The sequence below is a fragment of the Aquabacter sediminis genome, from assembly GCF_028863665.1.
In the GTDB taxonomy this organism is placed as follows: Bacteria; Pseudomonadota; Alphaproteobacteria; order Rhizobiales; family Xanthobacteraceae; genus L1I39.
Map to the genome: position 1 here is coordinate 283,143 of NZ_JARBFX010000001.1, position 56,567 is coordinate 339,709.

53 protein-coding genes (2 of these 53 cut by a window edge) are annotated in these 56,567 nt (G+C 66.6%); 22 read left to right on the top strand and 31 right to left on the bottom strand.

Going from position 1 to position 56,567, the window contains the following annotated elements; all coding sequences use genetic code 11:
• The 3 genes from PV781_RS01290 to PV781_RS01300 form a co-directional block, all read right to left on the bottom strand.
• Positions 1–138 carry the beginning of a DUF6165 family protein gene (locus tag PV781_RS01290; protein WP_274773815.1) on the bottom strand. Its footprint begins 273 nt before the window's first position, so the window shows 138 of its 411 coding nt (coding positions 1–138); the start codon lies at positions 136–138; its stop codon lies off the left edge, out of view.
• Positions 135–2,144 (bottom strand): tetratricopeptide repeat protein, encoded by a 2,010-nt coding sequence (locus tag PV781_RS01295; RefSeq protein WP_274773816.1) that lies wholly within the window; start codon positions 2,142–2,144, stop codon positions 135–137. The genes PV781_RS01290 and PV781_RS01295 overlap by 4 nt, the downstream gene beginning before the upstream one ends.
• Before the next feature lie 117 nt (positions 2,145–2,261).
• Entirely contained in the window at positions 2,262–2,972 is a 711-nt protein-coding gene (locus tag PV781_RS01300) for a glutathione S-transferase N-terminal domain-containing protein (protein ID WP_274773817.1), read from the bottom strand.
• A 233-nt stretch (positions 2,973–3,205) separates the two neighbouring features.
• On the opposite strand from PV781_RS01300, the gene PV781_RS01305 reads away from it, so the two are divergent.
• Entirely contained in the window at positions 3,206–3,667 is a 462-nt protein-coding gene (locus tag PV781_RS01305; RefSeq protein ID WP_274773818.1) for a DUF488 domain-containing protein, read from the top strand.
• A gap of 21 nt (positions 3,668–3,688) precedes the next feature.
• On the opposite strand, the gene PV781_RS01310 is transcribed toward PV781_RS01305, so the two are convergent.
• The 3 genes from PV781_RS01310 to PV781_RS01320 all read right to left on the bottom strand — a co-directional run bounded on the left by PV781_RS01310 (position 3,689) and on the right by PV781_RS01320 (position 6,430).
• On the bottom strand, positions 3,689–5,314 hold the full coding sequence (locus PV781_RS01310; RefSeq protein ID WP_274773819.1) for a molybdopterin-binding/glycosyltransferase family 2 protein: 1,626 nt from the start codon (positions 5,312–5,314) through the stop codon (positions 3,689–3,691).
• Complete coding sequence (locus tag PV781_RS01315) at positions 5,311–6,015, bottom strand: XdhC family protein (protein ID WP_274773820.1); 705 nt, start codon at positions 6,013–6,015, stop codon at positions 5,311–5,313. Before PV781_RS01315 ends, PV781_RS01310 begins: the two co-directional genes overlap by 4 nt.
• Before the next feature lie 91 nt (positions 6,016–6,106).
• The gene (locus PV781_RS01320) at positions 6,107–6,430 is read right to left on the bottom strand and encodes an XdhC family protein (RefSeq protein WP_274773821.1); all 324 of its coding nucleotides are present in this window, start codon (positions 6,428–6,430) and stop codon (positions 6,107–6,109) included.
• Positions 6,431–6,542: 112 nt separating this feature from the next.
• Between PV781_RS01320 and PV781_RS01325 the strand changes: the two genes are divergently transcribed.
• Complete coding sequence (locus PV781_RS01325) at positions 6,543–7,583, top strand: lysine-2,3-aminomutase-like protein (protein ID WP_274773822.1); 1,041 nt, start codon at positions 6,543–6,545, stop codon at positions 7,581–7,583.
• On the opposite strand, the gene PV781_RS01330 is transcribed toward PV781_RS01325, so the two are convergent.
• Both PV781_RS01330 and PV781_RS01335 read right to left on the bottom strand, forming a co-directional pair.
• Complete coding sequence (locus tag PV781_RS01330; RefSeq protein ID WP_274773823.1) at positions 7,531–8,733, bottom strand: vWA domain-containing protein; 1,203 nt, start codon at positions 8,731–8,733, stop codon at positions 7,531–7,533. The two genes, PV781_RS01325 and PV781_RS01330, sit on opposite strands and share 53 nt — an antisense overlap.
• Before the next feature lie 6 nt (positions 8,734–8,739).
• Complete coding sequence (locus PV781_RS01335) at positions 8,740–9,657, bottom strand: AAA family ATPase (RefSeq protein WP_274774148.1); 918 nt, start codon at positions 9,655–9,657, stop codon at positions 8,740–8,742.
• Between the two features lie 342 nt (positions 9,658–9,999).
• Here PV781_RS01335 and PV781_RS01340 point away from each other — a divergent pair, with 342 nt between their 5' ends.
• Positions 10,000–11,835, top strand: a complete 1,836-nt coding sequence (locus PV781_RS01340; RefSeq protein ID WP_274773824.1) for a calcium-binding protein — start codon at positions 10,000–10,002, stop codon at positions 11,833–11,835.
• A gap of 125 nt (positions 11,836–11,960) precedes the next feature.
• Here the strand turns inward: PV781_RS01340 and PV781_RS01345 are convergent, their stop codons facing one another.
• From PV781_RS01345 to PV781_RS01365, 5 genes are all read right to left on the bottom strand, one after another.
• Entirely contained in the window at positions 11,961–12,554 is a 594-nt protein-coding gene (locus tag PV781_RS01345) for a TMEM175 family protein (protein ID WP_274773825.1), read from the bottom strand.
• 150 nt (positions 12,555–12,704) lie between these two features.
• Positions 12,705–13,505 (bottom strand): FAD binding domain-containing protein, encoded by an 801-nt coding sequence (locus PV781_RS01350; RefSeq protein WP_274773826.1) that lies wholly within the window; start codon positions 13,503–13,505, stop codon positions 12,705–12,707.
• 13 nt (positions 13,506–13,518) lie between these two features.
• A complete protein-coding gene (locus PV781_RS01355) occupies positions 13,519–15,894 on the bottom strand; it encodes a xanthine dehydrogenase family protein molybdopterin-binding subunit (RefSeq protein WP_274773827.1) in 2,376 nt (791 codons plus the stop codon).
• A 77-nt stretch (positions 15,895–15,971) separates the two neighbouring features.
• Positions 15,972–16,466 (bottom strand): (2Fe-2S)-binding protein, encoded by a 495-nt coding sequence (locus PV781_RS01360; RefSeq protein ID WP_274773828.1) that lies wholly within the window; start codon positions 16,464–16,466, stop codon positions 15,972–15,974.
• Between the two features lie 165 nt (positions 16,467–16,631).
• Positions 16,632–17,714 (bottom strand): bile acid:sodium symporter family protein, encoded by a 1,083-nt coding sequence (locus PV781_RS01365; protein WP_274773829.1) that lies wholly within the window; start codon positions 17,712–17,714, stop codon positions 16,632–16,634.
• A gap of 346 nt (positions 17,715–18,060) precedes the next feature.
• Here PV781_RS01365 and PV781_RS01370 point away from each other — a divergent pair, with 346 nt between their 5' ends.
• The 7 genes from PV781_RS01370 (at position 18,061) to PV781_RS01400 (ending at position 24,567) form a co-directional block, all read left to right on the top strand.
• Complete coding sequence (locus PV781_RS01370) at positions 18,061–18,978, top strand: branched-chain amino acid ABC transporter permease (RefSeq protein ID WP_274773830.1); 918 nt, start codon at positions 18,061–18,063, stop codon at positions 18,976–18,978.
• Complete coding sequence (gene livM, locus PV781_RS01375; protein WP_274773831.1) at positions 18,978–20,405, top strand: high-affinity branched-chain amino acid ABC transporter permease LivM; 1,428 nt, start codon at positions 18,978–18,980, stop codon at positions 20,403–20,405. The genes PV781_RS01370 and livM overlap by 1 nt, the downstream gene beginning before the upstream one ends.
• Positions 20,402–21,313, top strand: a complete 912-nt coding sequence (locus PV781_RS01380; protein ID WP_274773832.1) for an ABC transporter ATP-binding protein — start codon at positions 20,402–20,404, stop codon at positions 21,311–21,313. The genes livM and PV781_RS01380 overlap by 4 nt, the downstream gene beginning before the upstream one ends.
• Positions 21,310–22,032 (top strand): ABC transporter ATP-binding protein, encoded by a 723-nt coding sequence (locus tag PV781_RS01385; RefSeq protein WP_274773833.1) that lies wholly within the window; start codon positions 21,310–21,312, stop codon positions 22,030–22,032. Before PV781_RS01380 ends, PV781_RS01385 begins: the two co-directional genes overlap by 4 nt.
• A gap of 3 nt (positions 22,033–22,035) precedes the next feature.
• On the top strand, positions 22,036–22,500 hold the full coding sequence (locus PV781_RS01390; protein ID WP_274773834.1) for a DUF6867 family protein: 465 nt from the start codon (positions 22,036–22,038) through the stop codon (positions 22,498–22,500).
• Between the two features lie 150 nt (positions 22,501–22,650).
• Positions 22,651–23,754 (top strand): branched-chain amino acid ABC transporter substrate-binding protein, encoded by a 1,104-nt coding sequence (locus PV781_RS01395; RefSeq protein WP_274773835.1) that lies wholly within the window; start codon positions 22,651–22,653, stop codon positions 23,752–23,754.
• A gap of 192 nt (positions 23,755–23,946) precedes the next feature.
• Entirely contained in the window at positions 23,947–24,567 is a 621-nt protein-coding gene (locus PV781_RS01400; protein WP_274773836.1) for a glutathione S-transferase family protein, read from the top strand.
• 11 nt (positions 24,568–24,578) lie between these two features.
• Here PV781_RS01400 and PV781_RS01405 read toward each other — a convergent pair whose 3' ends face one another.
• Positions 24,579–25,310 (bottom strand): cytochrome c biogenesis CcdA family protein, encoded by a 732-nt coding sequence (locus PV781_RS01405; protein ID WP_274773837.1) that lies wholly within the window; start codon positions 25,308–25,310, stop codon positions 24,579–24,581.
• A gap of 252 nt (positions 25,311–25,562) precedes the next feature.
• On the opposite strand from PV781_RS01405, the gene PV781_RS01410 reads away from it, so the two are divergent.
• Positions 25,563–26,552, top strand: coding sequence for a P1 family peptidase (locus PV781_RS01410; RefSeq protein ID WP_274773838.1), 990 nt, complete (start codon positions 25,563–25,565; stop codon positions 26,550–26,552).
• 10 nt (positions 26,553–26,562) lie between these two features.
• The gene (locus PV781_RS01415; protein WP_274773839.1) at positions 26,563–27,105 is read left to right on the top strand and encodes a hypothetical protein; all 543 of its coding nucleotides are present in this window, start codon (positions 26,563–26,565) and stop codon (positions 27,103–27,105) included.
• On the opposite strand, the gene PV781_RS01420 is transcribed toward PV781_RS01415, so the two are convergent.
• The 9 genes from PV781_RS01420 to coxB form a co-directional block, all read right to left on the bottom strand.
• Positions 27,095–28,342, bottom strand: coding sequence for an NAD(P)/FAD-dependent oxidoreductase (locus PV781_RS01420; protein ID WP_274773840.1), 1,248 nt, complete (start codon positions 28,340–28,342; stop codon positions 27,095–27,097). The two genes, PV781_RS01415 and PV781_RS01420, sit on opposite strands and share 11 nt — an antisense overlap.
• Before the next feature lie 156 nt (positions 28,343–28,498).
• Entirely contained in the window at positions 28,499–29,233 is a 735-nt protein-coding gene (locus tag PV781_RS01425; RefSeq protein WP_274773841.1) for an SURF1 family protein, read from the bottom strand.
• A complete protein-coding gene (locus PV781_RS01430; protein WP_274773842.1) occupies positions 29,230–29,619 on the bottom strand; it encodes a DUF983 domain-containing protein in 390 nt (129 codons plus the stop codon). Before PV781_RS01430 ends, PV781_RS01425 begins: the two co-directional genes overlap by 4 nt.
• Before the next feature lie 144 nt (positions 29,620–29,763).
• On the bottom strand, positions 29,764–30,597 hold the full coding sequence (locus PV781_RS01435; protein ID WP_274773843.1) for a cytochrome c oxidase subunit 3: 834 nt from the start codon (positions 30,595–30,597) through the stop codon (positions 29,764–29,766).
• A gap of 146 nt (positions 30,598–30,743) precedes the next feature.
• Complete coding sequence (locus PV781_RS01440; protein WP_274773844.1) at positions 30,744–31,373, bottom strand: cytochrome c oxidase assembly protein; 630 nt, start codon at positions 31,371–31,373, stop codon at positions 30,744–30,746.
• A gap of 30 nt (positions 31,374–31,403) precedes the next feature.
• Positions 31,404–31,583, bottom strand: coding sequence for a hypothetical protein (locus PV781_RS01445; RefSeq protein WP_274773845.1), 180 nt, complete (start codon positions 31,581–31,583; stop codon positions 31,404–31,406).
• A 3-nt stretch (positions 31,584–31,586) separates the two neighbouring features.
• Positions 31,587–32,531, bottom strand: a complete 945-nt coding sequence (gene cyoE / locus PV781_RS01450) for a heme o synthase (protein WP_274773846.1) — start codon at positions 32,529–32,531, stop codon at positions 31,587–31,589.
• Positions 32,532–32,710: 179 nt separating this feature from the next.
• Positions 32,711–34,327: a cytochrome c oxidase subunit I gene (ctaD, locus tag PV781_RS01455; RefSeq protein ID WP_274773847.1), complete on the bottom strand. Its 1,617-nt coding sequence runs from the start codon at positions 34,325–34,327 to the stop codon at positions 32,711–32,713.
• A 106-nt stretch (positions 34,328–34,433) separates the two neighbouring features.
• Positions 34,434–35,300: a cytochrome c oxidase subunit II gene (gene coxB, locus PV781_RS01460; RefSeq protein WP_274773848.1), complete on the bottom strand. Its 867-nt coding sequence runs from the start codon at positions 35,298–35,300 to the stop codon at positions 34,434–34,436.
• A 534-nt stretch (positions 35,301–35,834) separates the two neighbouring features.
• Between coxB and PV781_RS01465 the strand changes: the two genes are divergently transcribed.
• From PV781_RS01465 to PV781_RS01475, 3 genes are all read left to right on the top strand, one after another.
• Complete coding sequence (locus PV781_RS01465; RefSeq protein ID WP_425532348.1) at positions 35,835–36,344, top strand: invasion associated locus B family protein; 510 nt, start codon at positions 35,835–35,837, stop codon at positions 36,342–36,344.
• Positions 36,345–36,451: 107 nt separating this feature from the next.
• Positions 36,452–38,290: a monovalent cation:proton antiporter-2 (CPA2) family protein gene (locus tag PV781_RS01470; protein WP_274773849.1), complete on the top strand. Its 1,839-nt coding sequence runs from the start codon at positions 36,452–36,454 to the stop codon at positions 38,288–38,290.
• A gap of 153 nt (positions 38,291–38,443) precedes the next feature.
• Positions 38,444–39,391: a DUF937 domain-containing protein gene (locus PV781_RS01475; protein WP_274773850.1), complete on the top strand. Its 948-nt coding sequence runs from the start codon at positions 38,444–38,446 to the stop codon at positions 39,389–39,391.
• An 88-nt stretch (positions 39,392–39,479) separates the two neighbouring features.
• Here PV781_RS01475 and PV781_RS01480 read toward each other — a convergent pair whose 3' ends face one another.
• On the bottom strand, positions 39,480–39,785 hold the full coding sequence (locus PV781_RS01480; protein WP_274773851.1) for a DUF1127 domain-containing protein: 306 nt from the start codon (positions 39,783–39,785) through the stop codon (positions 39,480–39,482).
• 179 nt (positions 39,786–39,964) lie between these two features.
• Here PV781_RS01480 and PV781_RS01485 point away from each other — a divergent pair, with 179 nt between their 5' ends.
• On the top strand, positions 39,965–40,846 hold the full coding sequence (locus tag PV781_RS01485) for a LysR substrate-binding domain-containing protein (protein WP_274773852.1): 882 nt from the start codon (positions 39,965–39,967) through the stop codon (positions 40,844–40,846).
• On the opposite strand, the gene PV781_RS01490 is transcribed toward PV781_RS01485, so the two are convergent.
• The 5 genes from PV781_RS01490 to PV781_RS01510 form a co-directional block, all read right to left on the bottom strand.
• Positions 40,821–41,762 carry a DMT family transporter gene (locus PV781_RS01490; protein ID WP_274773853.1) on the bottom strand — a complete coding sequence of 314 codons (942 nt, stop codon included), beginning with the start codon at positions 41,760–41,762 and terminating at the stop codon, positions 40,821–40,823. The genes PV781_RS01485 and PV781_RS01490 overlap by 26 nt on opposite strands.
• 110 nt (positions 41,763–41,872) lie before the next feature.
• Positions 41,873–43,243 carry a glutamate--cysteine ligase gene (locus tag PV781_RS01495; protein WP_274773854.1) on the bottom strand — a complete coding sequence of 457 codons (1,371 nt, stop codon included), beginning with the start codon at positions 43,241–43,243 and terminating at the stop codon, positions 41,873–41,875.
• A 299-nt stretch (positions 43,244–43,542) separates the two neighbouring features.
• Entirely contained in the window at positions 43,543–44,541 is a 999-nt protein-coding gene (locus tag PV781_RS01500; RefSeq protein WP_274773855.1) for an AI-2E family transporter, read from the bottom strand.
• Between the two features lie 166 nt (positions 44,542–44,707).
• The gene (locus PV781_RS01505; RefSeq protein ID WP_274773856.1) at positions 44,708–46,360 is read right to left on the bottom strand and encodes a long-chain-fatty-acid--CoA ligase; all 1,653 of its coding nucleotides are present in this window, start codon (positions 46,358–46,360) and stop codon (positions 44,708–44,710) included.
• A gap of 174 nt (positions 46,361–46,534) precedes the next feature.
• Positions 46,535–47,857 (bottom strand): OmpP1/FadL family transporter, encoded by a 1,323-nt coding sequence (locus tag PV781_RS01510; protein ID WP_274773857.1) that lies wholly within the window; start codon positions 47,855–47,857, stop codon positions 46,535–46,537.
• Positions 47,858–48,316: 459 nt separating this feature from the next.
• Between PV781_RS01510 and PV781_RS01515 the strand changes: the two genes are divergently transcribed.
• The 6 genes from PV781_RS01515 (at position 48,317) to PV781_RS01540 (ending at position 55,404) form a co-directional block, all read left to right on the top strand.
• Positions 48,317–48,748 carry a MerR family transcriptional regulator gene (locus PV781_RS01515; RefSeq protein ID WP_274773858.1) on the top strand — a complete coding sequence of 144 codons (432 nt, stop codon included), beginning with the start codon at positions 48,317–48,319 and terminating at the stop codon, positions 48,746–48,748.
• Between the two features lie 81 nt (positions 48,749–48,829).
• Positions 48,830–49,966: a thiolase family protein gene (locus tag PV781_RS01520; protein WP_274773859.1), complete on the top strand. Its 1,137-nt coding sequence runs from the start codon at positions 48,830–48,832 to the stop codon at positions 49,964–49,966.
• Between the two features lie 14 nt (positions 49,967–49,980).
• On the top strand, positions 49,981–52,317 hold the full coding sequence (locus tag PV781_RS01525; protein WP_274773860.1) for a 3-hydroxyacyl-CoA dehydrogenase/enoyl-CoA hydratase family protein: 2,337 nt from the start codon (positions 49,981–49,983) through the stop codon (positions 52,315–52,317).
• Positions 52,318–52,381: 64 nt separating this feature from the next.
• Entirely contained in the window at positions 52,382–54,172 is a 1,791-nt protein-coding gene (locus PV781_RS01530; protein ID WP_274773861.1) for an acyl-CoA dehydrogenase C-terminal domain-containing protein, read from the top strand.
• A 75-nt stretch (positions 54,173–54,247) separates the two neighbouring features.
• Entirely contained in the window at positions 54,248–54,562 is a 315-nt protein-coding gene (locus tag PV781_RS01535; RefSeq protein ID WP_274773862.1) for an SCP2 sterol-binding domain-containing protein, read from the top strand.
• A 299-nt stretch (positions 54,563–54,861) separates the two neighbouring features.
• Positions 54,862–55,404: a hypothetical protein gene (locus PV781_RS01540; protein ID WP_274773863.1), complete on the top strand. Its 543-nt coding sequence runs from the start codon at positions 54,862–54,864 to the stop codon at positions 55,402–55,404.
• 160 nt (positions 55,405–55,564) lie between these two features.
• Here PV781_RS01540 and PV781_RS01545 read toward each other — a convergent pair whose 3' ends face one another.
• The gene (locus tag PV781_RS01545; protein ID WP_274773864.1) at positions 55,565–55,990 is read right to left on the bottom strand and encodes an organic hydroperoxide resistance protein; all 426 of its coding nucleotides are present in this window, start codon (positions 55,988–55,990) and stop codon (positions 55,565–55,567) included.
• Positions 55,991–56,137: 147 nt separating this feature from the next.
• On the bottom strand, positions 56,138–56,567 hold the end of the coding sequence (locus PV781_RS01550; RefSeq protein ID WP_274773865.1) for an ATP-binding protein. Its footprint extends 923 nt past the window's final position; 430 of the gene's 1,353 nt are visible here — the last part of the coding sequence; its start codon lies beyond the right edge, outside the window; the stop codon is at positions 56,138–56,140.

The following is a 56,567-nucleotide window of genomic DNA, read 5'->3' on the forward strand; positions in this document are numbered from 1 at the left end:
GCGGACATTGGCAAGCTTGGTCGGATCGGAAATTCTCCCCGCCTTGATCTCCAGGATGGTGATCTTGTCGATCAGCTCCCCTGCCGAAATGGGAGCAAGGATTTCCAGCGCCTCCGGCGCCGAGCCAGACCCGCTCATTCCATGCCTCCCTTGCTGGCGGCGTCCCGCGCATTGCGTCGCTCCCGCACCTTCTCGGCGATGCGGGCGAACACGCCATCCCAGTCGCCCGGGCTGGCCTGGCGGACCAGTTCGAGCGAGGGATAAAAAACGCTCCGCTCCCCTGCCCTCCCCCAGCGCCAGTCGGGCACGGCGCGCAGGGCGACCAGGCCGGGAACCGCCAGGGCACCGCACAGATGGGCCATGGACGTGTCCGTGGTCACCACCAGATCGAGATTTTGAAGCAGTGCGGCGGTGTCGAGGAAGGCTCCGTCAGTGTCGAAATCCTCGTCCAGCTTCAGCACTTTGCCCCGGAAGTCCACCTGGTCGAGTTGCTCGGATCCTGGACCGCGCTGGATCGCCACCAGCCGCACGCCCTCGATCTCGGCCAGGGGGGCGAACTTCGCCAGGGGCGCGGAACGGCCGATGTCCAGCACCCGGCGGGTCGAACCCTGCCAGGTGATGCCCACGATGAAATCGCCCTCTTCGCGCACATGCTGCCACTGGCCGGTGCGCTCGGCTTCCGCCTTCAGGTAGGGGGTGGCGGGCCAGGTGGCGGGGTCGCGGGCGAGCAGGCGCGGCAGGCTGCCGAGGGGCACCCAGCGCAGGCCCGGTGCGCCCTGGTCGAGGTCATCAAGCTCCGCGCTCACTTCGATGCGGGGGTCGAGGGTGCGAAACAGCGGGACCAGCGGTGCGCGGGTGAGGAAGCGCACGGGAATGCCGCGATCCGCCAGCAGGGAAACGAGGCGGGCGAACTGGATGGCATCGCCATAGCCCTGCTCCACCAGCACCACGAGGCGCTCAGGCGTTTCCTTGCCATCCCAGCGGGTGAAGGGCAGTGGGGCGTAGGTGGGTGGCAGGATTGCGCCACGCGCCTCATAGCCGATCCAGCCCTTCTCCCACCGGCCACGGGCGAGGTCGTCCTGCCCCAGTTGCAGGCGCACATCAGGCTCCTCCGGCGCGAGGCGGGCGGCCTTGTCCAGCGCGCCGCGGGCGTCCTCGGCGCGGTTGACGTCCTGGAGGATGATGGCCCGCGCCACCAGCGCGCGGGCATGGCGCGGCTCGAGCGCCAGCAGGGCATCGATGTCGGCGAGCGCCGCAACCGGCTCATCCAGGGCCCGTAGCACCTCCGCGCGCTCATAGAGGGCGCCCACATGGCGCGGCGCCATCTTCAGCGCGGCATCCGCATGCACCTTGGCCTCTTCGAAGACTTCCCGATAGCGCAACACCTGAACCAGCGGCACGCGCAGGTCGGGCCGGTCGGGGGATGCCGCGACGGCCTGCTCGTGTGCGGCGCGGGCGCCCTCCACGTCTCCGCCCGCCAGCCGCGCCTGGCCGAGCAGGGACCAGGCGTCCGGATCCTTCGGGGCGATGTCGATGGCCTTCTGGACCGCGGCGATGGCGTCGGCTACCGCCGCATCGCCGCCCTCCAGCAGCAGGGCGGCCTTGTTCACATGATGCATGGCGGCCCAAGGCTGGAGGCCGATGAGCCGGTCAAGGTCCGCCAGCGCCTCGTCGCGCCGCTTCAGGCGGGCGAGCGCAACGGCGCGGTTGACCAGCGCCTCCACCCCAAGAGGATCGATCTCAAGGGCCTTGTCATAACGGGCCACCGCCTCCTTGAAGCGGCCGGAGGCGGCCAGTGCATTGCCTGCCTGGAACTGCGCCTCGCCGAGGCGCGGGGCGATGCGGATGGCGCGCTCGAAGGCCGAGATGGCCTTCTCCGCCTGACCCGCTGTCATGAGGCCCACGCCCAGCAGCAGGTGGGCGTGGGGGTCGTTCGGCGTCAAGGTGCTGACGGTCCGCGCGCTCTGCACCGCCTCCTTGGCCCGCCCGCTCTGCAGAAGCGCCATGGCCAGCATGCGGTGAGGATCGGGCCAGGACGGCTGGAGGCGTGCCGCCTGCCGGAAACCCTCGATGGCTGCGTCCACTTGCCCGGAACGGTGAAGGGCGGCCGCCTGGGCCAGGACGAGACGCGGATCGGGCTGCATCGGGACACAAATCTCCGGAAAAATCGTAATCCGCCGCGGCGCCCTGCTTTGAGGGAGGCCGCAGCGGTCATGTCAGGGACGGCCCAAGGGCCGCCGCTGTTGAGGGCGGCCGGCTGCTCAGGGGCGCGCGCGCTGCCCGAACAGGACGCGCTGGGCGTCCTTGTCCTTGGCGAGGTCCACCTTCTGGCGCTCCTCGGCATTCACCGCGAGGCCCCGCTGTACGGCCGGGCGCGCCAGCATGGTCTCAAGCCAGCGCTTGAGGTGAGGGAAGTCCTCGATTTTCTGGCCCTGCCGCTCCCACAGCTTCGCCCAGCCCACACAGGCAATGTCTGCGACGGAATAGGCGCCGGCCAGGAACTCCCGGTCAGCGAGGCGCGTGTTCATCACGCCATAGAGCCGGTGCACCTCGTTGGTGTAGCGCTCGATGGCATAGGGAATCTTTTCAGGCGCGTAGATGCGGAAATGATGGGCCTGGCCGGCCATGGGGCCGAGGCCGCCCATCTGCCAGAACAGCCACTGGTCCACCTCCACGCGACCCCGCTCGTCCTTGGGATAGAGCAGGCCGGTCTTGCGGCCGAGATACTGGAGGATCGCCCCCGATTCGAACACCGAGATGGGAGCGCCATCCGGACCCTGCGGGTCGACGATGGCGGGCATCTTGTTGTTGGGGGAAATGGCCAGGAAGTCCGGCTTGAACTGGTCGCCCTTGCCGATATTGATGAGCTTCACCTCATAGGGAAGCTCGCACTCCTCGAGCATGATGGAAATCTTCCATCCGTTCGGGGTCGGCCAGTAATAAAGCTCGATCGGCTGCTGGGCGGCAGACATGCGTATGCTCCTCTTCCAACGGCGCGAAGCCGACGAAGGCGGATAGACCTAGCCGCACCGCCGCTGAACGGCAAGGTGGCAGCATTAGGGCCGCACGAACATCGCCGCGCCCGCTCACATTCAGGCACAACCCTTCCGGGTGGCGCGGGGATCCCTGAGACCGGATCGAGGCACCGTCCGTGCATCGCGGGGCGTCTCATGGCAAGCTACCCGTGCCAGGACTTGGAGATGACATGGCGCGCGTTACGACCGGCCTGTTCACCATCGGCTACGAGCAGACCACTCCCACAGCCTTCACCGATGCCCTCGTCCGGGCCGGCGTTGACCTGGTGGTGGATGTGCGGGCGGTTGCGGCCTCGCGCAGGCCCGGTTTCTCCAAGACGGCCCTTGCCTCCGGCATCGCGACGCACGGCATTGCCTATGTCCACCTGCGCACCCTGGGCACACCGAAGGAGGGACGGCTGGCGGCGCGGTCCGGGGATCACGACGCCCTGATGCGAATCTATGATGCCCATCTGGAGACCCCCGCCGCAAAGGTCGCGCTGGAGGAACTGGCCGACCTTGCGAAAGGCCGGCAGCTCTGTCTCTTGTGCTACGAACGGCATGTGGCGGGATGCCATCGGCTCAGGCTCGCCCAGTGGCTGTGCGAACGGCTCGATGTCCCGGTGGACCATCTGGTGGCCGACCCGTTCTGAGGGGATCTCCTCGGGTCTTGCTCAGGCCTCCCTGAAGCGTGGGTCCGACGCCTGCCGGACCTCAGCCAACGCTTCCGGCGTGTCCACGTCAAGAAAGGCTCCGGGACCTTCAGCTTCCACCTCGCACACGGCCTCCCCATGGGCCGCAATGAGGTGCCGCGCGCCCACGTCCCCCTCAAGGGCGCACAGGTCCGGGAAGAACCGGCGGGACCATAAGACCGGATTGCCCCGGGCGCCATTCCGCACAGGGACGACAATGAGCCGGCCACGCTCGGGCCCAAAGGCCGCAATCTCGGCGTCGATCAGGTCCGCCGAAACCAGCGGCATGTCTCCCAGCAGCAGGATGGCCCCACCGGCATCGCGGGGCACGGCGGCTATGCCGGTGCGCACTGAACCCGCCATGCCGTCCTGGTACCGCTCGTTGTGCATGAACATCACGGGCAACCCCGCCAGGGCCGCCTCGATCCGCGCGCGGTCATGCCCGGTGACCACCACCACCGGTCGGGCGGCCGAGGCCAAGGCCGCTTCCGCCACCCGCCGCACCACGGGACGGCCGCCCACCTCCGCCAGTAGCTTGTTCTGATCTGCCATGCGCGTGCCGCGCCCGGCGGCCAGGATGACGGCGGCGATGGCGGCGGGCGACTCGGCCGGAGGCTCGTCGCGCGGCTGCGGACGGGTGGGGATTTCGCCGAGCAGGCCGCCGACGCCCAGCCGGGCAATGTCCGCCCCGGTCACGGGAATGTCCGCGAGGACGCGCGCCAGGACCCAGTCGAAGCCGTTCTCCTTGGGGCTGCGCGCGCAACCCGGCGCGCCCAGCACCGGGATGTCGGCAAGCCAACCCAGCATGAGCAGGTTCCCCGGATCCACCGGCATGCCAAGGCGCTCCACGCGCCCTCCGGCTTGCTCGAGCGCCACGGGAATCACGTCCCGGCGGTCGGCAATGGCGGAGGCGCCGAAGACGAGGATGCAATCCGCGCCGCAGGCACTCGCCTCCGCGAGGGCAGCAGACAGCGCGGCCGGATCATGGGGCACCCGCAGGTCGCAGACGAGGCGCGCCTCCAGGCGTGCGAGCCGCTCGGCCGTGACGCGCCGGGTCTTGTCCAGCACCTTGGGCGCGAGCCCCGGCAGCAAGGTGGAGACGAGCGCCACCCGCTGGCGTCGGAAGGGAGCCACGTCCAGAAGGCCCTGGCCCTGGCTGAGCGCCTCAGCGACCACGTCCTCCTGGACCGCGAAGGGAATGATCTTCACCGTCGCCACCATGTCCCCGGCAGCCACTGGGCTGAAGGCGGGCAAGGTGGCGAGCGTAATGCTCTCGTGCACCAGGTTGAAGGCATCCACGGCCGGGGGCGCGAGGCGCAAGAGCCCGGCATGCAGCGCGTGCAGGTTGGCCCGTCCGGTAAAGGCGTCGGCCGCACGCGTCCCAGGGCCAGCGAGCGCCGCAGCGAGGCGTGCGGCGGCCAGATCTTCCGGCAAATCGCCTGGCTCCATCTCAGCCGCGATCACCGTCTCCACCCCATCGGAGTGCAGCGCGGCGATATGCGCCTCGTCGAACCGCGTGCCCTTGCGGATCACCCGTCCCCCGACCTGCACCGAATGGCCGGCGAGGCGGCCAAGCGCCTCGGCGACCGGCACGGGTCCGAATTTCACGCTGCCGCTCCCGCGCCGCTCGCCGGCTCCTTGCGCAGGGCTGCGATGACCTGGGCGAGAATGGCCACCGCGATTTCGGCGGGGCTCACTGCGCCGATATCAAGGCCGATGGGCGCCTGGATGCGTCCCGTCTCCTCCGGCGCCAGGCCGCGCGCGGTGAGCCGCTCCAGGCGCTTGGCGTGGGTGCGGCGCGAACCGAGCGCCCCCACATAAAAGCACCCCGCCTTCAGCCCAGCTTCCAGGGCCGGCTCGTCGATCTTGGGATCATGGGTGAGCGCCACAAGGGCCGTGAAGGGGTCGAGGGCCAATTCGTCCATCACCTCTTCCGGCCAACGGGCCAGCAGCCGCACATCGGGAAACCGCTCCGGCGTGGCAAAGGCGGTGCGCGGGTCCACGATGGTGAGGTCGAAATCGGTGAGCTTCGCCATGGGCGCGAGCGCCTGCGAGATGTGCACGGCCCCGATCACCACCATGCGCGGGGGGGGCACCTGGACGGTGAGGAAGGACCGGTCTTCCCCCTCCCCCGCCAAGGTGCTCTTGCCGCTGCGAAACGCCGCCTTCAGGGCTGGTGCCAGAGGATCGCCGGCTGCCTCGGCCGGGCGGACGATGCGCTGCGCGCCGCCCGTCAGTTCCGTGACGAGAATGGCGGGGCGCCGGGCGGCGCGCTCGGCATGGAGGATTTCAAGCAGATCGAGGCGCATGGATTCAAACCGGGAAGGAAAGACAGCGACGGGGGCGATCGAAACCGCACCCGGCGCGGCGCGAAGGGAGGGGGCGCTCAAGAAACCGGCTTCAGTCGACCCGTTCCACGTAGACGCGGATGGCGCCGCCACAGGATAGGCCGACCCGCCATGCGGTCTCGTCGGCAACCCCGAATTCCAGGATGCGCGGCGTGCCGGTCTCGATGACCTCCGCTGCTTCGCTGACCACCGCGCCCTCCACGCAACCGCCGGACACCGAGCCGAGGAAGTTGCCCTCCCCGTCTATGGCCAGATGGCTTCCCACCGGCCGGGGTGCCGATCCCCAGGTCTCCAGGACGGTCGCGAGCGCCACCCCCCGGCCCTCCTTGCGCCATTGAAGCGCGGCCCCAAGAACGTCCTCATCCCGTGCGAGCATGGCCAGTGCCTCCCTTGCAGGGCGTATGGCTTCGTCATTCCCTTCCATATATAGGAGGCCTCCGCTTCCCCTGCGAGCCCGAAGCGCACCCATCACCCGTACCGGACCCTTGATGACCACATTGCGCACCGCGGACGATCTGATCGCCGCCGGCCTCGCCCCCGAGACAAACCGCGCCGACCTCGCTCGCGTCGCCGCCCGTTATGCGGTCGCGGTCACACCGACCCTCACCCGGCTGATGGACGGCACCGATAGCGCGCAGGCCATCGCGCGGCAGTTCCTTCCCGAGGTCGCCGAGCTTAACATCCTTCCGCAGGAGCTTGCCGATCCCATTGGCGATGAGGCCTTCTCGCCGGTGAAGGGCATCGTCCACCGCTATCCCGACAGGGTGCTGCTCAAAGCGGTGGGCGTGTGCGCCGTCTATTGCCGCTTCTGCTTCCGCCGGGAAATGGTCGGACCTGGCGCGGAGACCACCTTGAGCGATCGCGAGATCGAGGCGGCGCTCGCCTATGTGGCTGGCCATCCCGAGATCTGGGAAGTGATCCTCACCGGGGGCGATCCCTTCATGCTCTCCCCGCGCCGCATGCAGCATCTGGCGCGGCGGCTGGGGGAGATGGGCCATGTGCAGGTGATGCGCCTGCATACCCGCATTCCCATCGCCGCCCCAGAGCGGGTGAGCGCGGACGTGGTCGCCGCCTTGCGGGCCGAGGGGGTGACGCCCTATGTAGCGGTTCATGTGAACCATGCGCGCGAACTCACGCCGGAAGCGCGGGCGGCTTTGTCACGGCTGGTGGATGCGGGCATCCCTGTCCTCTCACAGACCGTGCTGCTTCGCGGCGTCAATGACAGCGCCGCCACCCTGGCGGATCTGTTCCGCGCCCTGGTGGCGAACCGGGTGAAGCCCTATTACCTGCATCATCCCGATCTTGCCCCCGGCACCTCTCACTTCCGCCTTTCGGTCGCGGAGGGCCAGGCGCTTGTGGCGCAATTGCGGGGGCACATCTCCGGCCTTTGCCTGCCCACTTACGTGCTCGATATTCCCGGCGGCCACGGCAAGGCGCCGCTGGAATCCGCCGTTGAGGTAAGCCCCGACGGTGCGCTCAGCGTCCGCGACCGGGACGGGCGGCGACATCCCTATCCAGACGCGGAGTGAGGGGCGCGGAGAGCGCGTCCACCAAGGCGTCCAGGCTGTCAAGATTGTGCACGGAGCGGAACTCGTCCACATGGGGCAGCAGGGCGCGCACGCCCTTGGCCTTGGGCTCGAAGCCGGCATAGCGCAGCAGCGGATTGAGCCAGATCAGCCGGCGGCACGAGCGGTGCAGCCGGGCGATTTCCTCTTCCAGTTCCGGCCCCACATCCCGCTCCAGACCGTCCGTGACCAGCAGCACCACCGGGCTCTGGGCCATCACCCGGCGTGACCAATCCTTGTTGAAGGCGCGCAGCGAGGCGGCGATGCGGGTGCCGCCGGACCAGTCCTGCGCCGCCGCCGCCACCTGCGCCAAGGCTTCGTCCGGATCCTTGTGGCGCAAGGCCCGGGTGACATTGGTCAGGCGGGTCCCGAACAGGAAACTGTGCACCCTCTTGCGCTCGGCGGTGAGCGCGTGGAGGAAATGCAGCACCGGCCGGGAATAGTCGGCCATGGAGCCGGATATATCCAGCAACGCCACCAGTGGCGGCGGCCGCCGGCGCGGCGCCCGGTGGCGCAGCGGCAGGAAGAGGCCCCCGGTGGCGAGCCCTGCCCTCAATGCGGCGCGCAGATCCGGCCGTCGCCCGCGCGGATCGGGCGCGAACCGCCGGGTGGGAACCAGGTCGTCGGGCATGCGCATCTGCGCGATCCGCGCCCGAGCGTCGCGCGCCTCGTCAGCGCTCATCTGGGCGAAATCCTTGCCCCGCAGGACGTCCTCGGCGGAGGCCGTGAGCCGGGCATCCCATTCCATTTCCGGAGGCTCAGGAGCCGCGCGCCGCGTGGGGGCGGGCGCGAACGCCTCCTCCACCCGGCGCAGCAGGCCCTTTTCCTTCGGTCTGGCACCGATCGCCTCTGGAGAGAGCAGCGCGATCAGCTTTTCCATGCGGTCGCGCCGGCGCCAGAACAGGCCAAAGGCCTGGTGGAACACCTCATGATGCTCCCGGCGCGTCACGAACACCGCATGCAGGGTCCAATAGACGTCCTCGCGGCTGCCCACCCCGGCGACCGAAAGGGCCTCGGCTGCATCAAGAATGCGTCCCGGCCCCACGGGAAGCCCCGCCGCACGCAAGGCGCGGCCGAAATGCATTACGTTCTCCGCCAGCTTTCCGCCCGTCACGGCCGGCTAGTCCGCGGCAAGGGCGTGGCGGGTCTCCTCCAGCAGGCGCTGGATGCGCGGCGCATCTGTCCGCGCCAGGTCGTCCTGATATTTCAGCAGAACCCCGAGCGTGTCCTTCACCGTCGCGGGATCAAGGGCCACCGCGTCCAGTTCCACGAGGGCCGAGGCCCAGTCGAGGGTTTCCGCAACGCCCGGCACCTTGAACAGGTCCTCCTTGCGGATGGCCTGCACGAAGGCCACCACCTGGCGGGAGAGCTGCTCCGGCACATTCGGAAGGCGTGCCCGCAGGATGGCCAGTTCCCGCTCCGCGTCCGGATAATCCACCCAGTGGAACAGGCAACGCCGCTTCAGGGCGTCATGGATTTCCCGGGTGCGGTTGGAGGTGAGCACCACGATGGGCGGGTGGGGCGCCTTGATGGTGCCAAGCTCGGGAATGGTCACCTGGAAGTCCGACAGCAATTCCAGCAGGAAGGCCTCGAAGGCTTCGTCCGTGCGGTCCAGTTCATCCACCAGGAGAACCGGCGGACCGGCCGGGTCGGGATTGAGCGCGTCGAGCAGCGGGCGGCGCAACAGGAAGCGCTCCGAGAAGATGTCGGAGGAAATGGTCGCCTTGTCCGCATCCCCGGCCGCCTCGGCCAGCCGGATGGCGATCATCTGGGCGGGGTAGTTCCATTCATAGGCGGCAGCCGCGAGATCGAGTCCCTCGTAGCATTGCAAGCGAATGAGGCGTCGGCCCAGCGCACGCGCGAGCGTGCGGGCGACCTCGGTCTTCCCGACTCCGGCCTCGCCCTCCAAAAGCAAAGGCCGTCCCATGCGCAGCGCCAGATGCACCACGGTGGCAAGCGACCTGTCCGGCACATAGCCCGCGCCGCGCAGCAGGCGTGCCGTCTCGTCGATGGAGCCCAGGCGTGCAAGCTGATCCATCATCCGACCTCCGGCGCCCCGACGCGCGCCCCGGGCGAAAAAACAAAGCGCAGGAAGAAGATAATGGCCACCCCACGCGCCCGCAATCCGCCTTGCGCGCGCGCAACCTGGGCGTGGCTGTAATGGGCGAGAACGGTGGGATGATTGGCCGGGGATGAAGGGAAAAAGGCAGAGGGTGCATCGATCACTTTAGTGAAACGCTGTACCGATCACGCCAAAGAGATCGATCACAGCTGCTTCATCTCCTCATTGCAGCCAATTTTCGTCTCTTTAAACCATGCCACGGCTACGCTAAGGGCGAGCCGAACGCTTCAAGACCGCTTGACCCAGCGAGAATAAAAAATGGCCTTTTCGGATTCCACTTACACGACACTTCGCGGCACGGCCTATGACGATCTGATCGAAGGCACACAGCTCGCCGAGCGGCTACTGGGACACCGTGGCAACGACACGCTGATCGGCGCCGGTGGCGGCGACATCCTGAATGGCGGCAAGGGCAATGACGTGATGATGGGAGGCGCAGGCGCCGACCTTTATCGCGTGAATGCCGATGGCGATCTCGTTGACGAGGAATCCGGCCAGGCGAGCGATGACGGCTCCATCGACAGCGTGGTGGCCAAGGTGGATTTCACCCTCCCCGCCTTCGTGGAAAACCTGCGCCTGGCTGGCAGCGCGATCATCGGCACCGGCAACGAACTGGACAATCTTCTGATCGGCAATGCCGCCGCCAACATGCTGTATGGCGGGGCCGGCAATGACGAGATATTCGGCCGCGCTGGCGACGATACGCTCTATGGCGGCGACGGCAACGACCATCTGGTGGGCGGCCAGGGCGCCGACATCCTGTTTGGCGGCGCCGGAGACGACATCCTGTCCGGCGGAGCGGGCAGCGACGTGTTGTATGGCGGAGACGGCCATGATGTGCTCGGCGGCGGGGCTGGGGCGGACGATCTGTTCGGCGGCGCCGGGAACGACACCTTGCTGGGCGGTGCGGGATCCGACTTCCTGGATGGCGGCCTCGGCGCCGATGTGATGCAGGGCGGCATCGGGGCCGACATCTACCTGGTGGATAATCTGGGCGACGTGGTCGACGAGCAGGGGCGCGACTGCGCCGTCGACACGGTCCTCTCCTCCGTGTCCTTCACCCTGGGGGACCGCGTGGAAAACCTGACCCTGCTGGGCATCGATGTCATTTCCGGCACCGGCAATGACCTCGCCAACATCATCACCGGCAACAGCGCCGATAATCCGCTGTATGGCGGAGCCGGTCGGGATATCCTCTTCGGCGGCGCAGGACGGGACTATCTGGATGGCGGTGCCGGCTCCGACCACATGTATGGCGGCGCGGGCTCCGACTATTATGTGGTGGATTCGCTCGGCGACGTGGCGGTCGAGGACGGCGGCACCGATGATGGCGCCTGGGACGTGGTCTATGCCGGGGTATCGTTCACCCTGGGCGACCATATCGAGGTGCTCCAGCTTCAGGGCAGCCAGGCGCTCTCCGGAACCGGCAATGATGGCGCCAACTACATCTACGGCAATGACGCCGCCAATGTACTGGCCGGCCTCGGCGGCAATGACTATCTGGATGGCGGCCTCGGCGCGGATGACATGCGCGGAGGTGCCGGCTCCGACTATTACAAGGTCGACAACATCCTCGACATCGTGAACGAGGTGTTCGGCCAGACCATTGATGACGGCTCCCTTGATACGGTCGAAAGCTCGGTCTCCTTCACGCTCAGCCAGAATGTCGAGAACCTCAACCTGACCGGCACCGCCGACCTGTCCGGCACCGGAAACGAGATCGGCAACCTGCTGGTGGGCAATGAGGGCGCCAATGTGCTTTCGGGCCTGGGCGGCAACGACTATCTCGCCGGCCGTGGCGGCAATGACGTGCTGGATGGCGCCGCCGGAACCGACACGCTGGAAGGCAACCAGGGCGCCGACACCTTTGTGTTCGGCCTCGGCTACAGCTTTGACCAGATTGCCGATTTCGAGAAGGGCTCGGACACCATTCTGTTCAAGGCCGACCTTCAGGTGGCGAGCACCGAGGAACTCATGGCCCATGCCCAGCAATGGGGGAATGACGTGGCCTTCGTCTTCGGAAATGACGATGCCCTCCTGGTGCGCAACATGACGGTGGCGCAGTTCGACAGCGGCGATTTCCTCTTCGTCTGAAGTGGCCGGCCGCCGAGGGCGGGCGAGCAAGCCCGTTCAAGGCGCAGCCCTCAAGGTGGGCGGCTTCGGCTCCCGACACCACATCCAATCTCAACCGGCCGCCCTCCCAGGCGGCCGGTCTCGTTTCAGCGTTTGGGGCCGCCGCTGGTCCGGCGTCCGGGAAGACGCGTGATAAGGTTCAACAAATAGGCCAGCATCGCATGTTCTGGCACCACAAGGGCCAGCAGCGCCGAGAGGGCCGCAGAGGCGATGAAGACCGGCAGGTGCGTGCCTGCCGCCCGACGCAGTGAGGCCGGCTCGTTGGGCGGAATATCCTTGAAGCGCAGGGCAATGGCGAACACGCTCAAGGCGATCATGTTGCCCGCATAGAAGAAGATGGCGGGCGCCAGCGATCCGTACTTTCCCACAAGGCTTGAAGAAAACGGCACCAGGGTCACAAAGAACAAATAGACCAGTTGCAACTGCACCTGCGTGGACGTTGCCGTCTCAGCGTTCGTGCGCGCTTCCGCGATGCCGCGCCAGTGCGCGCCCAGGACGAAGAAGCTGATCACATAGGTCAAGGTCTGCGGCCATAAGCTCACCAGATGGGCTGTGAGATCCGCTGGGGTGGTGAGCGGCAGGTCGGGCGGCAGGCGAATGTCCAGCACCAGCACCGTCATGGCGAAGGCAAAGATGCCGTCGGTGAGACTGTCGAGGCGGGGCCTGGAAAATCGGTTCATCTGCAAGCGGGCCCAATGCGAAACTGAAAGTCCACAGCCTGCCCGGCACCGCTTTCGGCGGCAAGGCCAAGGCCGCCGCGGGCGATGTCATGAAAAAGCCAGCCGGATCGTCACGATCCGGCTGGCTGTCACAGATCCGCTTCGGCTGCTTCAGCCGCCGATGGCTTCCACCGCGCGCTTGGCCATGACCTTCGCGAGGTGGGCGCGATAGTCCGCGCTGCCGTGCAGGTCCGCCATCACGTCGGACGGGTCAAGCGACAGGGCGTCGAGCGCATCGGGCGTGAAGGAGACCGCAAGCGCCGCCTCCGCCTCGCTCCAGCGGAAGACACCGCCCTGCCCCACGCCCGTGATCGCCACCCGCACCCCGCCGGCGGTCTCAGCCACGAAGGCGCCCGCCATGGCATAGCGGGAGGCCGGGTTGCGGAACTTGCGATAGGCGGCCCGGACAGGCTTGGGGAAGGAGATGGCGAGAATGACCTCGTCCTCGGCCAGGGCGGTCTCGAAAAGGCCGGTGAAGAAGTCGTCGGCCGCGATCTCCCGCGCCGAGGTGATGATGGTAGCGCCCAAGGCCAGGCACGCGGCGGGATAGTCGGCGGTGGGGTCGTTATTGGCCACCGACCCGCCCATGGTGCCGCGATTGCGCACGGCGGGATCGCCGATCAGCCCGGCGAGGTCCGCGAGCGCCGGGATCACGGACCGGACAACATCCGAGCCCGCGACCTTGGCATGGCGGGCCATGGCGCCGATCTTCACGCCGTCGCCGGTCGCCTCGATGGCATCGAGCCCCGGAACGGCGGACAGGTCCACCAGCGTGCCGGGCTGCGCCAGACGCTGCTTGAGCGTGGGCAGCAGCGTCTGCCCACCCGCCAGGAGCTTGGGCTCCGACACCTCGCGCAGCAAGGCGACGGCGGCATCCACGGCGGCCGGGCGCTCATAATCGAAGGCATACATGCTCGCGTCTCCTTCACTCGGCCGCGCGGCGCGTCACGGCGCCCTGCGCGATGGCCCAGACCTTGGCCGGCGTCGCCGGCATGTGGATGTCCTGCGTCCCCAACGCATCGGTGAGCGCGTTGATGACGGCCGGCGGAGCGGCAATGGCCCCCGCCTCTCCGCAGCCCTTGATGCCGAGCGGATTTGAGGGGCAGCGGGTCTCCGTCAGGCCGACCGTGAAGGACGGCAGGTCGCCGGCGCGGGGCATGGTGTAGTCCATGTAGGAGCCGGTCACGAGCTGGCCGTCCTCATCATAGCGCACGCCTTCATGCAGCGCCTGGCCCACGCCCTGGGCGATGCCGCCATGGACCTGCCCCTCCACGATCATGGGATTGATGACCACACCGAAATCGTCCACCGCCACCCAGTTCACGATCTGCGTGACGCCCGTCTCCGGGTCCACCTCCAGTTCGCAGATGTGGCAGCCGGCGGGGAAGGTGAAGTTGGTGGGGTCGTAGAAGGCCCCTTCCTTCAGCCCCGGCTCAATCTCGGAGGTGGGGAATTTGTGCGCCACATAGGCATTGAGCGCCACTTCGGCGAACGCAAGCCCCCGGTCCGTTCCGGCCACCGTGAAGCGGCCATCCTTGAACTCGATGTCGCCTTCGCTCGCCTCAAGGATATGGGCGGCGATCTTCTTGGCCTTGGTCTCCACCTTGTCCAGCGCCTTGGAGATGGCGGACATGCCCACCGCACCCGAGCGCGAGCCATAGGTGCCCATGCCGAACTGCACCTTGTCGGTGTCGCCGTGGATGACGCTCACCTGGTCGATGGGAATGCCAAGGCGGGAGGACACAAGCTGCGCGAAGGTGGTCTCATGACCCTGGCCGTGGCTGTGGGAGCCGGTGAGGACCTCCACATTGCCGGTGGGATTCACACGCACCTCTGCGCTCTCCCACAGGCCGACGCCGGCGCCGAGCGAGCCCACCGCCGCAGACGGCGCGATGCCGCAGGCCTCGATGTAGTTGGACAGGCCGATGCCCCGCAGCTTGCCGCGGCGCGCCGCCTCGGCCTTGCGCGCCGGAAAGCCGGCATAGTCGATGAGCGACAGGGCCTTATCCATGGACGCGGCATAGTCACCGGCGTCGTAGCACATGATGACCGGCGTCTGGTGCGGGAAGCTGGTGATGAAGTTGCGCCGGCGCATCTCGGCCGGGTCGATGCCCATCTCCCGCGCCGCCTTGTCGATGATGCGCTCCACCAGGAAGGTGGCCTCCGGCCGCCCGGCGCCGCGATAGGCATCCACCGGGGCGGTGTTGGTGTAGCGCGCATCCACCTCGCAATAGATGGCGGGGATGTCGTACTGGCCCGATAGCAGGGTGGCGTAGAGATAGGTGGGAATGCAGGACGCGAAGGTGGAGAGATAAGCGCCCATATTGGCGATGGTCTTCACCCGGAAGCCCAGGATCTTGCCATTGGCATCCAGCGCCAGCTCGCCATGGGTGATGTGGTCGCGTCCATGGGCGTCGGAGAGGAACGCCTCCGAGCGGTCCGAAGTCCATTTCACCGGCCGGCCCAGGCGCTTGGAGGCCCAGGCGCAGGCTGTCTCCTCGGCATAAATGAAGATCTTGGAGCCAAAGCCGCCGCCCACGTCGGGGGCGATCACGCGCAGCTTGTTCTCGGGCGCGAGCCCCACGAAGGCCGACAGGACGAGGCGTGCCACGTGGGGGTTCTGGCTGGTGGTCCAGAGGGTGAAGGCATCGTCACCGGAATCATATTCGCCGATGGCGGCGCGCGGCTCCATGGGATTGGGCGCGAGGCGGTTGTTGACGATGTCGATGGCGGTGACCCGCGCCGCGCGGGCAAAGGCCGCCTCGGTCGCAGCCTTGTCGCCCAGCTCCCACTCATAGACGGTGTTGCGGGGCGCCACCTCGTGCACCTGCGCGACGCCTTCATCGGCGGCGGTGGCCAGATCCACCACCGCGGGCAGGATCTCGTAATCCACCTCGATGGCGGCGGCGGCGTCCTTGGCCTGGTTCAGCGTGTCCGCCACCACCATGGCCACGTGGTCGCCCACATAGCGCACCTTGTCGAGCGCCAGTGCCGGATGGGGGCCCATGCGCATGGGCGAGCCATCCTTGGAATGGATCATCCAGCCGCAGATGAGCGAACCGATCTTGTCCTCGGCAATGTCCGCGCCGGTGAGGATCCCGACGACACCGGGCATGGCTGCTGCCGCGCTGGTGTCGATGGAGCGGATATTGGCGTGGGCATAAGGCGAGCGCAGGAAATAGGCGTGCGCCTGCCCGGGGCGGGACAGGTCGTCGGTATAGCGGCCCTTGCCGGTGATGAAGCGCTGGTCTTCCTTGCGCCGCACGGGGGCGCCGATGGGTGTGACGGAGCTGGCGTTCACGGGGTGTCCTCCCTCAAGGACGAATGCGTTCGTTCACTGCGTTCATTGGACAGATGCGCGGACGGCTCTGCGGCCGCTCATTCCGCAGCGACGGACAGCGGTCCCCCGCCCATGGCGCGGGCGCCGGCTTCGATCGCCTTGACGATGTTGTGATATCCCGTGCAGCGGCAGAGGTTTCCGTCGAGGTTTTCGCGAATGGTGGCCTCGTCCACCGCCGTCCCATGGCGCGCCACGATGTCGAGGGCGGTCATGATCATGCCCGGCGTGCAGAAACCGCACTGAAGGCCGTGATGCTCGCGAAACGCCGCCTGCATGGGGTGAAGCTCCACCCCGTTGGCAACGCCTTCGATGGTGGTGACGACGGCGCCGTCGGCCTGGACCGCCAGCATCGTGCAGGATTTCACGGAAGCGCCGTCCACATGCACCACGCAGGCGCCGCACTGGCTGGTGTCGCAGCCCACATGGGTGCCGGTGAGCAGCAGTTTTTCCCGCAGGAACTGGACGAGCAGAGTGCGCGGCTCGACCTCAGCGGTCACCGCGCGCCCGTTCACGGTCAACGAAATCTTCGTCATGCACGACCTCCCCATCGGGCTGCTCGCCCCGGTCCGGCCGGAACCGATCGGACGAGGCGCGCCGTCCAGTTTCGAATTTTATGGGTTCCAGTGTGGGACGCGACGCTCCCTCCGGTCAAGCCGGACGAATGCCAGGCCCGTGCCGTGCGCGAATGGCGGACCGCTTCAGCGGCCCACCACCTCAACCTTTTCGGCGCTCGGGGCCCGCACCGGACGAGCCACGGCCTCCTTGGACCGCGGGGGCGCCTTGGCCGGGCTTTCCAGGCTCGGCGCGATGTCCTCGGGCCGGCGGGCATAGGCGGCGGCCAGGAAGCTGACAATGACCAGCTGGAAGAAGTGGAACATCATGGTGGGCGCAATGAGCACGCCCAGAGCCCCGCTCGACCCAAAGATGACACCCGCCATGGGAAGACCCGTGGCGAGCGACTTCTTGGAGGCGCAGAACAAGGTGGCGATCCGGTCGGACGTGGAAAAGCCCAGCAGCCGGCACACCAGCCCGACAATGCCATACACCACGAAGAAGAGTGCAATCACCGCAGCCGCCATGCCGACGAGCACAAGCGGGCTCTGCTTGTCCCAGACGCCGGCGGCGACGGAATCGCAAAAGGAGTTGTAGACGATCATCAGGATGACCGCCCGGTCGGCCACCTTGATCACCGCCTTGTGGCGCGTGACGAAGGCGCGCAGCAACGGGCGCAACAGCTGGCCGACGCCCAGCGGCAGCAACACCATGATGACCAGCTTGAGAATGACCTTTTCCAGCGGCAGCCCGCCGCCATTGGCGTGCAGGTACCAGGCCAGGAGCAGCGGCGTCACGAAGACGCCGATGAGGCTGGATATGGAGGCGTTGAAGATCGCCACCGGCACATTGCCGCGCGCCAGGGAAGTCATGGCCACCGAGGACGAGACGGTGGAGGGAAGCGCCGCAAGGAAGAACAAGCCCAACAGGACCTCGGCGGGGAAGATGCGCGCCAGAAGCGGCTGGGCCAGCACAATCACGGCGGGAAACAGGACGAAGGTGGAAAGCTGCACAACCAGGTGCACGCGCCACTTGCCCGCGCTCTTCCACAGGTGCTCGGGCGCCAAGGTGAGCCCGTACAGGAAGAAGATGACGCCGATGCCATAGGTGGCGACGGTGTCCGCGTGCAGGATGCCACCGGTCTGTCCCGGAGCGGGCCATGCCAGAGCAAGGGCCACCGTCGCCGCAAGCGCCGGCAGGAATGGATCAATCTTCAATCGTAGCGACATGACGGGCAAGAAGTCCTGAGGACGAAATGCTCCGCGGCCGTCTCCTCCCCCGGCCCTAAGAAAGGCCGGGTCACCCCAAATGCTTGTTTTTGTCCGGCGTCCGCCGCCTGAGGCGCCGGCACCGCTCTGGTATACCCGTATACAGGTATACCAGATTTATCTCAACGCACCTGAAGTGGTGCCCTTTCCCGCCGCGCACGAGGACGTGAGAAGGACGACCGTCCACACCCCCCTTTGGACCATTTGTGTCAAAACGCGGGCCGCGCTATGACTCAAAGGGTACGCTCGCCCGTTCATGAGGCACGATCAAAGATTAGGCGTACACACAGAGAGGGGCAGTTGTCGGATGGATGTCTTCCTCCAGCAGCTCATTAATGGGCTGACTCTCGGATCGATCTACGGATTGATCGCCATCGGCTACACGATGGTGTTCGGGATCATCGGCATGGTGAACTTCGCCCATGGCGACGTGTTCATGGTGTCAATCTTCATCGCCTTGATCTTTTTCCTGCTGCTGACGACGGTGCTCGGAATCACCTCGCTCTTCGTGGCACTGGCGATCGTTCTCATTCTGGGAATGGCCTTCACCGGGCTCGTCAGCTGGACCATTGAACGCGTGGCCTACCGGCCCTTGCGCGGCTCCTTCCGCCTCGCCCCGATGATCTCCGCCATCGGCATGTCCATCCTCCTGTCCAACTTCGTGCAGGTGGCGCAGGGCCCGCGCAACAAGGCCATCCCGCCCATGCTGCCGGATGTGATCGTGATCTACGACACCGGCTCCTACCAGGTGACGCTGGCCTACAAGCAGATCCTCATCATGGTGGTGACGGCGGTGCTGCTCGCGGCCTTCTGGTGGCTGGTCCAGAAGACACCGCTCGGGCGCGCGCAGCGGGCCTGCGAGCAGGACCGCAAGATGGCGGCACTGCTCGGCGTGGACGTGGACCGCACCATTTCCCTGACCTTCGTCATCGGCGCGGCACTCGCCGCCGTCGCCGGCGTGCTCTACCTCATGTATTACGGCGTGGTGAACTTCGCCGACGGCTTTGTGCCGGGCGTGAAGGCCTTCACCGCCGCCGTTCTGGGCGGCATCGGCTCGCTGCCCGGCGCGGTGCTGGGCGGCTTGCTCATCGGCCTCATCGAGACCTTCTGGTCGGCCTATTTCAGCATTGAATACAAGGACGTGGCGGCCTTCTCCATCCTCGCCATCACGCTCATCTTCATGCCCCAGGGCCTGCTCGGCCGGCCCGAAGTGGAGAAGGTGTGATGGCCCTCGCCACCCCGGCGAAGACCCCGCCTTCCGCCTTCGCGGCGGCCCTGAAGGACGCCCTCATCAGCGGGGCCATCACGGCCCTGCTCTTCCTTCCCCTCGTGGGAATGCGCGCCACGGAGACCTCCGCGGGCCCCCTGATCCTCACCTACCGGTTCGGCCTGGTGGCCATCTTCGCCGGGGCGGTGGCGGTCCTGCGCTTCATCCTGCTGCTGACCCTGTGGCGCCCGGGACGGGTAAAGCGCAGCGGCGGAAATCCCGCCCTCGCTGCGGCGGGGGAGCGCCTGGGCGGCGTGGTCAAGCCGGCCTTCTTCGCGCTCCTGGTGCTTTATCCGGTGCTGGCCGTCCTCGGCTCCGGAGGCCTGGGCCCCAGCCGCTACTGGATCGACCTCGGCATCTACATCCTGACCTATGTGATGCTGGGCTGGGGGCTGAACATCGTGGTGGGCCTGGCCGGCCTGCTCGACCTTGGCTATGTGGCCTTCTATGCGGTGGGCGCCTATACCTTCGCGCTTCTCTCCACCAGCATCCCGGTGAACGAATTCCTGGCCGGCGCACTCGGCGCCGATTTCTGGAAGGCCTGGAGCTTCTGGGTCTGCCTGCCCATTTCCGGCCTGCTGGCGGGCCTGTGGGGCGTGATTCTGGGCTTCCCGGTTTTGCGCCTGCGGGGCGATTACCTCGCCATCGTGACGCTGGCCTTCGGCGAGATCATCCGCCTGGTGCTCATCAACTGGGTGGACCTGACCAATGGCGGGGCGGGCATCTCTTCCATTCCGCCCATCACCTTCTTCGGCATTCCCTTCTCCTCGGGCGAAGGGGGATTTGCCGAGCGGCTCGGGATCGCGTTCGATCCCATGCACCGCAACATCTTCCTCTATTTCGTCATCCTGGTCCTTGCCGCCCTCACCGCCATCGCCACCGTGCGCCTGCGCCGCATGCCGGTGGGCCGCGCCTGGGAGGCCTTGCGCGAAGACGAGATCGCCTGCCGGTCGCTGGGTATCAACACCACGCTCACCAAGCTCACCGCCTTCGCGACGGGAGCGATGTTCGGCGGGTTTGCGGGCGCCTTCTTTGCGGTGCGCATCCGCTTCGTATCGCCGGAATCCTTCACCTTCATGGAATCGGCCGTGATCCTGGCCATCGTCGTGCTTGGCGGCATGGGCTCGCAGATGGGGGTCGCGGTTTCCGCCATCCTGCTCATTGGCGGCATGGAAATGCTGCGCAACCTGACCTTCCTGAAAGACCCCTGGCTGTTCGGGCCGGACTTCGACCCCACCCTCTATCGCATGCTCATCTTCGGCTTCGCCATGGTTGCGGTCATGGTGTGGCGGCCGCGCGGGCTGGTCTCCAGCCGCATGGCCACCATCTTCCTGAAGGAGCGCAAGAAGGTGTCGGGCGACCTGGTGAAGGAGGGCCACGGATGAGACCCTGGGAACAGGACCCCATCCTCACGGTGGACCACCTGTCCATGCGCTTCGGAGGACTGGTGGCGGTGGGAGACGTCTCCTTCCACGCCGGCCGGGGGCAGGTGACCGCTGTGATAGGCCCCAATGGCGCGGGCAAGACCACGGTCTTCAACTGCATCACCGGCTTCTACAAGCCGTCCGTCGGCCGCCTGGCCTTGGCCCATGGGGGCGCGCCCAGCCCACAGGAGCTGGCGGAGCTGACCCGCAACGGCCTCGCCCACGCCCGCACGCGAGCCGGTGACCTCTATCTCCTGGAGCGCCTGCCCGACCACAAGGTGGCCTCCGCCGCAAAGGTGGCGCGCACCTTCCAAAACATCCGCCTCTTCTCGGGCATGACCGTGCTGGAGAACCTGCTGGTGGCCCAGCATATGAGCCTGACCCAGAGCGGCCTGATGAACCCGGCCGCCCTCCTCAACCTGCCCTCCTGGCGGCGGCAGGAGAAGGCGGCGGTGGCACGGGCGGTGGAATGGCTGGAGCGCATCCAGCTCACCCACCGCGCCGACGATCCGGCGGGCGACCTTCCCTATGGCGACCAACGCCGGCTGGAGATTGCCCGCGCCATGTGCTCGGAACCCGTGCTGCTGTGCCTGGACGAGCCGGCCGCCGGCCTCAACCCGCGCGAATCTTTGGCGCTGAACACCCTCCTCCTGTCGCTGCGGAACGAGCACAAGACGTCCGTGCTCCTCATCGAGCATGACATGAGCGTGGTCATGGAGATTTCGGACCACGTGATCGTGCTGGAATATGGCCGCAAGATCGCCGACGGGACGCCGGAAGAGGTGCGCTCCGATCCCAAGGTCATCGCCGCCTATCTGGGCGTGGACGAGGACGCGGTCGAGAGCGTCGAGGCGGAGGTGGGCGCATGAGCGAGCCGCTGCTCTCCGTCCGCGACGTGCGCACCCATTACGGCAAGATCATCGCCCTCAAGGGCGTGGACCTGGATGTCCATGAAGGCGAGATCGTTACCATTATCGGCGCCAACGGAGCCGGCAAGTCCACCTTGATGATGACGGTCTGCGGCGCTCCACGCGCCAGCACGGGGCAGATCCGGTTTGCGGGGGAGGACATCACCCAGCTGCCCACCCACGAAATCTCCCGCCGGCGCATCGCCCAGTCGCCGGAGGGGCGACGCATCTTCCCGCGCATGACGGTCTATGAGAACCTTCAGATGGGCGCCGCCATCGACGGCTACGCCCATTTCGAGGCGGACCTGGAACGCATGTTCGAGATGTTCCCCCGCCTGAAAGAACGGCTGCACCAGCGGGGCGGGACGCTTTCGGGCGGCGAACAGCAGATGCTGGCCATCGCCCGCGCGCTCATGAGCCGCCCCCGGCTGCTTCTCCTGGACGAGCCGTCCTTGGGCCTCGCGCCCCTCGTGGTGCGCCAGATCTTCGACGTGATCCGCGACCTGAACGAGACCGAGGGGCTCACTGTCTTCCTCGTGGAGCAGAACGCCTATCATGCGCTGAAGCTCGCCCATCGCGGCTATGTGCTGGTGAACGGCGCCATCACGCTGTCGGGAACGGGCCGCGAGCTGCTGGAGAGCCCGGAAGTGCGTGCCGCCTATCTGGAAGGGGGAGCCTGAGCCATGGCGTCCGCGCCCATCGCCCATCCCGGCCGGTTCGCCGCGCCCATGGTGATCCTGCCCCTCTTGGGCATCGCGCTCGTGCTGGCCCTCTTCATCGTGCGGCCCGGCCTGGTGGTGGAGGTCTCCCTCGGCGACTTCATGCTGGTGACGCTGTTTCTCGGCGGCGGTGCAGCCTGGCTCACTGGCCGCGCGGTGGCCAAGGGCTGGAGCCCGTTCTGGCAGGTGCCGGTCTATTGCCTGCTGCTGACCGGCGCCGTCCGCTTCTGCCATTTCGCCCTGTTCCACGGCACGCTGGCCTTCAACACCCATGCTGCGGTGGAGTTCGTGCTCCTGGTCTCCATTGCCGCGCTCGGCTTTCGGTCGGTGCGGCGGCGCCAGATGGTCGAGCGCTATGAGTGGCTCTATGAGCCGGCCGGGGTTTTGGCCTGGCGCACCCGCGCAGATGGCGGGGACGGCGCCGCGTGATGCCGCGCCATCGACAGCGGAACGGAAACTGGCACAATGCGGTCCAGCGCGCCGTGCCGCTGCGATGGGCACAAGCGCCTCAGGCTCTTCCGACGTGACCAACCCGACGGGCCGTCATCAGGCTGGACCCGTCATTCAGAGGAGAACCGGATGAAGAAGCTTCTACTGGCCGGGCTCGCGCTCGGCGCAGGCCTCGCCTTGAGCCCCGCCTTCGCCCAGGCACCCGTGAAGCTGGGCGTTGGCGGACCCATGACCGGCTCGAACGCCGCCTTCGGCGCCCAGCTGAAGACCGGTGTCGAGCAGGCGGTGGCCGACATCAATGCCGCCGGCGGCATCAACGGCCAGAAGATCGAGCTTTATGTGGGCGACGACGCCTCCAAGCCCGAGCAGGGCAAGTCGGCGGCCAACAAGTTCATCTCTGATGGCGTGAAATACGTCATCGGCCACTTCAATTCCGGCGTCTCGATCCCGACCTCGACGGACTATGAAGAGGCCGGCGTGCTGCAGATCAGCCCCGCCTCCACCAACCCGCAATTCACCGAACGCAAGATGTGGAACACGTTCCGCACCTGCGGCCGCGATGACCAGCAGGGTGCGGTGGCCGGCGACTACATCGTCCAGAACTTCAAGGGCAAGAAGATCGCCATCGTCCACGACAAGACCCCCTACGGGAAGGGCCTGGCGGACGAGACCCAGAAGGCGATGAACAAGGGCGGCGTGAAGGAAGTCATCTACGAGGGCATCAATCCCGGCGAGAAGGACTATTCTGCCCTCGTGTCCAAGCTGAAGGCGGCCGGCGTCGACCTCGTCTATTATGGCGGCTTGCATCCGGAAGCCGGCCTCTTGGTGCGCCAGATGCGTGACCAGGGCCTCAACACCGTCCTGTTCTCCGGCGACGGCATCACCGACAAGGAGTTCTGGACCATTGCCGGCCCCGGCGCCGCCGGGACGCTGATGACCTTCGGCCCCGATCCGCGCAAGAACCCGGCCGCCAAGGAAGTGGTGGAGAAGTTCAAGGCCAAGGGCGTCGATCCGGAAGGCTACGTGCTCTATTCCTACGCTGCCGCCCAGATCATCAAGCAGGCCGCCGAGGCCGTGAAGTCCAACGACCCCAAGAAGATCGCGGACTACATGCATTCCGGCGCCACTTTCCAGACGGTGCTTGGCCCGCTCTCCTTCGACAAGAAGGGCGACATCACCAAGAAGGACTATGTGGTCTATGTCTGGAAGGATGGCGGCTACAGCGAAATGTGAGCCGGTCCCGGTCCACGCATCCAGGGGGCTCGCGCGCTGGCGCGGGCCCCTTTTTCTTTTGCCTCTCCACCCGCCGATGCACGGTCAGATTGCTTCAATCCAGCGCCGTCCGGTTCTAAAACCGAGGCCAAGCCGGGTTGCCAGGGGGGTCGGGATGCGCCGCCCCGAGACTGACCCGGCGCAGGAGGCACCATGCTGAAAATCTGGGGACGCGCCAATTCCACCAATGTGAAGAAGGCTGTCTGGTGCGCCGGGGAGCTGGACCTGCCGTTCGAGCGGATCGAGGCGGGCGGCGCCTTCGGGGTGGTCAATGATGCCCCCTACCGGGCCATGAACCCCAACGGCCTCGTTCCCTGCCTCGAGGATGATGGCTTCATCCTCTGGGAATCCAACGCCATCGTGCGCTATCTCAGCGCCAAGTACGGCGTCGGCACCCTCTGGCACGAGGATCCGGCCGTGCGCGCCGTGGGCGACAAGTGGATGGACTGGGCCACCTCCGCCATCGCCACGCCGTTCCGGGATCTGTTCTGGAACAAGGTCCGGCTCGCCCCCGACCAGAGGGACGTGGCCGCCATGGAGAAGGGCCTGGAGACCTGCACCGCCCTGTTCAAGCGGGTGGATGCGGAACTTTCGCGCATGCCCTATCTGTCCGGCGAAACATTCGCCATGGGTGACATCCCGCTCGGCTGCTTTGCCTATGCCTGGTTCGAGATGGACATTGCACGGCCGGACCTGCCCCATCTGCGCGCCTGGTATGACCGCATCCGCGTGCGCCCTGCCTTCATCGCCGGGGTGGCAATCCCCCTCACCTGAGGGGCGAAGCGTCAGCCGATGCTGGAGAGGCCGGGAAAAGTCTCGAGCAGCCAATAGCTGGCGGTCGCCACCCAGCCTGACATGAAGGCAATGCCGGTGATGACCAGGAAGGCCCCCATCACCTTCTCCATCACCGGCAGCATGCGGCGCATGTGAATGAGCCCCTTGAGAAAGGGGCGTACCGCCACCGCGGCAAGCAGGAAGGGCACGCCGAGGCCGGCGGAATAGACGCCCAACAGCAGCGCGCCCTTGGAAACCGTCGCCTCCGAGCCCGCCACCGCCAGGATGGCGCCGAGCACGGGGCCGAGGCACGGCGTCCAGCCGAATGCGAAGGCAAGCCCCATGACAAAGGCGCCCCAGAGACCGGTGGGCGGTGCCACGGCGGGGCGGGCGGTGCGCGACAGGAGGTGAATCCGGAACACCCCCAGAAAATTCAGGCCCATGATGATGATGGCGATACCCGCCACCATGCCCAGCACATCCATGTGCGCCCGCAACACGTCGCCAATCGCCGATGCCCCGGCGCCCAATGCCACGAAGACCAGGCTGAAGCCGGCGACGAACAGCAGCGACCCGAGAAACGTGCGGCGCGCCACCGTGTCCAGCCGGCCGGAACTGGTGAGATTGTCCAGGGTGGTGCCCGCCAGGAAGCACAGATAGGGCGGAACCAGCGGCAGGACGCACGGCGAAAGGAAGCTGGCGAGCCCGGCAAAGAAGGCGGCGGGAAGCGTGACGTCGGCCATGGGTACCCGGTGGCGGCTGGGACGGGGGCCATCCTCGCACCGCGAGAACACCCTCCACACGAGAACACATGCCGGCTCCGCCGCCGAGGAGCAGACGTCGCTTCATGGCGCCTGGGAACGGTCACGGCAAGAGCACAGCCGTCCCCCTCCCTGCGATGTGAAGGCGCCCGGCCCGCACAGGCCGATTGAAATTGCCTGCCCGGATCGTGCACAGAGGCACAGCGTCGCATCGGGCGCAGGAAAGAAGGCGGGATGCTCAACCTCATCACCGACGTCCGGGGCCTGAAGGTCGGCCATGCGCAGGACCTTGCCCTCGGCTCCGGCACCACCGTCGTGCTGTGCGAGACGCCAGCCGTTGCGGCGGTGGATGTGCGCGGCGGGAGCCCCGGCACCCGGGAGACCGACCTCCTCGCCCCAGCCGCCGTGGTGGAGACCGTGGACGCGCTTGTCCTGTCTGGTGGCTCGGCCTTCGGGCTGGATGCGGCAAGCGGCGTGATGGCGGCCCTGGCGTGCCAGGGCCGCGGCTTTGCTGTCGGGCCGGCGCGGGTGCCCATCGTACCCTCCGCCATCCTGTTCGACCTGCTGAATGGCGGCGAAAAGGCCTGGGGAGAGACGCCGCCTTATCGGTCGCTCGGCATCGCGGCGCTCAACACCGCCACCGACGGCGCATTTCCCCTGGGCTCGGTGGGCGCCGGAACGGGCGCCCAGACCGCAACCGTGAAGGGCGGGCTGGGGTCCGCATCCGCCCGTGCGCCCACGGGGCATGTGGTCGGCGCGCTGGTCGCGGTGAATGCGTTCGGCAATCCCCTGGTGGGCGAGGGCCCCTGGCTGCGCGCCGCGCCCTATGAGCGGGATGGGGAGTTCGGCGGCCGGGGCCTGCCGGCCGTGTGGCCGGACGAGAGCCTGCCCCGCCTCAAGGGCCTTGGTGCCCGCGCCAACACCACCATCGCCATCATCGCCAGCGATGCGGCTCTGACCGTCGCCCAAGCCCGGCGCCTCGCCGTGATGGCGCAGGATGGATTTGCGCTTGGGCTTCATCCCGCCCATGCCCCACAGGATGGGGACTGTGTTTTCGCCCTCGCCACCGGGCGGAACCCCGCGCCCGTGACACTGGCCGATGAAACCCTCATCGGCGCCACCGCCGCCCATGTGATGGCACGCGCCATCGGGCGGGCCATCTTCGAGGCCACCGCCTTGCCCGTTCCCGGGGCACAGAAGGCGTGGCGCGACCTGTTTGCCTGAAGGATCACACATGGCCTCTTTCCCCCGCCTCTTTCGGCCCCGCAAGCGCCGCCCGGACGAGCCGGCCCTCACCGGTCTCCTGGCCATTCTCTTCTGGTGCGCATGCGGCATCACGGCGGTGCCGCTGGCCGGCATTTTCAGCCTCATCGCGGCCATCGGCCCCGTGGGCGCCTTCTCGGCCGTGGTGGACAGCCTGTCCGGCCCCTCCATGGCCTCCCAGATCCTGCGCCTCGGTCTCATCCCGCAACTGGCGCTGTTCCTCTGGTCCCTGAGCTTCGTCATCCTGACGGTTCAGCGCTCGGTTCATGCGCTCACCGTTTCGCCCTGGCTGCTGGCCACGTGGGCCGTCGTGACGGCGCTGTGCCAGTTCGGCATCCGCAACGCCATGGCGGTGGATGGGCTCACCGTGGGCGACCTCGCCGCGCTGCTGCCGGGCATCCTGGTGCAGACGGCGGGGGCTGCGGCCTTCTGGGGGTATCTGCGCGAGGGCGAGCGGCCCCGGCGCTATTTCTCGCGTGGCGCGGCTGTGCCGGTTCCCACCCCTAGGGCTTGAAGCGGCTCAGCGCGTAGGGCGCGGGATCGGTGAAGGGGGGCGCGCCGGTCATCATCTGGGCCAGGAGCTTGCCCGTGGTGGGGCCAAGCGTGAAGCCCCAATGGCTGTGGCCGAAATTCACCCAGACACCCGGCTGGCCGGGCATCTCGCCCAGCACGGGCTTCGAATCGGGGAAGGCCGGGCGGCGCCCCAGCCAGGGCTGCGTCTCCCGCACATCGCCCAATGGAAGCAGGCGCCGCGCCAGGGGCGCCACCAGCTTGGCCTGCCGGGTATCCGGCGGGTCATCCCGCAGCGCAAACTCGATCCCCGTGGTGGCTCGGATGCCATAGCGTGTGGATTGCAGGCAGAAGCCACCGGCCCGGTCCACGATGGCGCGGGACAAGGTCACCCCCGGCTCCGGCGCCAGATGGATGTGATAGCCTCGCTTCACAGCGAACGGCAGCTTCAGGCCCATGGGCCCCAGCAGATCCAGGCTCCATGGCCCAAGGCAAGCCACAACACGGTCGGCGTCCACCGGCCCCTCAGCCGTTTCCACCCGCCACCGGCCGGAGCTGCGCCGCAGGCTGCGGGCATCCCCGTTGAGCACGAGGCCGCCCCGCTGCTCAAAGAGGCGGGCATAGGCCTTCACGAGGCCGCCGGGATCATCGCAATTGTCGCAGTCCGGCCAGAAGGACCCGCGCACGAAATCCGGCTTCAGATGCGGCTCGAGAGCCCGCACGCCCGCCGTATCCAGTTCCTCGCAGGCGACCCCGACGCTGCGCGCCAGCTCCCGCTCCGGCTGTGCGGAAAGGAAATCCGCCTCGCTGTGATAGATCTTCACCCAGCCGGTCGGCCGCAGCAGGTGCCGGGCGCCGGCGGCTTTGGCCAGCACGGAATGATCGGCGCGCGCCGCCGCCATCAGGGGACGCAGGTCCCTTGCGCTCTGGGCCAGCCCTGCCGTGCCAGAGGCGATGAAATAGGCGTAGATCCAGGGCAGAAGGCCCGGCAGGGCCCCCAGGCGATAATTGCTTTGCGGCGCCAGCTTCAGGGCATGGCGCACCAGCACCTTGAGGTCGCGCGGGAACGAGACGGGAAAGAGCGCGCTGCCCTCGATGACGCCCGCATTGCCGAATGACGTTTCCTCGCCCGGCGCCCGGCGATCCACCAGCGCGACGGACAGGCCCGCCGCCTGAAGGTGCAGGGCGCTGCCAACCCCCACCATGCCCGCCCCGAGAACAACGCAGTCCACCCGTGCCATTCACCGATCCCCGCCTTGGCTCCGGACCGATCTTAGCCGCGCCATGAGAGGAGGAGAACCGGCGGTCCCCAGCGCTTTTCGCACGGCCGCTGACACCACCTCGCGCCGCGCCGCATGGCAGCACACCGCAGGGGGCGGGGAGGTCAAGGCGGGAGGTCATGCCGGGCGGCGGCGCAGCCAGGTGATCAGGAAGGCCACATAGACGCCCAGCAAGGTGGCCGCCAGTCCGAACCAGGTGAGGGCGTATTCCAGGTGCCGGTTGGGAAACTCCACCCGGGTCTGGCCGCCCAACGGCAGCCCGCCAGGATTGGGAGACGCGTCGGCATCGATCACGAAGGGCGCGGCATCCGTCAGCCCCCGCGCCGCCGCGATCTCGGCCGGAACGCGCCGGAACCAGGCATTTCGCGCCGGCTGGTTGTCTGGCACAAACCAGCTGGGATCTTCCGCAAATCGCAGCAGGCCGCGCACGGTCACGGGGCCCGTCACCTGCCCGGCCGCGCGGGTGGCCGCGTCCTTGTTGTCCTGGGGCACGAAGCCGCGATTGACGAGGATGGCGGAGCCGTCCGGCTGCATCAGGGGCGTAATCACCCAGAAGCCGGGCCCCCGCAGCGGCCCCTTGGCGTCGGACAGGACCGTGTACAGCAGCGTTTCCCGGGAATGATCGAACACGCCCGACGCCTGAACCGGGCGATACTCGTCCACCGCCGGGCTAAGATCCTCCCAGCTTCCCTTCTGGAGCGTCTCCGGCGGCAGCGCCGTGCGCGCCCGCACAGTCTCCACCAGCTCTTCCTTCCAGGCGAGCCGGTTCAATTGCCACAGCCCCAGCCCCACCAACAGCGCAAGGGCCAAGGCAGACAGGACGCTCGCAACCAGCAGGGAGGTCCGGCTCATTCTTCGGACGTATCCCGCAGTCGGCCCTCGGCCGCCTTGTTGCGATACTGGAAGGCCACCAGGATGCCCTTGAACGGGCGCAGCAGGCCGAGCGTTACCAGCAATATGGCGGGGATCCAGAGCACGGCATGCAGCCAGAGGGGCGGTTCAAAGGCGGCCTCCACCCAGAAGGCAAGGGCGACCACGATGAAGCCGCCAATCAGGATGACGAACACCGCAGGCCCGTCGCCCGCATCGATGAAGGCATAGTCGAGCCCGCAGGCTTCGCAGCGCGGCGCCACGTCCAGGAAGCCGCGGAACAGCTTGCCCCGCCCGCAGCGGGGGCACTTGCAGGCCAGGCCCGCAGCCACCGGCGATACGGGCGCGTAATAATTACCGGTGGACATGACCCCTCCCCGCTCGATGCCCGATGGCGACCTGCCGGCTGGCGCAGTCTCCAAAAACAGAACCGCCGGCCGTCTCATGCGAGGGGCCGGCGGCCGAAGGTGACGGCATAAGAGGCCGCGCACGGCCCCGCCTCGCCGGAAGCCTCAGTGGCCCCCGCCGGATCCTGCACCCCAAACATAGATGAAGGTGAACAGGAACAGCCAGACCACGTCGACGAAGTGCCAATACCAGGCCGCTGCCTCGAAGCCGAAGTGCTTCTTGGGGGTGAAGTCACCGTTCATGGCGCGCAGCAGGCAGACCAGCAGGAACAAGGTGCCCACGATCACATGGAAACCGTGGAAGCCGGTGGCCATGAAGAAGGTGGCGCCATAGATGTTGCCGGCGAAGTCGAAATGGGCGTGCAGATACTCGAACGCCTGGCAGGTGGAGAAGAGCACCCCGAGCACAACGGTGCAGACCAAGCCCCACTTCAGGCCCTGCCGATCGTCTTCCAGCAGCGCATGGTGTGCCCAGGTGACGGTCGTGCCGGACGTCAGCAGGATGAGGGTGTTCAGGAGCGGCAGGTGCCAGGGATCGAGCGACTCGATGCCCTTGGGCGGCCATTCCCCACCGGTGAACTCGAAGCGGGAATAGTTGATGGCCTCGCCGGCAAACAGGGAGGCGTCGAAGAAGGCCCAGAACCAGGCGACGAAGAACATCACCTCGGAGGCGATGAACAGGATCATGCCATAGCGGAAGGCGATCTCCACCACCGGCGTGTGGAAGCCCTGATGGCCCTCCCGCACCATGTCCCGCCACCAGCCGAACATGGTGTAGAGGACGCCCAGGAAGCCGATGCCCATGGGAATGGCGGTGCCGCCATGCATCCACAGGACGGCGCCAGCCGTCATGATGAAGGCCGAGATGGACCCGATGATGGGCCACGGGCTGGGCTCCACCATATGGTAGTCATGTTGCTTAACGTGTCCCTCGGCCATGTCGCCCGGCCTCCCTTTCCGTCATCCCGTCCTGAATTGGCATCAGCCAGACCTGTGAGGGCCTTTACGCCCGATCTCACGCTTGGCCGCGCCTCTTAACTTTTCGCGCCTCCCGCGCCCCCGGAAAAGGGACGCGGGGGCCGCGTTCACATCGCCTTGCCGGCCTCGCCCGCCGCGCCGGCCGAATTGCGCGCCACCGGCTGGGTGGGCGCCTTGGCCGGGAAGAAGGTGTAGGACAACGTGATGGTCTTCACGTTCTTCAGGTCCTCGTCCTGCTCGATGGCGGGGTCGATGAAGAACACCACCGGCATGTCCACCTTCTCCTTGCCCTCCAGCCCCTGCTCGTTGAAGCAGAAGCACTGCATCTTCACGAAGTAGAAGCCAGCTTGGGCAGGCGTGACATTATAGGTGGCATTGCCATAGGTGGCCGCGCCCGCCTGATTGCGCGCCATGTAGTAGACCATCTTGGTCTCGCCGACCTTGACCTCCACGTCACGCTGTTCCGGCTTGAACTCCCAGGGCAGCCCCGGCGCCACATTGGCGTCGAAGCGGACCTTCATGGTGCGATCGAGAACGGTCTCGGGGGCTGCCGTTCCCACCCGCGTCGCGCCGCCGAAGCCGGTGAGCGAGCAGAACATGGCATAGAGGGGGACGGCTGCGTAGGCGGCGGCTGTCATGGTGGCGACGAAGGCGACGCAGGCGGCGACGACGAGCCCGTTGCGCGGCTTGCGCCGTTCCCCGTTCCCCTCCCCGCGCTTTCCATCGTGGCCGTCCATGACCTGCCCTCTTTCCTGCTTTCCCTCGCCCTATAGGGGGCGGTTCAACACATTGGGCCCGAGCTTCACGATGGTGACCACATAGAAAAGCACCACCAGGAAGCCGAGCACGGAAGCGATCGCGATATTGCGCGCCCGCCGCCGCTTGGCCTGTTCATCCGTCAGCACCACGCCATCTTCGCGCGGCGGCTCCTTCTTCTTTTTTGCCACGCCTCAGATCCTCGCCACGAGCGCTTCCACCAGCAGGGTGGCAAACAGCAGGAAGAGATAGAGGATGGAAAAACCAAAAAGCCGCTTGGCCGCCTTCACCGCCTCCGCCCCTTCGCGACGGCGATAAACGTCAAAGGCCAGCCAGACCATTCCGGCGCCAGTCACAGCCGCCACCACGCCATAGGCAAGGCCCGCATAGCCGAGCACGACAGGGGAAATGGCCAGCGGCACGAGGAAGAGCGTGTAGAGCAGGATCTGACGGCGCGTCTCGTCCGGCCCTGCGGTGACCGGCAGCATGGGAACGCCGGCCCGCGCATAGTCATCCGCCCGATAGAGCGCGAGGGCCCAGAAATGCGGGGGCGTCCAGAAGAAGATGATGGCGACCAGCAGCAGGCTTTCCAGGCTCACCGAACCGGAGGCGGCGGCCCAGGCCACCATGGGCGGGAAGGCGCCGGCTGCGCCGCCGATGACGATGTTCTGCGGCGTCGAGCGCTTCAGCCACATGGTGTAGATGACCACGTAGAAGAAGATGGTGAAGGCGAGCAGCGCGCCCGCCAGCGCGTTCACCAACAGGCCGAGCACGCCGACCGAGAAGGCCGAAAGCGTGAGGCCGAAGGCCAGCGCCTCCTGCGGTGTCACCTTGCCCGCCGGGATCGGCCGCTTGCGGGTGCGCGACATGACGGCGTCAATGTCCGCGTCCCACCACATGTTCAGGGCACCGGCGGCACCGGCGCCGACCGCGATGCACAGGATGGCCGTGAAGGCGATCACCGGATGCACATGGTCCGGCGCGCGGACGAGACCGACCAGGGCCGTGAACACCACGAGCGACATCACCCGCGGCTTCAGAAGCGCCACATAGTCTCCGGGCGAAGCCAGACCGCCCATCGTGTCGGGGGCAATGGCCGCGCCTTTCGACTGGTCGATGCTGGCACTCACGTCACTCATTCAGATCACTCCGCCCCCACCGGGCACCCCGTTTGGCCGGTGCGCTCCCGCACCGCACCCATCCTACACCATCCGAGGCGGACAGGGACCGCCTCGCCCCTTGGACCTGCCGAAACCTGGCCGGCAGGCCCCGGGGTGCCACCGGGCAGCCGGAACGACCGGCCGCCCGACGGCGATTGTCACTTGATGCGAGGCAGGACCTCGAAGGCGTGGAAGGGCGGCGGAGAGGACAGGGTCCATTCCAGCGTGGTCGCGCCCGCACCCCACGGATTGGGACCGGCCAACTCCTTCCGGCGGAAGGCAACGAAGATGCCGGTAAGGAAGATCAGGACCGCGAAGCCGGAAATGTAGGAGCCGATGGACGAGATGTAGTTCCAGTGCGCGAACGCATCGGGATAGTCCACATAGCGGCGCGGCATGCCGGCAAGGCCCAGGAAGTGCTGCGGGAAGAAGATCATGTTCACGCCCACGAACGTGACCCAGAAGTGCAGCTTGCCCCAGAATTCCGGGATCATGTAGCCGCTCATTTTCGGGAACCAGTAGTACCAGCCCGCGAAGATGGCGAACACGGCGCCCAGCGACAGCACATAGTGGAAGTGGGCGACCACGTAATAGGTGTCGTGCAGCGAGCGGTCGATGCCCGCATTGGAGAGCACCACGCCGGTCACGCCGCCCACGGTGAACAGGAAGATGAAGCCGATGGCCCACAGCATGGGCGTGCGGAACTGCACCGAGCCACCCCACATGGTGGCGATCCAGGAGAAGATCTTCACACCCGTGGGCACCGCGATGATCATGGTGGCAGCCACGAAGTAGGACTGCGTCGCCGCGGACAGGCCCACCGTATACATGTGGTGCGCCCACACCACGAAGCCCACCACGCCGATGGCGACCATGGCATAGGCCATGCCCAGATAGCCGAACACGGGCTTGCGGGAGAAGGTGGAGACGATGTGGGAGACGATGCCGAAGCCGGGCAGGATCAGGATGTAGACTTCCGGATGCCCGAAGAACCAGAACAGGTGCTGGAACAGGATCGGGTCACCGCCGCCCGCCGGATCAAAGAAGGTGGTGCCGAAATTGCGGTCCGTCAGCAGCATGGTGATGGCGCCGGCCAGCACGGGAAGCGACAGGAGCAGCAGGAAGGCAGTGATCAGCTGCGACCAGGCGAACAGCGGCATCTTGTGCAGCGTCATGCCCGGGGCACGCATGTTGAAGATGGTGGTGATGAGATTGATCGCACCCAGGATCGAGGAGGCACCCGACACGTGCAGCGCGAAGATCAGCAGGTCCATGGCGGGCCCGGGATGGCCAAGCTTGGACGAGAGCGGGGGATAAATCGTCCAGCCGCCGCCGAAGCCGTTGGAGCCGGCGGCCCCTTCCACGAACAGCGAGATGATGGCCAGCGCGAAAGCCGGCGGCATCAGCCAGAAGGCGATGTTGTTGATGCGCGGGAAGGCGGTGTCCGGGGCGCCGATCATCAGCGGCACGAAATAGTTGCCGTAGCCGCCGATCAGCGCGGGCATCACCATGAAGAAGATCATGATGAGGCCGTGGCCCGTGGTGAAGACGTTGAAGGTCTGAGGATTCTTGAAATATTGCAGGCCCGGTTCCATCAGCTCCATGCGGATGCCGATGGACAGGGCGCCACCCACGATCCCCGCCACCAGGGCGAAGATCAGGTACATGATGCCGATGTCCTTGTTGTTGGTGGAGAACACCCACCGCTTCCACCCCGTGGGGGTGTGATGGTCGTCGGCGTGATCGGCGTGAGCCGCATACCCGTGGCTGGCCATGGCACAGTCCTCAGTCTTCGACGTTTCCGTCTTGTCTCAATCGAGTTTCATTGCGGGCGTCTTGCGTCCGCGTACACGGTCCCGGCACAGCGCCGGCTGGCAAGCCTCAGCGCGCGGCGTCCGCAAGTTGGAAGCGCACGCTCTCGGCGGCAGTGCGCACCGGCGCGGGGGCCTGGGCGTACTTCTGCTTGGCCTGCTCCAGCCACGTATTGAAGTCCGCCTCGCTGACCACGCGCACGGCGATGGGCATGAAGGCATGATCGCGACCGCACAATTCGGAGCACTGGCCGTAATAGATGCCTTCCTTGGTGGCCTTGAACCACGACTCGTTCAGGCGGCCCGGCAGGGCGTCGATCTTCACGCCGAAGGAAGGCACGGCGAAGGAATGGATCACATCGCCGGCCGTGACCTGGATGCGCACATTCTTGTTCACCGGGACCACGACCTCGTTGTCCACCGCCAGAAGGCGCGGCTGGCCGGGCTTCAGATCCTTCTCCGCGACCATCAGCGAGTCGAAGCTGAAGCCGCCATTGTCCGGATACTCGTAGGACCAGTACCACTGGTGCCCCGTCACCTTCACGGTGAGGTCCGGCTGGGGAATGTTCAGCTCCAGGTGCAGGAGGCGGAAAGACGGGATGGCGATCGCCACCAGGATCATCACCGGCACCACTGTCCACGCCACCTCGATCATGGTGTTGTGGGAGGTCTTGGACGGCACCGGATTGGCGCGCTCGTTGAAGCGCACCATCACGATGGCCAGGAGCACCATCACGAACAGCACGATGGCGGTGATGATGATCAGGATGAAGGTGTTGAACGAGTGGATGCTCTCCATGACCGGCGTCGCCGCGCCCTGGAGGTTGATCTGCCAATCCGACGGCTGGCCCATGCCGGCCCATGCAGCCGCACCCGACAGACTCACGCCAGCCGAGGTGGCCAGGGCGAGAAGGGCAGAGCGAACGGACTGTCTCATGGCGATGGTGTCTCCCTGAACAGCAAACCCTTGCTGTTCCTTACGTTGTGGCAACTCTCGACCAAAGACGAATGCGGCGGATTGGCCTCGGCGCCCTATCTTTGATTTACATCAAACACAATTCGGGGGTCCCGGCAATTGAGACACGGGCGCGCACGATGCGACAGAAAGTCGGTACCCATGGGCCTTGCGCCGACACCGGCGGCGTGTTCGCCCGCTGCCTCGCGATGCCCGCGCACCGGGGTCTTGGCAGCCGTCCGGCAGCCCATCACCGCTCCGTGTCTGTGCGAATCGGGGCCGAATGCGCATTTCGCATCAAAACATGCCGCCGCATTCTTGACACGGACGGTCAGCCTTTTAAGCGAAACCCTGCGGGGACCGACGAAAGTCGCGTCCTCGCCGACATGCGGCCATGCCGCCAGGATTTGGAGCCGGGAGCCAATGGGGTTCATGTTGTCGCGGGGCGATGCCCGCAAGTCGCCGGGCGCTTGCGCCCGCAGCATCGCCCGGCAGTGTGCGCCGCAGTCGCACGGGATGGGGCATCCGGCACGGGCGCTCTTCCTCGGCGTGATGGCTGCGCTGCTTTTCTTGGTCGGAGCTCCTGAGGCGCGCGCCCAGGGCACCGTGAAACAGGTGTTCAACGACTGGCAGATTCGCTGCGATACCCCTCCCGGTGCCCAGGGCGAGCAATGCGTCCTGCTCCAGAGCGTGCAGGCCGAGGACCGGCCCAATGTGGGCCTGACTGTCATCGTTCTGAAAACGGCCGACCAGAAAAGCCGCCTCCTGCGCGTGCTGGCTCCCCTCGGTGTTCTCATTCCTTCCGGCCTCGGCCTCAAGATCGACGACCAGGATGTGGGTCGGGCGGGCTTCGTGCGCTGCCTGCCCAATGGCTGCGTGGCCGAGGTGGTCATGGATGATGCGCTGGTCAACCGGCTGCGCAACGGCAAGCAGGCCACCTTCATCATCTTCCAGACGCCGGAAGAAGGGATCGGCATCCCGCTCAGCCTCAATGGATTCGGTCCCGGTTTCGACGCCCTGAAATAAGGTGACGCAGCGTTCGCTGCGTTGCACAATTTTTCCTGCCGCGGGGCTAGGTTTGGCCATTCTTGGCCGGCACAAAGCGGGCTTGGGCGTTGCTGGAGGCAGGCGGGATGCACGGAACCGATCACACACTGTTCCTGAGTGCCCTCGCCTTCCTTGCCGCGGCCGTCATTTCCGTGCCCGTGGCCAAGCGGATCGGCCTGTCCCCCGTTGTGGGCTATCTCGCTGCGGGAATCGCCATCGGGCCGGCCGGATTCAACGTGGCCGATCCCGGCACCGTCATCACGGTGGCGGAACTGGGCGTGGTGCTGCTGCTCTTCCTGATCGGCATGGAGCTTCAGCCCTCGCGCTTGCTCTCCATGGGCCGCTACATTTTCGGCCTTGGCACGGCGCAGCTTTTGGTGACGGGTGTGGTGATCGCGCTGGTGGCGTGGTCACGGGGCTTCACCATCGCCGGCGCGGTGATTTCCGGCATGGCGCTCGCCATGTCCGCCACCTCCATCGCGCTGCAATTGCTCACCGAGCGCGGCGACCTGCAGAGCGGCTACGGACAGCGCGCTTTTTCCATCCTGCTGTTCCAGGACATCGCCATCGTTCCCTTGCTGGCGCTGGTGCCCCTGCTCGCTCCGGGCAAGGAGGAACTGGCCGCCGATCCCATCGGCACCCTCCTCCAGGCGGGCGCGGCCGTGTCGGCGGTGGTGGTAATCGTGGTGGCCGGACGCTACCTGCTGAACCCGCTGTTCCGCGTGCTGGCCCGGTCCGGCGCACGGGAAGCCATGACTGCCGCTGCCTTGCTGGTGGTGCTGGGTGCCGCCGGCCTGATGGCGGCGGTTGGCCTGTCCATGGCGCTCGGCGCCTTCCTCGCCGGCCTGCTGCTTTCGGAAAGCACCTTCCGGCACGAGCTGGAGGCCAATATCGAGGCCTTCCGCGGCCTGCTGCTCTCCATGTTCTTCATGGGCGTGGGCATGACGCTGGACCTGCATTTGGTGCTCGCTCACCTGGGCGCCATCCTGGGCGCCGCGGTCCTGATCACCGCCATCAAATTCATGGTGGTGTTCCTGCTCTATCGCGGCGACCACAACACAAAGACGGAAGCCCTCAAGGCCGGCGCGGTGCTGATGCCGGCGGGCGAGTTCGCCTTTGTGCTGTTTCCGCTGGCCCTGGCCAACGGCATCCTTCACCAGGAGCAGGCGGAGTTCCTGACCGCCATCGCTGCCGTGACCATGATGATCGGGCCGCTGGTCTTCACGGCCATCAACCGGCTCGTCCCCCGCTTTCGCCGGGAGACGCCCGAGCGGGAGGCGGATGACTTTTCCGAGGCGAACGGGCGGGTTTTGGTCATCGGCTTCGGGCGATTCGGTCAGATCGTGGCGCAGTGCCTGCTGGCCGAAGGGGTGCAGGTGACCATCATCGACAATGATGTTGAGATGATTCAAAGCGCCGGCCGCTTCGGGGTGCACATCTATTACGGCGACGGCACGCGGCTTGAGGTGCTGCGGGCCGCGGGGGCCGAGAATGTGGAGGTGATCTGCGTCTGCGTGGATGACCGCGAATCGGCGGACCGCATCGTCGACATCGCCCAGGGCTCCTTTCCCAATGCCAGTCTCCATGTGCGCGCCTTCGACCGGGTGCATTCCATGGATCTCCTGCGCAAAGGCGTCCGCTACGAGATGCGCGAGACACTGGAATCGGCTTTCGCCTTCGGCGGTCGCACCCTCGAAGCGCTGGGCTTCGACAAGGATGCGGTGGGCGAACTGGTGGCCGATGTGCGCGCCCGCGATCGCCTGCGGCTGGAACGCCAGGTGGAGGAAGGGCTCTTCAGCGGGGGCGACATGGTGCCCGCCCGCAAGGTGGAGCCCGAGCCCCTCACCGCCCCGGAAACCCCCGCCCGTCCCCTCAATCCCGAGGCCCAGGACGTGTTGGCCCACGAGACCGAATTCTCCGGCTGAGACGGGATCGCGGCGCCCCGCCGATTCGTCGCAGCAATGCTCTGGCGTTGCGGGCCTGGTTGCGACCATACCTCTCTTCGCCGCAGGGCATGTTGCGATCGCACAGTGATTTCCCCGGCCCCATGACGTAAACTTCGTCATCGGGAGGGCAAAATGGATCAGTTCGTACAATTGTTGCGGGCCGCGCAGGGTGGTCAGGGGCTCGACAACATCGCGCAGTTCTACGGCCTCTCGGTGCAGCAGGCCCAGAAGGCGGCGGAAGCGGTGATGCCGGCCTTCGCGCTGGGCATTCAGCGCGCCATGCAGTCGCCAGAGGGCATGGCCCAGCTGATGGCGCTCATGATGCGCGGCCCCTACAGCTCCCTTTACGATCGTCCACCGTCCGGTCCCGCGCCCCTCAATCAGGCCGGAAACCCGGCGCTGGATGCCCTGTTCGGATCGCCAGACGTCAGCAAGGCGGTGGCGGACCATGCGGCCGCCTCCACCGGGCTCGGCGTTGCCGTTCTGAAGCAGCTCATGCCGGCCTTCGCCTCGCTGGTGATGGGGGCGCTGACAAAATCACTGGCAGCGTCCGGCGTGCTGAACCAGATGCTCGCGGCCATGCTGGCGCGGGCCAACGGCCAGCCCGTTCCCACCGGCAATCCGTGGGTGGACACGCTCGCCCTGACCATGTCCTCGGCCGGTGGCATGAATCGCGTGGCAACGGGCAATCCCTGGATCGACGCTTTCGCGCAGATGATGGTGCAGTCCCCTTGGGGCGGCAGTTCGCTGAGCACCGCGCAGAACCCCTGGCAGGACATGATTTCGGCAACGCTGTCGCTGATGGGCAGCACCATGCCCATGGCGCCGCAGCCTGTGGCGCCGCCCCCTCCTCCTCCCCCCCCGCCGCCGCCGGCGCCGCTGGGACAGTGGCCGTTCCAGGATTATTTCGCCCAGCTCTTCACCCAGGGCTTCCCGCCCCAGGGCATGATGACGCCGCCCGGCTACGATCCCAAGAGCCTGAGCCAGTTCGCGGCCTTCTTCCCGTTCCAGGACTTCTGGGGCCAGATGCTGGATCGGTCGACCGGCCATGGCGGCACGCCGCCCAAGTCCAAGGGCTGAACACCCCCCTGAAACGAAAGAACCCGCGCCGGCTGCGGTCGGCGCGGGTCAAGTGGGCGGTCGCCGAGGGGCAGGACCGCCGATGGCGTCAGACTTCGTCGCGGACGCGGCCCCGCAGGCGGTTGGCGGCCCGGCGTTCCACCGCGCGGCTCACCAGCACATGGCTTGGGTCGCTCCAGATGGGTTCGCTGGCGGCATCGCAAAGATCCGCGCGCGTCAGGCCCACATCACGCAGAAGATAATCATCGAATTGGAGCATCTGCGACACCACGCGGCGATGCTCGATGGCGCGAGCGAGTTTATTGAGCGTGGAGATCCCCTGCATGATGAGTCCAGCCACAGCCGCACCCACGGGCGCGACGATCAGCTTGCGTGTTTCACCATAGACACTCATTTCGATCTCCATCGAACAACGTACGAGTGCTTACCGCTTTGCCTCCTGCCTGCGGAACAAGCCACCCGATTTCGCTCCGTCATCCGTGCTGACCTATGTGCTCCGGCGGATTGAATCACGCTAGCGAATGTTTTTCATCTCACTTATCATTCTCCGTGATGTTTCCCCGGAGGGGTCCCATGAGCGCTGTGTTTGACGCGGATCAACTGCGCACCTTTGTCGCCATCGCCGAGACCGGCAGCTTCACACGGGCCGCGGATGTGGTGCACAAGACACAGTCCGCGGTCTCGATGCAGATGAAGCGCCTGGAAGAGCGGGTTGGTCGACCCGTTTTCGTCCGCGATGGCCGCTCCTCGCGCCTGACGGAAGATGGCGAGCGGCTGCTCGGCTATGCGCGGCGCATCGTGAAGCTCAACCTCGAGGCGGCGGCGAGCTTTGCGGATGCCGCACTCACGGGGCGGGTCTGCCTCGGCGTGCCCGATGACTATGCGGACCGCTATCTACCGGAAATCATGGCGCGCTTTTCCGCCACGCATCCCTCGGTGGAGTTCACTGTCATCTGCGAGCCCACATCCGAATTGGTGGAACGGGTCCGGGCGGGCAGCATCGATCTGGCCATCATCACCTATACAGAAGACACGGCGCGCAATGCCCAACTGATCCGCCGGGAGCGCCTGCTCTGGGTCAGTTCGGCCCGCCATGCGGTGCATCTGGAAACCCCGGTGCCGCTGGGCCTCGGCCGGCCCACCTGCCAGTGGCGCCATGTGGCGCTGTCGCGGCTCGCCGGCGCCGGGCGTGCACACCGGGTGCTCTATACCAGCCCCAATTGCGGCGCCGTCTCCGCTGCCGTGCTGGCGGGCCTGGCGGTCTCGGTCTTCCCCGAATCGGCCCTTCGGCCGGGCATGCGCGTGCTTGGCGCGGGGGATGGCTACCCGCCTTTGCCCCCGTGCGACATCGCTCTTCTGCGCAATCGCCATGAGCCTTCGCCGCTGGCGGATGCCCTGGCGCAGCACATCATCCAGGGTCTCGACAACCTCACCGAGGCCGACGCGGCGGAGTGAAGCCGGAGCGCGGCGCCCGCAGCACCACCACGTTTCCGAGCAGCACCAGCGCCACGCCGAAGGCCGCGAACAGCGTCCAGTGGTAGCCCTCGAAGACCGTCGACAAGGCCAACGCGATGATGGGGAACATCACCGTGCCGTAACCGGCGCGGCTCGGCCCGATGCGCCGGATCAATGTCATGTAGACGCCAAAGCCCAGGAGCGTCGGCACCACGATCAGATAAGCGAGCGAGCCCAGATAGCGTGCGCTCCATTCGAGCTTGAAGTCGGCGCCCGTCAGGAGCGCCAGGGCGGCACAGAAGACCACGCCATAAAGCATGCCGAAGGCGTTCACCGAGCCTTGGGGCAGGCCGCGCCGGCCCAAAGCCGCAATGACGAAGCTGCCGAAGGAAAAGGACAGCGTCCCCACCAGGGCCAGGCCCAGCGCCAGCGGAAGATGGGGGGAGACTTCCTTCTCAAGCACGGACGGGCCGAACACGAGCCCCACGCCGAGCACGCCCAGCACCGCCCCGAACAGAATGCGCCGGTTGGGGGCGATACCCGTCATCACGCCGCCAATGAGCGGGATGAAGACGGCCGCCAGCGAGAACAACACCGACAGCAGCCCCGAGGGCAGATAGAGGCCGGCATAGTAGAAGCTGACGAAGTTGACACAGAACAGCGTCAGGCCCAGCGCCGCGAAGAGGAGGTGGTCCTTCAGCGGGAAGGACATCCGCCCGCCCCGCGCCGCCACCCAGGCGAACATGAGGAGGCCCGCCACCAGGAACCGCCAAACGCCTGACACTTCGGGCGCGACCACGCCCAATTGCAGGCGGAGCGGCAGCCAGCCGGTCCCGAAGATGAGGACGGTCGCCAGATAGAGGCCGACATCCAGGGGACCCAGCCCGGAGGACGGGCCGGTTGAGGGGGCGGTCATGGGCGTTTCCCGTTGCCCGTCTCTTTGAGCAATAGGCGGCCGGCCCGTCACCCATCCCCGACGCATGCCAACCATGCACCTCGCGCATGGTCAGGCGGGATGGGGGTGGGTCAGTAGGCCAGTTCGGTGAAGATCGGCTCCACCGTCTCGCCCCATGCGCCGAAATACTGGGACAGCAGGTCTTCCGCCGGCGTGCGGCCGTTGCGCAGCACTTCGTCGACCGGGGCGAGGAAGCGGGTTTCGTCGCGGCCCTGGCTGTCGAGAAGGCGGCGGCGGGTCAGACCGTCGCGGGCAAGGGCCACCACCTCGACGGCCACGTCCCGCACGGGACGGCCCCCGATCTGCGCCTTCAGGCCCAGCTTTGGCACGTCGTCGCGCAGCGCCTGGCGTTCTTCGGCCGTCCAGTCCTTCACCAGTTCGAGCGCGGCATCGAGGCTGGTGGCGTCGTAGAGCAGGCCCGTCCAGAGGGCCGGCAGCGCGCACAGGGTGCACCAGGGGCCGGCATCGGCTCCACGCATCTCCAGGAAGCGCTTGAGGCGCACTTCCGGGAAGATGGTGGAGAGGTGGTTGATCCAGTCCGAGAGCGTGGCGGTCTCGCCGGGAAGCAGAGGATGGCGCCCCGCCAGCAGGTCGCGGAAGGAGGACCCGGCCACGTCAATGTAGCGGTCTCCGCGCTTGACGAAATACATGGGCACGTCGAGCGCATAGTCCACATAGCGCTCGAAGCCCATGCCGTCCTCGAACGCAAAAGGCAGCATGCCCGAGCGGTCGGCATCCGTGTCGCGCCAGATTTCCGAGCGGAAGGACAGGAAGCCGTTGGGCTTGCCCTCGGTGAAGGGCGAATTCGCGAACAAAGCGGTGGCGATGGGCTGCAGCGCCAGGCTCGCGCGCAGCTTGCGCACCATGTCCTGCTCGCTGGAGAAATCCAGGTTCACCTGCACCGTGCAGGTGCGGAACATCATGTCCAGGCCCAGATTGCCCACCTTGGGCATGTAGGCCGCCATGATCTTGTAGCGCCCCTTGGGCATGATCGGCGTCTCGGAGCGACTCCATTTGGGGCTCATGCCGATGCCGAGAAAGCCGAGGCCAAGGGGATCGGCGACCGTGCGCAGATGCGTCAGGTGCGTGTTGATCTCGGCGCAGGTCTCATGAATCGTCGCCAGCGGCGCGCCGGACAGCTCGAACTGGCCACCCGGCTCCAGCGAAATGGCGCCGCCGCCCACCGGATCGGCCAGGCCGATAATGTGCGGGCCGTCCATGATCGGCTCCCAGCCCGTGGCCGCCTGCATGCCTTCCAGCACGGCGCGGATCCCCTTTGTCCCCTCATAGGGCACGGGCTCGTGGCGACCGACGGTGAAGGGAATCTTCTCGTGCTCGGTCCCGATCCGGAATTGCGCCTCGGGCTTGTTGCCTTGCGCCAGCCAGGCGACGAGTTCGTCGCGGGATTCGATCGGCGTGGCGTCCAGCGTATCGCGGGCCATGAAACTGCATCCCCTGAAGGCGGTCGCGGGCGCCTTCAGGCCCGGCGATCGCACCAAATCCAAAGCAGCCGTGAGCACCGCGTCCCGAACCGCGCCCTGCCCCCGTCTGCCCCGCCCCCGCTCCAGATCCCGCTCCCGGCCCTGTCTTCAGGTGCCGGCGGACCCGCCGGAATCGGGCCCTCGGGATCGCTGTGATCCGAAGGCCGCACCCCTTGCGGGCGCGCGAACATACACGGCCCGATCCGCGCCGCAAACTCCACCGGCAGGGCGGATCGGCAGGGCCGATCGCCGCGCCGGATTCAACGGGCGGCGGGTGTGGGATCGCGCACAAGAGCGAAGATCAGAACCGTCAGTGGCGTCGCCAGCACCACGCCCATCATGCCGAACAAGGTCGCGAACGCGACCACCGCGAACAGGGCCACGGCAGCGGGCAAAGCCACGATCTGCTGCTGCAGAAGGGGAGTGAGCACATTGCCTTCCATTTGCTGAACCACCACCACCAGCAGCAATGTCCACATGGTCGTCTCGAACCCCACCGTCGCGGCGAGCAGGAGGGCCGGAATGGCCGAGGCAACGGGCCCGACCATGGGTACGAATTCCGCCAACCCGGCAAACAGGCCCAAAGCGAAGGCGGAGGGAACGCCGATAATCCAGAGGCCGATGCCCGTGGCCAGGCCGACCACCACCATGGCGAGAAGCTGGGCCTTCAGGAACAGGCGAAGAGCCGCGCCGGCCGCCTCGAAGCGGGCACGGGCGGCGTCCTGATTCTCTTCCGGGAAGAGCGCCACCAGACCGTTCAGATAAAGGTGCGGCTGGATCGCCATGTAGAGACCGCCGGCCACAACGAGGAAAATGCCCACCAGGAGGTTGGCGACGTTCGAGGTCAGGCCCCGCACCGCCGTCAACAGCGCTTCGCCGGTCGGCACGTTGTTCTTCGCCTGCTCCATGACCGATTTCTCGATCTGCTGAAGCTCAAAGCGATCCCGCAGGGAGGTCCACGCGTCGGGCAGCCGCTCCACCAGCTCGGTGATCTGCGCCTGGATCAAGGACCCGAACAGGTAGAAGACAAGCCCGAAGCTCACGGCAACAGTAATGGCGGTGACGATCAGGGCCACATGGGGCGGCATCCGGGTGACATGGGCCACCGGCTGGGCCAATGCGTGCAGGGTGATGGCCACCAGGATGGCGAAAAAGATCAAAAGCAGCAGATCGATGAGCTGCCAGGAAATCCAGAATCCACCGACCACCAGGCACGCCACGGCCACGTTGCGCGCCATGCGCCGGTCCGAACCCCTCATCCACGCCTCCCCCGCCCTCGCCCCGACGTGCCATCGCACTCCGTGGGTTGCGACCCCATTGCTGCACCGCCGGACCAACGCCGGCAAGGCAACAACGTGGAAAGGCACAAACTGATCCACGCCTTCGCGGCGAAGCCCGCCAAGGAGAGGCGGTCGGGCTGGAAGATCAGGCGGGACGAGACTTTTTGCGCTCTTCGTCCACCAGTTCCTTCTTGGAGAGCTTGCCGACGAGGGTCTTGGGAAGCTGCTCGCGGATTTCCACCGCCTTGGGCATCTCGATTTTGGAAACCTGCTTGGTCAGAAAGGCGAGAAGCTCCTCGGGCGTTGCAGTCTCGCCCTCCCGCAGGGTCACGAACCCCTTTGGCGCCTGCCCCCGATATGTGTCGTCCACGCCGATGACCACAGCCTCGGCGACAGCAGGATGGAGGTAAAGGGCTTCCTCGATCATGCGCGGATAGACATTGTAGCCGCCGCACAGGATCACATCCTTGATGCGATCCACCAGGTAGAGGTAGCCGTCCTCGTCCACATAGCCCACGTCGCCCGTGCGGAAGGCGCCATCCACAAAGGCATCGCGCGTGTCCTGCGGGCGACGCCAATAGCCCTGCATCACTTGTGGCCCGCGGGCGCAGACCTCTCCGCGCGCCCCGGTGCCGAGCACGCGATGGGGATCAGCCAGATCGCGGATCTCGATGACCGTCTCCGGCACGGGCGTTCCCACCGAGCCGTCCTTGATGACGCCGAGCGGCGGATTGGCGGTCAGCACTGGCGCGGTTTCGCTAAGGCCGTAGCCCTCCACCAGCTTGCAGCCGGACAATTCCTCAAAACGCTGGCGCACCTCGCCGGGCAGCGGCGCGCCGCCGGAAATGCACAGCTTCAGGGAGGACAGCCCGGCGGGATCGAGCCCGGGCGCATTGTTGATGGCCGTGTAGATGGTGGGCACGCCGGGGAAGATGGTCGCCTTCTCCTTGGCGATGGTGGCGAGCAGATCCTGCAGCTGGAATCGCGGCACGAGGATGATCTCGCAGCCGAGCGCCACCGGAATGTTCATGACATTGGTCATGGCGAAGACGTGAAAGAGCGGCAGAACGCCCAGCACGCGCTCTTCCGATGCCCGCAGGCATCCCACATGGGAAATCACCTGGTGGGCATTGGCGGTGAGGTTGGCATGGGTGAGCATGGCCCCCTTCGGCACGCCCGTGGTGCCGCCGGTATATTGCAGCACGGCCACGTCGGTCTTGGCATCGATGAAGACGGGAGTTGGCTTGCCCACGCCGCGCATCAGCGTGTCCATGCGCATGTGCAGCCCGTCGCCCTCGGAAAAGACCGCCTGGTCCTTCCGCTTGAAGAGCTGGAACATCCAGCCCTTCAGGGCCGGCAGGACGCCGCGCATGGGGCAGACAATGATGGTGCGCAGCCCGGATTCCGCCGCCACGGCGGCCACCCGGCTGTGAATCACCTTCAGGTCGGGCACCACCATGATGGTGGTTCCGGAATCGGCAATCTGGTGTTTCAGCTCGCGCTCCACATAAAGCGGGCTGAAATTCACCACCGTGGCGCCGGTCTTCAGGATCGCGAAATAGAAGACGACCGAATAGGGCATGTTCGGCAGGCACAGGCCGACCTTCGACCCCTTGCCGACGCCCAGCTGCTGGAGCCCGGCGGCGGCGCGGTCCACCAGGTCCCCAAGCTCGGCATAGGTCCAGCGCCGGCCCATGAAATTGAGCGCGGGGCGCGGTCCGTGCTCGGCCACGGCGGCGGTCAGCAGATCGGGCACCGGGCCCGCATGAATGCCATTGTCATCGAGCCGCTTCAGCATCGATGCCCTCCCCTGGATCTGGAGGGGTGCGTCGCAGGACCCGCCGCCCCGCGCGCCCGTCCCCTCGTTCTCATGCCGGTGCTCTTGCGGCACGTTCGGCAGTTTTGACGTGGATTGCGCCGAACTGAAGGTGGCGGGGTGAGGCCGCCACCTCAAATCGCGCTGGCCGATGCCTCACTTGGTGATGAGGGCGGCCGTATTGGTGGGGGCGTCGAACTTGTAGCGGATGCCGAGGGACACGATGTCCACATAGGCGCTGTTGACCTCGGCGACGAGCGTGCCGCGGGTGAGGTTGGCCGGATCGTTCGGGCCCAGCGCGATGGTGCCGTTCTGCCCGAAGATGTGGGTATAGGCGAAGTCGATGCTCAGCTGGGGCGTCCAGGCATAGGTGAAGCCGGCGGAGAGCCACAGACGGTTGCTGTCGGGCAGGCGGGGGGTGCGATACTCATCGGTGACCGGCGAGATCTCATAGGCGAGGCCGGCGCGCAGGGCGAGCTTAGGATCCCACTGATACTCGACGCCGCCGGAGAAGAACCAGCCGTCCTGCCAGTGCAGCGACAGCACGGACGGCGCGCCCGCGTTCGACACGATGACCAGTTCCTGCATGGTGGACCAGTTGGTCCATTCCACGGTGCCCATCACCGTCCAGCGCGGATCGAGCTTGGAGCGGAACGAGGCGGTCACCTGATCGGGCAGCGTCATGCCAGCGCTGGCATTGAGCACGCCAAGCGCCGTTCCCACGGGCGTGTAGATGGTGGTCAGGCCCTCCAGATTCTGGCTGAGCTGGGAGCGGTAGCCGACGCCGAGCGTGGTTCCCGGCGCCAGCGTGAACAGGGCGCCCAGGGTGAAACCGTAGGCGATGGAGCTGCCGTCCACCTGGGTGTAGCCGGTGGCGAAGGTCGGCGCGCCGGTGATGTACTGGGCCTGGCCCAGCCGGGCGTCCATGTAATTGGCCTGGAGACCGCCGCCGATGGTCATCCAGTCCGTGACGCGATAGGCCACCTGGGCGCCCATGTTGAAGTCGGCGATGCGATTGTAGCAGCCATAATAGCGGCCCGACCAATTGCACGGCGCATCGGTGATGAGGCCGTAGGGCGAGGTGAGCGACAGGCCAATGGCCCAGCGATCCCAGGCATAGGTGGCATAGCCGGTGGGCAGCACGCCGTTATCGACGATGTCACCGACACCGACGCCGCCAAGGTTGGACCCGAGCGCGCTGCGGGCGCTGGTCACGTCGATGGAGGCATGGGGGGCAATGTAGGTGACGTTGCCTTCCAACTGGAGGCCCGGCACGAAGCTGATGGCGGCCGGGTTCCAATACATGGAGGCAAGGCCCGCCCCGCCGGCCGCATTGCCGGCGAACGACGTGCCCTGGTAGTAGGCGCTCTGCTCACGCAGGCCAAACCCGCCCGCCTGAGCGGCCGTCGCCGCGCCCAGCAGGACAACCGGCACCAACAGAGCCGGGGAAGTGCGAGACAGGCCGCTGGCGATGGACATGGTGCCCCCTTCAATTTGAGCGTTTCCTAGCATCCGACTTTTTGTGCGATGCACTTATTCGTGCGTCAGATGCCCTATACGTCACCCAGGATGAACAAGGCGCCCGCGTCGTCAACCAGGCAAATGAAGCGTCGGCGGAAAATGCGGTTGGGAAACGCGCAATGTGGCATTTCAGTCACAACCGCGGCATCAAGAAGGCGGATTCTTGGCAGCTCTCATCCCGGTCCGCATCAAGTGGGCCATGCCATAAGGTCAATAAAACTGTCCATTTTCCAGAAGTTCGCGCTTCGGATTCGCCAGCGACGAGTTGTGCGATGCGGTGCATGCAGCCTGCCCTCCGCCACACCTTCGGCACCGCAGCAACGATTGCCCGACAAGAGCCGCCTCCGACCTCTTGCAGGGCAGGTCAAAGCATGTATCGTAAGCGCCGTAAGTTGACGTATAGGTGAGGTCGCGACTGTGGATTCCCATCGCAACACCCAGGGCGGTCTGACCGACACGTTCTTCACCGTGACCGAACTTGCGCGCGATCTCGCCATCACGCCGCGCACCATTCGCTTCTACGAGGACAAGGGGCTCATCACGCCCCGTCGGGCCGGCAATATCCGCGTCTACACCAAGCGCGACCGAGCGCGCATGGTGCTGATCCTGCGCGGCAAGCGCCTCGGCTTCAGCCTGCGCGAGATCAAGGAATATCTCGACCTCTACGATATCGACCCCTCCCAGACGGAGCAGATCCGCCTGCTCCTGAAGAAGGTGCGCACGCGCCTGGAGATGCTCGAGGACCAGCGCCTCGCGCTCGAGGAGAGCATCCTCGAACTGAAGGACATCGAGGACCAGACCCTGGCTGCCCTGGCGCAGCAGGTGGCCGCCGCCAAGGCCGCCGGCTGATCAGGTCCCGATCGGCGATCCGCCGCCGGACAAGCCGGCGGCCGGCAAAGAACAACGATAGTGTTTCTGGCAGGAGAGCCCATGCAGAACGTGGTCATCGCGGGCTATGCCCGCTCGCCCTTTACCCCCGCCAAGAAGGGCGATCTCGCCCGGGTGCGGCCCGATGATCTGGCCGCCCAGGTCATCCGCGAGCTGATCGTCCGCACCAAGGTCAATCCCGAGGACATCGAGGACCTGATCCTCGGCTGCGCCTTCCCCGAGGCCGAGCAGGGCCTCAATGTGGCGCGCCTCATCGGCATGATCGCGGACCTGCCCCAGTCGGTGGCGGGCGTCACCGTCAACCGCTTCTGTGGCTCCTCCATGCAGGCGGTGCACATGGCTGCCGGGCAGATCCAGCTGGGTGCGGGCGAGGTCTTCATCTGCGCCGGCGTCGAGAGCATGAGCCGCGTGCCCATGACCGGCTTCAACCCCATGCTGAACCCGGCTTTGCACGCCAAGAACCATGCCGCCTATATGGGCATGGGTGACACCGCCGAGAATGTCGCCCGCAAATGGCAGATCACCCGCGCCGACCAGGACGCCTTTGCCGTGGAAAGCCAGCGCAAGGCGGCTGCCGCCCAGGCAGATGGGCGGCTCGCGGCTGAGATCGTGGCCATCCGCAACAACGGGTCGGTGATCGAGAAGGATGGCTGCATCCGCGCCGAGACCAGCACCGAGGATCTGGCCGGCCTCAAGCCCTCCTTCGACCAGAACGGCACCGTCACCGCGGGCACCTCTTCCCCGCTCACCGATGGCGCCGCCGCCGTGCTGGTCTGCACGGAAGCCTATGCCGAGCGCAACGGCCTGACCCCGCTGGCCCGCATCAAGGGTGTGGCGGTGGCCGGCTGCGCCCCGGAAATCATGGGCATCGGCCCCGTGGAAGCCACGCGAAAGGCGCTCAAGCGCTCCAACATCGAGATCGGTGACGTGGACGTGGTGGAGCTGAACGAGGCCTTTGCCTCGCAGGCGCTGGCCTGCGCCCGGGAGCTGGGCATCAAGGGCGAGACCATGAACAAGGATGGCGGCGCCATCGCACTCGGCCATCCGCTGGGCGCCACCGGCGCACGCATCGTCGGCAAGGCGGCAGCCCTCCTCCAGCGCGATGGCGGGCGCTATGCCCTGGCCACCCAGTGCATCGGCGGCGGGCAGGGCATCGCCACCGTCCTCGAGCGGATCTGAGGGAGGCGCACGCCATGAGCGACACGCCCCGAGAGATCAAGAAAGTCGCCGTCATCGGCGCCGGCGTCATGGGCGCCGGCATCGCCGCCCATGTGGCCAATGCCGGGATCGAGGTTCTCCTCCTCGATATCGTCCCGGAGGGCGCCACCAACCGCAACGCCATCGCGGAAAAGGCGGTTGAGCGTCTCCTGAAGGCCGATCCCGCCGCCTTCATGGCCAAGCGCAATGCGCGCCTGGTGAAGGCCGGCAATATCGAGGACAACCTGTCCGACCTCGCCTCGTGCGACTGGATCGTGGAAGCCGTCATCGAGCGCCTGGACATCAAGCAGGCGCTCTATGGCAAGATCGATGCGGTGCGCACGCCCGGCACGGCGGTGTCCTCCAACACCTCCACCATTCCGCTTGCCGACCTGACGAGCGGCCTGCCCGAGGGCTTCCGGCGGGACTTCCTCATCACCCACTTCTTCAACCCGCCCCGCTACATGCGCCTGCTGGAAATCGTTGCCGGTCCCGACACGGACCGGGAGACGGTATCCCGGGTGAAAGCGTTCGCCGACGTGAAGCTCGGCAAGACGGTGGTGGACTGCAAGGACACGCCCGGCTTCATCGCCAATCGCCTGGGCACCTATTGGCTCCAGGCAGCGGTCATCGGCGCGCTGGACCTGGGCCTTCGCGTGGAGGAAGCCGACGCCGTCATGGGCCGCCCCTTCGGCATCCCCAAGACCGGCATTTTCGGCCTCCTGGACCTCGTTGGCCTCGACCTCATGCCCCATGTGCAGGGCAGCCTGGAGCGGGCGTTGCCCAAGTCCGACCCCTTCCACGCCTTGCTGCGCGACGTGCCGCTGCTGCGGGACATGATCTCCAACGGCTATACCGGTCGGAAGGGCAAGGGCGGCTTCTACCGCCTCAATCGCGAGGGCGGCGGTAAGGTGAAGGAGGCCATTGACCTCTCCACCGGCGCGTATCGCCGGGAGGAAAAGGCCCAGCTTTCCGAGCTTGAGGAGCTTTCCAAGGACCTGCCCGCGCTGCTCGCCAGCGATGGTCCCGCCGGCCGCTATGCCTGGGCCGTCATGGGCCGGACACTTGCCTATGCCGCCCGCCTTGTGCCGGAGGCGGCCGACACGGTGGTGGCCATCGATGAGGCCATGCGCCTTGGCTACAATTGGAAGTTCGGCCCCTTCGAGCTGATCGACAAGATCGGCTCCGAGGCCCTCGCCGCCCGCCTGGAGGCGGAGGGCGCCGAGGTTCCCGCCTTGCTTGCCGCCGCCCGCGGGAAGTCGTTCTACCGCGTGGCGGAGGGGGGCCAGCAGTATCTCGGCACAGATGGCGCCTATCACGACGTGACACGGCCGGCAGGCGTGCTGCTGCTGGCCGATATCAAGCTGCGCAGCCAGCCCATCCAGAAGAACGGCTCCGCCGCCCTCTGGGACATTGGCGACGGCGTGGTGTGCCTGGAATTCACCAGCAAGGGCAATTCCCTGGACGAGGGCATCATCACGCTGCTGGCCCGCGCCATTCCGTTGGTGAAGTCCAAGTACAAGGCCCTGGTCATCTATAACGAGGGCACCAACTTCTCGGTGGGTGCCAATCTGGGCCTTGCCTTGTTCGCCTGCAACATCGCCGCCTTCGGCGAGGTGGAGAAGCTGGTGGCCACCGGCCAGCAGACGTACCAGCAGCTCAAATACGCCCCCTTCCCCGTTGTGTCGGCGCCCGCCGGCATGGCGCTGGGTGGGGGCTGCGAGATCCTGCTGCATTCGGATGCCGTGCAGGCCCATGCGGAAAGCTATATCGGCCTGGTGGAATGCGGCGTCGGCCTGCTTCCCGGCTGGGGCGGCTGCAAGGAGATGTTGACGCGCTGGCAGAATGCCAAGGGCGTTCCGCACGGGCCCATGCCGGCCACCGCCAAGGTGTTCGAGATGGTCTCCACCGCCACCGTGTCCAAGTCGGCGGCGGAAGCGAAGGAATATCTGTTCCTGCGCGAGAGCGACGGCATCACCATGAACCGCGACCGCCTGCTGGCGGACGCCAAGGCCAAGGCGCTGGCGCTGGCGGAAAACTATGTGCCGCCAAAGCCCGTGGACCTCACCTTGCCCGGCCCCTCCGGCAAGACGGCGCTCGTCATGGCGGCGGAAGGCTTCCACAAGCGGGGCATCGCCACCAAGCATGATCTGGTGGTGGCGGACGCGCTCGCGGAGGTGCTCTCCGGCGGCAAGGCTGACCATATCGAGCCGGTGAAGGAAGCGGACGTGCTGGAGCTGGAACGCGCCGGCTTCATGCGCCTCATCCGCACCAACGGAACGCTCGCCCGCATCGAGCACACGCTCGAGACGGGCCGTCCCCTGCGCAATTGATGCTACTCCCCGCCGCCCGGCGGCGGGGAGATGCCCCAGGCAGAACAATTTCGGGAAGACGCCCATGCAGACCTATCAGCCGCCGCTCCGCGACATGCGTTTCGTGCTGCACGAGCTTCATGGCAGCGAAGCGCTCAAGGACATGAAGGGCCTCGAAGAGGTCACGCCCGACCTGATCGACGCCGTCCTCGACGAGGCCTCCAAGCTCGTCACCGAGGTGCTCGCCCCCCTCAATGTGGTCGCCGACCAGAAGGGCTGCACCTATGAGAATGGCGTGGTGCGCACGCCGCCCGGCTTCAAGGAGGCCTACCAGACCTATCGCGAAGGCGGCTGGAACGGCATTGCCTGCGACCCCGAATGGGGCGGCCAGGGCTTGCCCGCCAGCGTGACCAAGCTGGTGGAGGAGATGATGTGCTCCGCCAACATCGCGTTCGGCCTTTATCCCGGCCTCACCCACGGCGCCTATGTGGCGCTCTCCCATCATGCCTCGCAGGAGCTGAAAGAACGCTTCCTGCCAAAGATGGTGGAAGGCGTGTGGTCCGGCACCATGTGCCTCACCGAGCCCCATTGCGGCACCGATCTCGGCCTTCTGCGCACCAAGGCGGAGCCGCTGGGCGACGGGTCCTATGCCATCACCGGCTCGAAGATCTTCATCTCGGCCGGCGAACACGACATGACCGAGAACATCGTTCACCTGGTGCTGGCGCGCCTGCCGGACGCGCCCAAGGGCATCAAGGGCATCAGCCTCTTCCTGGTGCCCAAGTTCCTGCCCACCGAAGACGGGCGGCCGGGTATGCGCAATGGCGTCACCTGCACCGGCATCGAGCACAAGATGGGCATCCATGGCTCGGCCACCTGCCAGATGTCGTTCGACGAGGCCAAGGGCTGGCTGGTGGGCGAACCCCATAAGGGGATGCGCGCCATGTTCTCCATGATGAATTCCGAGCGCCTCTCGGTGGGCGCGCAGGGCCTGGGCGTGGGCGAGGCGGCCTATCAGGGCGCCGTCTCCTACGCCAAGGAGCGCCTCCAGGGCCGGGCGCTGACCGGCGCCAAGTATCCGGACAAGCCGGCCGACCCCATCATCGTGCACCCCGACGTGCGGCGCACGCTGATGACCATGCGGGCCTATAATGAGGGCTGCCGGGCCCTTTCCGGCTGGGTGGCGCGCAATCTCGACCTGATGGAGCGGGCCCAGGACCCGGAAGAGCGCCAGCGGGCGGAGGACTTCACCGCCCTCATGACGCCCATCGTGAAGGCCTTGTTCACCGATCTCGGCTTCGAGAATGCCTCGCTGGGCGTCCAGGTCTATGGTGGGCACGGCTATATCCGCGACCATGGCATGGAGCAGTATCTGCGCGATGCCCGCATCGCCATGATCTATGAGGGCACCAACGGTGTGCAGGCCCTCGATCTGGTGGGCCGCAAGCTCGGCGCCCATACGGGCCGTTATCTGCGCGCTTTCTTCCATCCCGTGCTCAGCTATATCGAGAGCAAGGTCGACGACGACAATCTGGGTCCGCTTGTCGGCCCCTTGAGCAAGGCGTTCGGCGCGCTCCAGCTCGCCACCGCCCACATCGCCCAGAAGGGCCTGAAGGACCCGGACGAGGCGGGCGCCGCCGCCACGGAATATCTGCGCCTCTTCGGTCTGGTGGCGCTCGGCTACATGTGGGTGCGCATGGCAGAGGTGGCCTATGCCAAGAAGGACGAGCCCGATGCCGATCGGGCCTTCTATGAAGGCAAGATCATCACCGCGCGCTTCTTCATCGACCGCCTGTTGCCCCAGGTGGCCGGCCTGTGGGGCTCCATCAAGACCGGCAAGGCGTCCATGATGGACATGCCCGCCGACCTGTTCTGACGCAAATCGCGTCTTTGCTTTACACCTCGCGTTCCGCCCACCCGGCGGAACGCTTTTTCATGGAAGGCCCTGCCCATGCCCGACGCCGCAACCCTCATGGAGAAGCTCGGCGAGCATTCCGCCACCCTCTCCACCCTCGGCTACAAGGTCCGCTTCGACCTCACCGACATCTCCTCCTCCATCCTGCTCGACGCCACCGGTGGCGGTGCGGAACTGTCCGAGGCGCAGGGCGAGGCGGATGCGGTGCTCAAGCTCACCAGCGACACGCTGGACAAGCTCATCACCGGCCGCATGGGTCCGATGTTGGCCTTCACCACGGGCCGCCTGAAGCTGGAGGGCTCGCAGGGGGTGGCGCTGAAGCTTGCCGGGCTGCTCGACGAGATGAACTGACCCCACGGGGGCGCCGCGCGGCTGCGGCGCCCCGCTTCTCAGTCACCATTTGACCGCATGAAACAATTCGATCCATTTTGAACTATTGAGCCGCCCTCCCAGGTTTTGACGAGCCTCGAATATTTCCAACCTTTGCCTTCGCAGGCGCCGACAACATGGCGACCCCCGCTTTCTCCCTACCTGTCCTAAATGTAATGAGATTTGCACCGCGATTGACACCGTCCGGCACTGGAAATCGGCCTGGACGGTGATAAGGTGCCCGCGCGGTGACGGACAAAAGTCCTGCGTTGGAGAGATCGATGAAGTCGTTGATTTACGGAGCGCTTTTCGCGATGATCGGCGCGGTCGGCGTCGCGCAAGCCCAGACCAGCAAGCCCGCGAATGTCATCGACATGCCGCCGGCCAACTGGCTTTTCGTTCAGGTGGCCGACCAAGTCACCATTGACGAGAAGACCATCACCCTCAAGGGCGTCGCCCCCCAGACGCTCATGTTCACGGATCGTCCCGAGCGGATGACGGGCGATGCCCCGACCCCCGCCTTCGTGAAGTTCTGGAATTCCAGCAAGTCTGACTTCCAGAAGGACCCGCCGAACGCCACCCTGGCGGTGACCGTGGACGGCAAGGCCTCGACCACCGTCGTGGAGCTGACCGACCCGCAGCTCAATGGCGATACGCTGGTCTATACCTACCGCGTGCTTGGCGGCGATCCGCTGCCCAAGACCGGCACCAATGCCAACCTGTTCATCGACTGGTGGTACGGCCCCGGCTGGGGTCCCGGTTGGGGTGGCGGCTATTGCTGGCGTGGCCCGTATGGCGGCCTGCACTGCCGTCCGGCCTGGTGATCCAGTTCACCTGAAGGCTGATCCGGCCTGATATGAAGAACCCCGCCCGGCATGGCCGCGGCGGGGTTTTTCGTTGGTGCGGGTGGGCGACCGGGGCGCCTGCCCCAGCCGCACCTTCCAGGCCTCAGACCACTTCCGGGCCCCAGCCCACTTCCAAGCTTCAGACCACTTCCAGGCCCACATCCACATTGCCGCGGGTGGCGTTGGAATAGGGGCACACCTGGTGGGCCTTCTCCACCAGACGCTCGGCCTCGGCCTTGTCGAGGCCCGGCAGGGAGATCTTGAGCGACGCGGTGATGCCGAAGCCACCCTCCGAGCGCGGGCCGATGCCGACGGTGGCGGTCACCGTGGCGTCGGGCGAGACGCGCACCTTTTCCTGGGAGGCGACGAACTTCAGCGCGCCGAGGAAGCAGGCGGAATAGCCGGCCGCAAACAGCTGTTCGGGATTGTTGCCCTCACCACCGGCGCCGCCGAGCTCCTTCGGGGTCGCCAGCTTCACATCCAGCGTGCCGTCAGCGGTGGTGGAGCGGCCGTCGCGACCGCCGGTGGCCGTGGCCTGGGTGGTGTATTTCACATCGACCGACATGGACTGTCTCCTTCGTTCGGCCTCGGCGTGAGGCCCGCTTCCGTGATGGGAGTTATATACGTCGCGATTTAATCGCGCACAATATAATTCCCACTTCCTCGCGATTTCGTGAACGCGTGGACAGTCCAGCCGGTTCCCCCTCCCCGCTCAATCGACCGTGGGACGGGGCTCCAGGGGCAATGTGACATGCTGGGAGAGGCCGCCCTTCGCCCGGTTCGCCAAGCGCAGCGTGCCGCCATGCCGGGTGATGATCTCATGGGCGATGGCCAGGCCAAGCCCGGCGCCGGGAATCGCGGCCTGGCGGGCGGGATCGATGCGGAAGAACGGCTCGAAGGCTCGGTCGATGAGGGCCTCGGGAATGCCCGGGCCTTCATCCTGGATCAGGAGATGCGCCCGTTCCCCGTCGCTCCAGATCTTCACCCGCGCGCCCTTTCCGTGGGTGGCGGCGTTCACCACCAGATTGCGCACCGCGCGCTTCAGGGAGAGCGGGCGTGCGGCCACGGTGACCGGCTCGCCATCCTCCAGATGCGCCACAAGTCCGCTCTGGGTCGCCTCCCGGCAGATGGCGCCCACCAGG

Bases quoted from the DNA above. Each gene is read 5' to 3' on its own strand.
- PV781_RS01340 (WP_274773824.1), top strand. From the start codon at position 10,000: ATGGCCTTTTCGGATTCCACTTACACGACACTTCGCGGCACGGCCTAT.
- PV781_RS01425 (WP_274773841.1), bottom strand. From the start codon at position 29,233: ATGAGCCGGACCTCCCTGCTGGTTGCGAGCGTCCTGTCTGCCTTGGCC.
- PV781_RS01490 (WP_274773853.1), bottom strand. From the start codon at position 41,762: ATGACCGCCCCCTCAACCGGCCCGTCCTCCGGGCTGGGTCCCCTGGAT.
- PV781_RS01380 (WP_274773832.1), top strand. From the start codon at position 20,402: ATGAGACCCTGGGAACAGGACCCCATCCTCACGGTGGACCACCTGTCC.
- PV781_RS01530 (WP_274773861.1), top strand. From the start codon at position 52,382: ATGCAGACCTATCAGCCGCCGCTCCGCGACATGCGTTTCGTGCTGCAC.
- PV781_RS01345 (WP_274773825.1), bottom strand. From the start codon at position 12,554: ATGAACCGATTTTCCAGGCCCCGCCTCGACAGTCTCACCGACGGCATC.
- PV781_RS01400 (WP_274773836.1), top strand. From the start codon at position 23,947: ATGCTGAAAATCTGGGGACGCGCCAATTCCACCAATGTGAAGAAGGCT.
- PV781_RS01535 (WP_274773862.1), top strand. From the start codon at position 54,248: ATGCCCGACGCCGCAACCCTCATGGAGAAGCTCGGCGAGCATTCCGCC.
- PV781_RS01390 (WP_274773834.1), top strand. From the start codon at position 22,036: ATGGCGTCCGCGCCCATCGCCCATCCCGGCCGGTTCGCCGCGCCCATG.
- PV781_RS01520 (WP_274773859.1), top strand. From the start codon at position 48,830: ATGCAGAACGTGGTCATCGCGGGCTATGCCCGCTCGCCCTTTACCCCC.
- PV781_RS01395 (WP_274773835.1), top strand. From the start codon at position 22,651: ATGAAGAAGCTTCTACTGGCCGGGCTCGCGCTCGGCGCAGGCCTCGCC.
- PV781_RS01465 (WP_425532348.1), top strand. From the start codon at position 35,835: ATGGGGCATCCGGCACGGGCGCTCTTCCTCGGCGTGATGGCTGCGCTG.
- PV781_RS01480 (WP_274773851.1), bottom strand. From the start codon at position 39,785: ATGAGTGTCTATGGTGAAACACGCAAGCTGATCGTCGCGCCCGTGGGT.
- PV781_RS01295 (WP_274773816.1), bottom strand. From the start codon at position 2,144: ATGCAGCCCGATCCGCGTCTCGTCCTGGCCCAGGCGGCCGCCCTTCAC.
- PV781_RS01360 (WP_274773828.1), bottom strand. From the start codon at position 16,466: ATGACGAAGATTTCGTTGACCGTGAACGGGCGCGCGGTGACCGCTGAG.
- PV781_RS01415 (WP_274773839.1), top strand. From the start codon at position 26,563: ATGGCCTCTTTCCCCCGCCTCTTTCGGCCCCGCAAGCGCCGCCCGGAC.
- PV781_RS01300 (WP_274773817.1), bottom strand. From the start codon at position 2,972: ATGTCTGCCGCCCAGCAGCCGATCGAGCTTTATTACTGGCCGACCCCG.
- PV781_RS01435 (WP_274773843.1), bottom strand. From the start codon at position 30,597: ATGGCCGAGGGACACGTTAAGCAACATGACTACCATATGGTGGAGCCC.
- PV781_RS01315 (WP_274773820.1), bottom strand. From the start codon at position 6,015: ATGCGCCTCGATCTGCTTGAAATCCTCCATGCCGAGCGCGCCGCCCGG.
- PV781_RS01475 (WP_274773850.1), top strand. From the start codon at position 38,444: ATGGATCAGTTCGTACAATTGTTGCGGGCCGCGCAGGGTGGTCAGGGG.
- PV781_RS01320 (WP_274773821.1), bottom strand. From the start codon at position 6,430: ATGCTCGCACGGGATGAGGACGTTCTTGGGGCCGCGCTTCAATGGCGC.
- PV781_RS01430 (WP_274773842.1), bottom strand. From the start codon at position 29,619: ATGTCCACCGGTAATTATTACGCGCCCGTATCGCCGGTGGCTGCGGGC.
- PV781_RS01510 (WP_274773857.1), bottom strand. From the start codon at position 47,857: ATGTCCATCGCCAGCGGCCTGTCTCGCACTTCCCCGGCTCTGTTGGTG.
- coxB (WP_274773848.1), bottom strand. From the start codon at position 35,300: ATGAGACAGTCCGTTCGCTCTGCCCTTCTCGCCCTGGCCACCTCGGCT.
- PV781_RS01405 (WP_274773837.1), bottom strand. From the start codon at position 25,310: ATGGCCGACGTCACGCTTCCCGCCGCCTTCTTTGCCGGGCTCGCCAGC.
- PV781_RS01325 (WP_274773822.1), top strand. From the start codon at position 6,543: ATGACCACATTGCGCACCGCGGACGATCTGATCGCCGCCGGCCTCGCC.
- PV781_RS01540 (WP_274773863.1), top strand. From the start codon at position 54,862: ATGAAGTCGTTGATTTACGGAGCGCTTTTCGCGATGATCGGCGCGGTC.
- cyoE (WP_274773846.1), bottom strand. From the start codon at position 32,531: ATGAGTGACGTGAGTGCCAGCATCGACCAGTCGAAAGGCGCGGCCATT.
- PV781_RS01525 (WP_274773860.1), top strand. From the start codon at position 49,981: ATGAGCGACACGCCCCGAGAGATCAAGAAAGTCGCCGTCATCGGCGCC.
- PV781_RS01485 (WP_274773852.1), top strand. From the start codon at position 39,965: ATGAGCGCTGTGTTTGACGCGGATCAACTGCGCACCTTTGTCGCCATC.
- ctaD (WP_274773847.1), bottom strand. From the start codon at position 34,327: ATGGCCAGCCACGGGTATGCGGCTCACGCCGATCACGCCGACGACCAT.
- PV781_RS01545 (WP_274773864.1), bottom strand. From the start codon at position 55,990: ATGTCGGTCGATGTGAAATACACCACCCAGGCCACGGCCACCGGCGGT.
- PV781_RS01470 (WP_274773849.1), top strand. From the start codon at position 36,452: ATGCACGGAACCGATCACACACTGTTCCTGAGTGCCCTCGCCTTCCTT.
- PV781_RS01305 (WP_274773818.1), top strand. From the start codon at position 3,206: ATGGCGCGCGTTACGACCGGCCTGTTCACCATCGGCTACGAGCAGACC.
- PV781_RS01335 (WP_274774148.1), bottom strand. From the start codon at position 9,657: ATGGATCAGCTTGCACGCCTGGGCTCCATCGACGAGACGGCACGCCTG.
- PV781_RS01350 (WP_274773826.1), bottom strand. From the start codon at position 13,505: ATGTATGCCTTCGATTATGAGCGCCCGGCCGCCGTGGATGCCGCCGTC.
- PV781_RS01420 (WP_274773840.1), bottom strand. From the start codon at position 28,342: ATGGCACGGGTGGACTGCGTTGTTCTCGGGGCGGGCATGGTGGGGGTT.
- PV781_RS01440 (WP_274773844.1), bottom strand. From the start codon at position 31,373: ATGGACGGCCACGATGGAAAGCGCGGGGAGGGGAACGGGGAACGGCGC.
- PV781_RS01410 (WP_274773838.1), top strand. From the start codon at position 25,563: ATGCTCAACCTCATCACCGACGTCCGGGGCCTGAAGGTCGGCCATGCG.
- livM (WP_274773831.1), top strand. From the start codon at position 18,978: ATGGCCCTCGCCACCCCGGCGAAGACCCCGCCTTCCGCCTTCGCGGCG.
- PV781_RS01500 (WP_274773855.1), bottom strand. From the start codon at position 44,541: ATGAGGGGTTCGGACCGGCGCATGGCGCGCAACGTGGCCGTGGCGTGC.
- PV781_RS01370 (WP_274773830.1), top strand. From the start codon at position 18,061: ATGGATGTCTTCCTCCAGCAGCTCATTAATGGGCTGACTCTCGGATCG.
- PV781_RS01495 (WP_274773854.1), bottom strand. From the start codon at position 43,243: ATGGCCCGCGATACGCTGGACGCCACGCCGATCGAATCCCGCGACGAA.
- PV781_RS01365 (WP_274773829.1), bottom strand. From the start codon at position 17,714: ATGTCGCTACGATTGAAGATTGATCCATTCCTGCCGGCGCTTGCGGCG.
- PV781_RS01385 (WP_274773833.1), top strand. From the start codon at position 21,310: ATGAGCGAGCCGCTGCTCTCCGTCCGCGACGTGCGCACCCATTACGGC.
- PV781_RS01505 (WP_274773856.1), bottom strand. From the start codon at position 46,360: ATGCTGAAGCGGCTCGATGACAATGGCATTCATGCGGGCCCGGTGCCC.